This is a genomic window from Antarctobacter sp., assembly GCF_034670325.1.
Lineage (GTDB): Bacteria > Pseudomonadota > Alphaproteobacteria > Rhodobacterales > Rhodobacteraceae > Antarctobacter.
In genome coordinates this window covers 1-54,752 of the sequence record NZ_JAXMNR010000007.1, presented here as the reverse complement: position 1 = coordinate 54,752, position 54,752 = coordinate 1, and the positions used below count along the sequence as shown (strand labels likewise).

Sequence of the window (54,752 nt, the reverse complement as noted above, 5' to 3'; positions counted from 1 at the left end):
TCGTGGCGGACGTCATGGGCCTGCTGGGCGGGGCCATGATGTCGTGGATCGAACTGGATGTGTCACCCGGCATGTTCCAGACCCGACTGTACGATTCAGTCGATGTCTGGCACTACGCGGTCGGCCTGATAAAGGCCCCGTTTTTCGCCGTTATCATCGCAATCGTAGGATGTTACGAGGGCATGAAGGTCGGCGGCGACGCCGAATCCTTGGGGCGATTGACCTCAACCTCGGTTGTCTTGTCGATCTTTCTGGTCATCGTCGCGGATGCCATGTTCTCAATCCTGTTCGCTGTGATCGGCATCTGATGACCGTCACGCGCGATGCCATCATCCAGGTCCGCGGACTGCGCAACCAGTTCGGCGATCACGTGGTTCACGACGGGCTGGACCTTGACGTTTTCCGAGGCGAAGTGCTGGGGATTGTCGGTGGGTCCGGGACCGGGAAATCGGTGCTGTTGCGGGCCATTGCCGGTTTGCGGCGACCTCAGGCCGGCAGCGTGACCGTGTTCGGCACCAACCTCACCGATGCGTCGGACGAAACCCGCAGCGCCATCGAACAGCGCTGGGGTGTGATGTTTCAGGACGGGGCGCTGTTCTCTTCGCTGACGGTGCGCGAAAACGTCGAAGTTCCGATGCGCGAACACACCAACCTTTCGGCAGAGACCCGGCGCGCGCTGGCCGAGCTGAAGATCTCGATGGTCGGCTTGCCCCCAATCGCCTGCGACAAATACCCATCGGAATTGTCGGGCGGGATGCGCAAGCGCGCCGGGCTTGCCCGTGCGCTGGCGCTTGACCCTGAAATCGTGTTTCTGGATGAGCCCACCGCCGGGCTGGACCCGATTGGCGCCGCAGACTTTGACGCCCTGATCAAGAAACTGCAGACGACGATGGGCCTGACCGTTTTTATGGTGACGCACGATCTGGACAGTTTGCATGCGATCTGCGACCGGATTGCCGTTCTGGCGGAAAAGAAAGTATTTGTCACCGGAACGATGCGCGACATGTTGAAGGTGGATCACCCCTGGGTGCATGAGTATTTCCACGGTCCCCGCGCGCGGGCGGCCGGTTTAGGGACCGAGGGCTGAGTTCGAATGGAAACCAAGGCAAACTTCGTATTGATCGGGGCCGTGTCGGTGCTAGGAGTCCTTGGGCTATTGGGCCTGCTGGTCTGGTTCGCGAAGGTTGAGATCGACCGCCAATACACCTTGTACGAGGTTCTGTTCGAAAACGTATCCGGTCTGGGGATGGCGGCGGACGTGCGCTACAACGGGCTTTCCGTGGGTAAGGTGGTCAGTCTGGCGCTGGACGAGGACGACCCGGCCAAGGTGCGGGTCCGGATCGAGGTTGCCGCCGACACCCCGATCAAGACCGACACCAAGGCGCAACTGAACTCGCAGGGTGTCACCGGGGTCGGCTTTGTCGCCCTCAGCGGCGGCAGCCCCGAAGCCCTGTTGCTGCGCACCTCTGTCGATCCCTCGTCCGTGCCGCTGATCCCCACCGAACGCTCTGTCGTGCAGGCTTTGACTGAGGATTCGCCCGATCTGGTGGCCGAAGCCTTGGCCGCGATCAAGGAAATCAGAACCTTTCTGGGGTCAGAAAACCAGTCCTCTGTCGCCTCGTTGCTCAAGAACCTTGAAAGCGCGTCGGGGAAGTTGGAAACCGCGCTTGCGGATTTCTCCGAGATTTCCCGCACCGTGTCCGAAGGAACCGCCGAAATATCGAAATTCACCGGGCGGCTGGACAGCATCAGCACGTCGATCCAGACAACGTTGGGCAAGGTCGATGAGACGTTAGATGTCGCCAAGGTTGCCCTTGCCGAGGTCCAGCCGACAATGAAATCGGCCACAGGTGCGTTCACCGCCGCCGAGGCCACGATCACCCAGGTCGACACCTTCGTCCAGAAACAGGTGCCGAAGATCGCTGACGAAATGTCCGCCGCCGTTTTGTCCATCGAGACGGCGACCAAGGATCTGAGCCTGCAGCTTGAAAAGGTGCTGACGCAATTCGGAGGGTCCGCCGATGCGGCGACGAAACGGTTTGCCGAGTTGGAAAAGACAATCGCCTCTCTGGACCTTACACTGGCTGAAGGACGCAAATCTCTGGCCGCCATCGAAAGCGCGTCGATCAACTTTCAGGGGATGATAGACGGCGAGGGAACCGCCCTTCTGAAAGATGCCCGCACGACCCTGACATCGGTTCAGCAGGCCATCTCCGGCGTGGACAAAATCCTGAATGAGGACGTGCCCACCATCCTGACCGACGTCCAAAAGGCCGTCGCCTCTGTCACTTCGGTTGTCGACCAAGTGTCGAAAGACGTCACAAGGTTTACCAAGCGTCTCGACCCACTGGCCGAAACCGGCGAAACCACCTTGAAGGCCGCCACCGAGACGCTGAAAAACGCCAATCTGACGCTTGCCAATCTGGACGTGGCCCTGAGCGCCACAACAGAGACGCTGGACATTGCGCAGGGCACATTCGCCAGCGCCGACAAGCTGATTTCGACCGACCTTGGCCCGGCCATTTCCGACGTGCGCGCCGCCGCCGACCAGTTCAAGACGACAACGGCCAAGCTGTCCGACGACCTGCCCGCGATCACCGCCGATTTGCGCAAAGTCATGGCGCGGGCGTTGGAAGTGGTCGAGAACATCGATACAACTGTCGCAACCACCACACCGCCAATTCGGGCCTTTGCACAAACCGGGTTGCCAGAGTTCACCAAGTTTGCCCGCGAAGCGCAGCAACTGGTCAATCGTCTGGAGCAATTGGCCAAAAAGATGGAACGCGATCCAGCGCGATTCTTTTTCGGCAACAACGTACCTGAGTTCAGGAGGTAATCGGTTATGGCGTTTCTTGTGACACTGCGGTCAACGGCGCTTGGGCTCAGCATGCTGGCGATGGCCGGATGTTCTGCCATTTCGAGCATTCAGACCGCGTCAAAACCGCTGGACACCTTTGAACTGAGCCCCCTGCCCGCAGGCACGGTGTCCGTTCGGCAGAGCCGCCGCTATCTGGAAGTTGCAATGCCGTCCGCCACCGGGGCCTTTGCAAGCGACCGCATCGTGGTCAAACCGACCCCGCTCAAGATCGAGTCGCTGCCGGATGCGCGCTGGATCAATGACGCTACGGAACACGTTCAACTGCTGCTGGTTCGGTCGCTGGCGAATTCTGGGCGCTTTGCCCTTGTGACCGCCGCAGGGTCGGGGCCATCGCCTGACTATGTCCTGATGACCGATTTGCAGGCGTTTCAGGCAGAGGTCGGCGCGGATAGCGTGACCATTGTGGTCCGGAGCACAATGACTTTGCTCAGTGATACCGACGGGCGGGTGGTCTCATCGCGCAGTTTCGACACCTCGGCGACGGCCCCGGACACCTCCAGAGAAATGGTTGTGGCCGCCTTCGACGCGGCCATGACGGCACAATTGACCGAGGTGCTTGATTGGTTCGCCAAGACCCCCCTGAGGTGATGAGGGGGTTCATTGCCGTCTGAGGGGCCGGTTTTCACAGACAGAACCTCGCCATAATCGGGCTGCAAACTGGCCGGTGTCCAACTGCCGGGACATCTGTATCGGCGTTGAGCGGCGAGCCAACAAAGGCGCTTTGATCCGGTCAGTTTTTTCGGGAAACCGATATGAGAGTCACCGTCCCAAGGTGGCCGCGCACGCAGAGCAACCACATGTTATCGGCCCCTGAAAAGGGCGTATGCCAAGGGTTTCAAATGTCACCTCAAGTTTTCATGAGGCATAGAGCTTCAACCAATTGATGACTTCAGCCATCTCATAGGATTATTTGGCAAAGTGGCAGCCCGTAGGTCTGTCACACTATAATCTCAAAATATCTCTAACAATCCGACTTACTCTTATATTTATTGATACTTAGCCTCTCAGTGGTTATCAACCGATTTCGAGGCGTCTCGCCAAATCTTAGCTATTGTGGTGGGAACAATGGTGGGAAGGAAGTTTGATGGCGAAGCTAACAGCACGGTCGGTAGCGTCGCTCAAGAAAGCGGGCATGCATGGCGATGGCGACGGCCTCTATCTTGCGGTCAGTCAAGCAGGTGCAAAAAGCTGGATCTTGCGTGTCAGGATCAAAGGCGAGACGCGGCGTCGTGAAATTGGGCTGGGCACGGCATCGCTCTTGAGCCTGGCCGATGCACGGAAGAAGTCTCAGGCGCTCAGGGCGGAAGCCAAGGAAGGTCGAAATCCGATCGGGTTGCGGGATAAGCGCAACTACACCTTCAAATGTGCTGCGATCGAACTGCACCGATCACTCGCCCAAACATTCAAGAGCGGCAAGCATGGCGCCCTTTGGATAGCATCGTTGGAGAACCATGTGTTCCCCGCCATTGGGGAGCGCGAGATTGAGAGCATCCGCCGCGACGACCTTTTGTCAATTCTCACACCGCTATGGACCGAAAAGCATGATACCGCCCGGCGGATCAAGCAACGCATTGGTAACGTGTTTGACTGGGCGATTGGTGCCGGGCATTACGCAGGCTCAAATCCGGTAGACGGCCCGCTGAACAAGGCACTGCCCCGGAGCCGTCAAAAGGCGAAACATCACAATGCGTTGCCGTGGCGGGACGTACCAACCTTCATGGGCGAACTGTCGGGCCGGGAGGCGATAGCCGCACGCTGTTTGGAGTTAATCATTCTGACCGCGACCCGGAGTAACGAGGCCCGCGGCGCACGGTGGTCAGAGATCAATCTAGGCAACGCCGTTTGGACAATCCCGGCTGATCGCATGAAGATGGGGGAGACGCACCGTATCCCGCTGTCTGAGAGGGCCGTGCGCCTTCTCAAACAGGTCGAAGGATTGCACGCAGACCTCGTATTTCCATCCCCACAAACCGTGTCGAAGGCTGACGCCAAACCTCTTAGCGTCAATGCCTTTCGGCCCCTGTTTGCACGTATGGGGCGCGAAGGAACGACTGCGCACGGGTTCCGCTCGTCGTTTCGCGATTGGGCCGCTGAAAGCGCGCGCGCTGATCGAGAGGTCGCTGAGGCCGCGCTGGCTCACAAGGTCGGTGGCGTTGAAGGTGCCTATTTCAGATCTGACCTGTTTGATCGCCGCCGGGATCTCATGGAGGCTTGGGGACGATACATCGCAGGCGAGATGGGCACGGTGGTCAAGATGGTGCGAGCATGACGCCGGAAATCAAAGAAGAACTGGAAAAGATTGGCCTGACAAAGGCAATCGCAAAGACCGTCCATCGGCCGGGCCACATTACATCTCTGCTATCAAGATTTTCGCCCTCCGGCGCGCTGAACCCGCAGAATTCAAAGCACCGAAAAGAAATGGCTGAACAACTCCAACAAGTGCGCCAGCACGCCGCGGATTTGCGTAACGGGCTGATGGACATCAAGTTGGACCAGCTTCGAGCTATGGATCTTCACTTCACTGCCCCAAGCGAGCGAGATGATGGCATTCCAAAGCACATGAAAAGATGGACCGACCATTTGGTTGATCTGATTGCGGTGCTGGATCACGAGATCGAAATGAAACTTATGGTACACGGGGAGCAGATCGCAATGCAGACAGGGCCATCCAAAGCGGAACATGCTCGCAAGGTCGCGAGTGCGATTGCAGAAATTTACTATTTGGCTTTCGAAAAGGTTCCCGGTGCAGGAAACAACGGGGGTGAACCGAGCGGTCCCTACGGGATTGCCGTAAAGACGGTGCTCAGGCTGTTGGGGGTAACAACTGGATGGCGCGCGCCTGCCGAAGAAGCACGGGACGAAATTGCTAGAAATCTCGTTCATCTTGATCGCCTGTTGAACTACGAGAGCCTGAAACGCCGACCATCAATCTTCGACATGCGGTAATGCTATAGTTTCAGGTGCAATAAGCCATTTAGACGAGGGGGGACATGGCAAGGCAATAACTACTCCATCGAAACCCTATGGGAGAAATGGAAGTGGGCCTGAAAACAGAACTGTTGTCGATCAAGCAGATCGCCGATCACCTTGAACTGGGCGTCTCGACCATTTGGCGCTTGGTCAAGATGAAGAAATTCCCTGCACCGATAAAGGTCGGCGGCAGCACCCGCTGGAAGGTGCAGGATATTGAGGACTGGCTTGCTTCGCAGGAGGCAGCGTGAACAATGTCCCATTGCTATGATGCCCCCCCGAGTGGTTCAAAGATCGCGGGGGGGCAGGTCGTTGGTGCTGTCGATTGCGATGATAGCCCGAGTATAAAGCCTGTCAGATGTGATCGCCAGCATATTGTCGAAATAGACGCGTCTGGCGAATTGCGTCGCGTGGTCCTGGACCTACAGGGTTTCCGACTCCTCAAGCGTCTGGCCGATGCCGGCGTCATGGGGCTCAATCTGCACCGTGAGGATTTGATACGGCTTCTGAATACTAGAATTCCCGTATTTGCGGATGAGCCTGATGCCAAGGGCCGACAGAGAACTCGGTTGCTCGGTACGATTTCCGAGGTGCTGTGATGGTCAAAGAGTACAAGCAGCACAAGCGCGGAAAAGCGGCTCAAGAGCATTGGACGAAAATGCAGAGATCGACGATGGAAACGCCCGCTTGGCGGTCATTATCCACGGCGGCGCAGTCTGCATATGTCTGGATAAAGTTCGAATGGAAGGGCCCTAACGCAAACAACAACGGGAAAATCCAAGTCTCCCTGCGCCAGCTTGCTCAATGCATGGGCATTAACCCTGAGACGGCCGGTCGGGCCATGCTGGATCTTCAGAAGGCTGGATTTACCGTTGTTACCCGATGCGCACAGCTAGGCGTTCAGGGTAGGGCCAGCGGCCATCTGCTTGAGATTACTGAACTGCCCCTGCCGGGCGATGAGAGGGGGCAAGGCCGCCGACTGTTCGAGAAATGGATGCCGGGCAACGATTTCCCAATCGTTCGGCCACAGATCAGAAACCCGAAGGGAGGAGATCCACCATCTCGAAAGAAAGCTACAATTGATCGATAGGAAAAATGATCCTCGGAAAACAGAACCCCGTACGGATATTTGGAACAAACCTGTACGGGTTTTTGGGACGGATCTTAATCTCCTGTACTGATTTTTGGAACGCCCTGTATGGATTCTTGGAACGTATCAGCGTCAATCCCATGCGCTTCCGTACGGATTCTTGGAACATCCTTATCCTACCATCTACACACAAAGGAAAACACAATGGCCACGACACTCCACGACAACCCCGCCAATGATCTGGACGATCTGCTGTCAAGCATCGGTGAATGCGTTGGCAACGACGCCGCGTCCTCAGCCGATAACGGCCGGTTGCGCAAAGAGGCCGAGACGATGATCGCGAAGGCCAAGGCACACGCGGATCAATCGCGCGGACTGATGCTCGATCCTCTTTTGCCCCGGGCGCAGATCGAAGATGCCAGACGCGCGTCAGAGGCCACCGCGCTGGATTGCCAGCGGCTTGAAGCCGCGATCGGTCTGCTGGACGCCTAGGCCGACGACTTGGTGAAACGCGATTATTCCGCAAAGCAGATGCGACGCTATCAGGAAGCCTAGGCGCAGAGGGACAAGGTTGCAGCGTCGATAAACGAACAGTTTCCTGCAATCCTGGCGGCCTATTTGGCGAAGATCGAAGAAATCATGGTGTGCAATACCGTGGTTGATTGCGTGAACGCCGACCTGCCGGAAGGCGAGCCGCCACTTCATAGGCCAGAGGGTTTCGCCCGTGGTTTCCATGACCACGGCGGCTTCGAAAATATGTCTTCATGCAACGCGTTCAAACTCAGAGCATGTTGCCGGGCTTAGAAGGTTCTGACCATGTGGCATGGCCGCCGGTGAAAAACTACCAGACCGCCGTTCGCCAGCATCGGAAGGGATTTTCGCAACGCGAGGTTCGGGCATTTTGGGACCGGCACAAGACCTGGCCGACGCAATCTCACGTCGCGCGACCGATCCTTGATGGACGACCGCGACGTGAACCCGCCTCAGGGCGCCGGAGAGCGTGACCACAGCACACCTTTGCATTCTGACGGGCTTTCAACCGCCGAACACTCTCGGCGCTGTGCGCGCGACTAAAGGCGCCGCCCGTGAAAAACTCCACCCAAACCAGCCACCTGACATTACTGCACCTTTGTTTTGCGAGTTATCTATGCCCGTATCAGTGTTGAGCCAAAGCCAACTGCGGGTCGCGCAAATGCGCCGTGGATGACGCTGAGAAAGCTAGATCGCTGGTCCATCGCCCTTATTGCGCCTTTGGCGATGCATCGCGTACCGTGCTTAGGTGTCGACAGGAGGTGCACAACATGAAAAAATGGCTGATGGTTGCGGCGTTGAGCCTGACGGTGGCGTGCAGCGAAGACGGCTGGAAGACTGCCAAAGGCTGTAAGATCTACGTTTCGGAAATCATGCAGGCACACACCGAGGCTTGCGTTGCGGCTTATCACACCGAGAAAGCCCGTCAGGAGGGCCGTGCCGTCACAACATGCCGAACGGTCGGCAGCACGACGACCTGCGTTGACGGTTAGGATATGTGGGACCGCGCCCAAGAAGTGCTGGTGATGTATGGGCTGATGGCCGCCGTGCTGACCGCCTTCGCCAATATCGGGCCGAACAGGTACAAGGTCCAAGAGGATTTCCATGTGCTGCTTGGTGTATGGACGCTGTTGGCACTCGTGCCAGGGGCGATCTATGTTCTAACCGGACTCCTGCCAAGCGGATGAATTTTCGCGCGGGCTCTACCGGATGATCGCCGACAGGATCACGACACGGTTTCGATCTATTCGAGAAGTGCGGTTAGCCTTCCGACTCGTGTCGCCTCAATCTGGCGCAGCAATTCCACCGACCGCCGGACGCGTTGTGCCTTGATCTGGATTGCCGTCGTCGCTGTCAACGATCTGTACGATCTTCTGGCCCGGCCGGGCGTATTCGTAGCCAGATGGGCCATGTCGGGCATCCACATGCACCGACACCTGCGGCGTCTTACCGTCGCTCGCCAAGAACTCGGCCATGCGCGCTCTGACACTTTCAGACTTGGCATTCATCATGAGATCAAAGGCAACGTCCAATGCCTGTGCTTTGTAGACCGCCTGATTGGCCGACACCTCCGACACATAGGCGCCCTGAACTTTTTGCAAGTGATCCTTTACGGCGGGGCGCTTCATGGCCTTGTGCCAGCCTGCGGTGCTGAGACCGGCCTCCGTGCAGGCATCCAGAATAGTCATGCCCTTGCGAACGCGCAGATCGATTGCACTGCGCAGCTTGTGCGATATGCGGGGGGCGGGACGGGGAAGGGCTCTGATCTTATCCATGCCCGGAAGTTACCCCGCCGGGAAAAATGAGGAAATGCACCGGCCGATCAGAAGGAAGGATAGCGGCGCGTCAAAAAATGAAAATAAAAAAAATGGAATGCCGCGAGAGCATGGGTGGACTACAGGATCTGCGCGCCCCGATTTTACCCCCCGGGCCCCCGAAATCGGACCCCCCACCCCCTATCAGGCAGCGGCCGCGAGGGGATGGCAAAAGGGGGGCAGGCTTGATCGGGTAGCGGGACGCGCAGGTTCGCCGCCGCAAATCGTTGGAAGTTGGCGTCCATTCAGTGATCGGAGCATGTCCACCGGACGTGGAGGGATAGCATGCGGGCGCTGTGCGACCCGCATGCCGTGAGGCTGCCTTAAGCGGCGCAGCTAGTGACGCACCGACTTTGGCTCGGCATCCTCAAATGTTCGGTTCCGTGCGCGGTAGGCGGACAGAAGGCAATTAATGTCGCCAAGGAAAAGCCAATCCAGGGACAGACCCTCTTGCCGACAATAGCTCAGCAACTCGGCAGTGGGCGCCCCTCGCTCGTTCAGAAGAGATTTGGGCGGCTTGGTGCGTGTCGTCTCGGCAAAATGGGCGAGTCGCTGCCGCGCCTCTGTCAGGTCTTCAACGTCTGGACTGCGAACTCTGATCGTCATCACGGTACCTCTCAAGTGTCTGCTGCCAGGGATGGACAGCACATCAAGAGTTGTCGGTGTGGTTTTGCTGACTTTCCACGTCGTGGTGGGAAAGCTGGTGGGAACAGATCTTGCCGATCCTATTATCTCAGCAATATCAGTAGCTTGGATAAGTAATGTGGCAGCCCGTAGGGGAATCGAACCCCTCTTTCCAGGTTGAAAACCTGGCGTCCTAACCGATAGACGAACGGGCCACTCTGAGGCGCAGCGGCGTTGGCGTGATTACCAGCGCTGCGGCGTGAGGCGGGTTCTATGAAAAGCGCGCGATGCTTGCAAGCAGAAAATGCAGATTTTTCCGCCCCATTTTCGACCTCATCCTGTGAACATCCCTCACACCGCCTGCGCCGCCGGAGCGGCGTCGTCAAGGCGCAACTGAACCGTCGAGCGTCCTTGCCAGAAATTGATGTCCAGCTTGCCCGCAAGGTGAAACCGAGCCCCACGATGGTCCTCCAATGCCGGACCCAACGGCCCCTCGAAAGCCGAGAACAGGATCGCATCCAGCGACGCCCCCAACCCGTCGGAAACCGTCAACTTGAGATGCGCGCTGCCCACCCGCTTGGCATAACGTATCTGCATATCCGGCAACACAAAGCGTGGCCCGGGCACCGCCGCGCCGAAAGGACCGGCACGCTCCAGCAACTCGACAAGCTCGACGCTGGCCGCGCCGGGCATCAGCACGCCGTCTACGCGTAGGTCCGCTGCCCCGCCCTGCCCCGCGCCCTGTCGCTCCAGCAGGTCAGACAGCCGCGCCATGGCGGGCTCCAACTGGTCGCGCATCACCGTCAACCCGGCAGCCATCTTGTGCCCGCCGCCCTTGACCAGCAGCCCCTCGGCGGCCAGCCGCTGGATCGCGGCCCCAAGGTCAACGCCCGGCACCGACCGGCCAGAGCCTTTGCCCTCGTCCCCGTCGAAACCGATCACGATAGAGGGGCGGCCGGTCGTCTCTTTAAGGCGCGAGGCAACGATGCCCACAACGCCGGGGTGCCATCCATCCTTGGCCGCCCAGACCAGCGGGGCGTCCAGCCCGCGTTCCTCGGCCTGCGCCAGCGCGGCCTCGCGCACCGCACCCTCGATCTCTCGCCGTTCGGAGTTGAGCAGGTCCAACTGTTCCGCCATGGCCTGCGCCTCGACCGGGTTGTCGCAGGCCAGCAGCCGCGCCCCCAGATCCGCCTTGCCGATCCGACCCCCTGCGTTGACGCGCGGCCCCAGAACATATCCCAGATGGTATGCGGCAGGCGCACGCTCCAGCCGTGCCACATCCGACAGCGCCACCAGACCGGGCCGCGCCCGCCGTGCCATGACCCGCAATCCCTGATGCACAAAGGCGCGGTTCACGCCTTTCAGGGGGGCCACGTCCGCCACCGTGGCCAGCGCCACAAGGTCCAGCGCGGCCATCAGGTCAGGCCCCTGCGCCCCCGCCGCGCGCAATTGCCGCCCGGCCTCGACCAGCATCAGAAACACCACCGCCGCCGCACACAGATGCGCCAGAGCGCCATCCTCATCCTGCCGGTTGGGGTTCACCACGGCCAGCGCTTCGGGCAAGGTTTCGCCGCCAAGGTGATGGTCCAGCACCACCACATCCGCCGCGCCCTTGGCCGCCGCAATCGGCTCATGTGACAGCGTCCCGCAGTCCACACAAATGATCAGGTCATGCGCCTCGGCCAATTGGCGCATTGCCGGAACATTCGGCCCATAGCCCTCATCGATCCGGTCCGGCACATATAGCGTCGCTTGCCGCCCCATCTGGCGCAGCCAGTCGATCAGCAAAGCGGCGGATGTGCCGCCATCCACGTCATAATCCGCAAAGATGGCAATCCGTTCGCGCCGCGACACAGCCCGCAAAAAGCGCGCCGCAGCGGGTTCCATATCCTTCAGGCTGCGCGGATCGGGCAAAAGCGTCCGCAGAGTCGGTGCCAGATACCCCTCGACCTCGTCCGCCGACACGCCCAGTCGCGCCAGCACGGCACATAGCGCATGCGGACGCCCGGTTCGCTGCACCAAACTCTCGGCCTGCCGCGTTTCCTCGGGGCCCGGACCCACCCAGCGCCGCCCGGTCAGACTGCTCTCCACCCCCAGATAGGACAAGGCTACTCCCGGCTTCTTCTTTGTTCAAATACCTCCGGGGGCAGCCCGAAGGGCGGTGGGGGCAGCGCCCCCAACACCGATTTCTCGACGAAACATCGCCTCTCCGCCAGACGCTCAGCCCTGATGCTTGAACGGATTGCGATAGTTCATCCGCCGAACAGAGCCGGTCTTGGACCGCATCAGCAAGGTCTCGGTGGTGATCCAGCCAACCTCACGCTTGATCCCGGGCAACAGCGATCCGCCGGTCACGCCGGTGGCGGCAAAGATCACGTCCGCCGTCACCATTTCGTCCCTCGTATAAATCTTGTCCAGGTCGGTGATCCCGGCCTTGCCCGCGCGACCCCGCTCATCGTCGTTGCGGAAAAGCAGGCGTCCAAAGATCTGACCGCCCATACATTTCAGCGCCGCCGCCGCCAGCACCCCTTCGGGTGCGCCGCCCGAGCCCATGTACATGTCGATGCCGGTCAGATGCGGCTCGGCGCAATGCATGACGCCCGCGACGTCGCCGTCGGTGATCAGCCGGATCGACGCGCCAGTGGCACGGACCTCGGCAATCATGTCCTCATGGCGGGGACGTTCGAGGATGCAGACGGTGATGTCCGACGGCAGGCAGCCCTTTGCCGACGCCAGCGCCGACACACGGGTTGCGGGCGGCATATCCAGCGTGACGATGTTTTCGGGATAGCCCGGCCCGATCGCCAGCTTTTCCATGTAGACATCCGGCGCGTGCAGCATTGACCCGCGCGGCCCCATCGCAATCACGGTCAGCGCGTTGGGCATGTCCTTGGCGGTCAGGGTCGTGCCTTCCAGCGGGTCCAGCGCAATGTCCACGCCGGGGCCTTTGCCGTTGCCCACTTCCTCACCGATATACAGCATGGGGGCCTCGTCGCGCTCTCCCTCGCCGATCACCACGACGCCTTTGATGTCCAGCTTGTTGAGCTGTTCGCGCATGGCGTTCACAGCGGCCTGATCGGCCGCCTTCTCATCGCCGCGACCGATCCAGTCGGCGCTGGCAATGGCGGCCTGTTCGGCCACGCGGGCCAGGCCAAGAGAAAGCATTCGGTCATTGAAATCGATTGGGGTGGACATCGCCGGTAATCCTTCGTGAGAGCCGCGTCGCCTGTTGAGTACCCCGCGCCGGGACAGGGCCGCAAGAGGATAGCGGGTCTCGGCCCGGAAGGTGTGGTTAATGCGCGGCCCCGGACCAAAGGGATCTCCCCAACACCAAAGGGCGGCTGAACACCGCCCTTCACCAGTCCATTTGCCCTGCCAGCGTCAGCCGATGATCAGCAGGTTGTCCATTCCAAAGAATTCCCCGCCTGCTTCAAAGACAACCTCATCCACGGAGTCAAAGATCGCATCGTCGAATTCCACGAAACTTGTCGCCCCTTGAGTCAGCGTGATCGTCTGGCTGCCAGTCAGGACACCGTCGTCATACCCGTGAACCTGCAAGGTCATGCTCGACGCGAAAGGCGCGGTGAAATAGGCGCTCTCAAGATCGAAATTCGTCTCACGGGAAATCGTCACATCCGCCGCGCCGTTGTTCGCCACGAACATGCCGGATTGCAGCGCCGCGTCGTAGGGGTTGCCGCTGCGTCCATCAGACAGCGTTGCGTCCACGGTGCCCCAGTCGCCCGAATAGATCAGCCCGCCGGGCCCGCCGCTCACCCCCGACTCAAAGGTTTGCAACAGCGGATTGATCACATCCTCGCCGTCCGCCAGCCCGTTGATGGTGATCGTCACAGCCTGAGTTGCCTCCCCCCCCAATCCGTCGTCCACGACAAAGATGAAGGTGTCGGTCAGGGTCTCGTCCAATTCCAACGCCTGCACGTCCGCGTTGACGTTGTCGAGCGTGTAGGTCCAGGTCCCAAACAGATCCACGGTCATCGACCCGTAGGTGCCCGCGCCACCGCCCTGGACAGCCCAGTTAAAGATGTCGGGACCATAGTCCACATCCTCGGCCAAAATCGTGCCGCTGACGGTCAACAGCGTGTCCTCTGTCACCTCGCCGGTGAAATCGCCGCCAACGATCTCGGGAGCGTCATTAACGCCGAATATCGTGATGCCAATCAGTTCGGAGGCGGCACCGCCGTTGCCGTCATCAATGTTGATGTCATAGGAAAACGTCACCGAGTCGCCGCTGCCAAGGTACTGGAACTGCGCGTTCTCTGCCGAAAAGTTCCAGTCCGCCGTCCCGTTTGCAACCCCGGTCGTGTCCGAGGCCGCGACCGTCAGGAAATCCTCTGCCGCCGCCCCTGTCAGCCCAACGTTCAGGCCGTCAATCCCTGCAAGGCCCGCGTCGGCCACATGGGTGTCGGACAGATCGACATCTGAAAACAGGATGCTGCCGAACGTGGTCAGTACTGGCGTGCTGTCATCCTCCGTGACCGACCCCGTCAGATCAGAGGCACCGCCGTCGATAACCACATCGTCGTTCAAACCCTCTATGACGATATCGCGGATCAGCACCGACACCCCGCCCTGCCCGTCTGACACCTCGACTGTGATCGTCTCGGTGGCACTTTCGCCCACCGCAAGGTATTGAAACACGGCCCCGGGATCAAAGGTGACGGTGAATTGCGCGCCGGTGTAGTTTCCGTTCGTCACATCGACCGGGCCGCCAGCCGAGACCGTCCCGTCGGACACAGAAATATCGTCAAGGTTGACCGTGCCGCCGTCAAAATCGAAGGCATCAAAGGTAAAGACCTTTACCGTGTCCTCATCGGCGACCTGATCGTCCAGCAGCACCAAAGGCGCGTTGTTCTGCCCGATCAGATAGGTGAAGTCGCCAAACTCCAGCGTGCCGATCTGCTTTACCGTGTCGGTGCCTTCGTCGCCCGCATCAGGGCTGGTGTCCTCGACCACCGTGGCGTTGCCCTGACCATCGTAGATCAGGAAATCAAAGATAGAGCCCGCATAGACCGCCGTGTCATTGCCGTCATTGCCGCGAATCGTATCGTCGCCACCGCCGCCTTCGACGGTGTCATCGCCGTCCCCGGCATTGATCACGTCACCCTGATCCGATCCGGTGATATCGTCGTTGCCGTCTCCGCCGTTGATATGGACGGCCTCATCGGGATCGACCGGCGCAAGTGTATCGTCACCGTCAGTCCCGGTGATCGGATGACCAAATTTATTGGAATTATCTTTTGGCATATGTCGTCCCCCCGTCGAACCGGAGCCGCCAAATTCCAAGGCGCGGCAGTGCCAAAACGGCGTCGCCGGACACCGATTATGGTGCCGCTATCCAATCCTTAACGAAAGGTTAACCTCAGAACGCGAAATCACCAAACCTTTTGGTGACGCTACGTCATTCATCGCGACGCAGGGGCGCCGCGATGACCTGCATCAGACCTCTTCGATGCGCAGGGCCACCGGGGGCGACATCATCACACCCGTGGTCTCCATCCCCGCCAAGGCCTGATCCAGAGCGGCCCGCGTCGTCCGATGGGTCACGATCAGAACCGGGGCGCTGTCGTTGGTGTGATCGTACTGCCGCATTCGATTGATCGACACGCCCGCCTCCCCCAATGCCGTGGCCACCTTGGCCAATGCACCGGGTTTGTCCGCCAGAGCGGTGCGCAGGTAATAAGGCGCGGGGGTCGAGGCCATGGCAGGCACAGCCGGTTTCAAGGCATCCGCCGGACGACCAAAGGTCGACACCCGCAGCCCGCGCGCAATGTCCATGACATCGCCCATGACGGCGCTGGCGGTTGGGCCTTCACCCGCGCCCGCACCACGCAGCACGATCTGGCCAACCTGGTCACCCTCGATCACCACCATGTTGGTGCCGCCCTGCAACTGACCCAGCGGCGAATTGGCAGGCACAAGGCAGGGTGCCATGCTCTGCTCCAACCCCCGACCGGTCATCCGCGCCACCCCCAAAAGCTTGATCCGAAAGCCCATGTCGGCGGCCTGCCGGATGTCTTCGATGGTGACACTGCCGATGCCTTCCAGTTCCACCGCGTCAAAGGCCACCTGCGTGCCAAAGGCGATGGAAGACAGCAGCGACAGCTTATGCCCCGCGTCGATCCCGCCCACGTCCAGCTGCGGATCAGCTTCCAGATAGCCCAGCGCGTCCGCCTCGGCAAAGGCCGCGTCATAGCTCAGGCCCGCATCCTCCATCCGGGTCAGGATGTAGTTGCAGGTGCCGTTCATCACCCCCATGACGCGCTCGATCTCGTTGCCTGCAAGCCCCTCGGTCAGCGCCTTGATGACCGGGATGCCGCCCGCTACGGCTGCCTCGAACCGCAACACGGCCCCTGTGGATTCCGCCAGTTCGGCCAACGCCTGCCCGTGATGGGCCAACATCGCCTTGTTGGCGGTGACCACATCCTTGCCCGCCTTGAGCGCCGCCTCGACGGCGGCCTTGGCCGGCCCGTCGCTGCCGCCCATAAGTTCGACAAAGACATCCACGTCATCCCGGGTCGCCAGCGCAACGGGGTCGTCCTCCCACGCGTAGGACGACAGCGAAACGCCGCGATCCTTGTCGCGCGTGCGGGCAGAGACCGCGCTGATCTCGATAGCGCGCCCGGCGCGTTCCGTCAGCAGCGCCGCCTTCTGGCGCAGGATTTTGACGACACCGGTGCCCACGGTCCCCAGACCGGCAATACCAAGGCGTAGTGGCTGGGACATGGGACGGACTCCTGTTTTTCCTTGGATCGATCAGTGCCCCGGTTACCGCCAAGCAGCCGCAGGGACAAGAGCGCGCGGCACAGCATTGGCCCACTGGCCGCATCACGCCTTTGGAGAAGGCATTGTAAGGTGGTTACTGCGCGCGCAACTCTGCCGCCCGGCGGCGCAGGCGCGCCACACGCCCGTCAACCCCGCGCGGCGCAATCGCGACCCGCTGCAAACGGTCCGCCCGCGCCCGCAAGGCGTTGACGCGGCCCTCCACGGTTGCGATCTCGGCACCAGATGCGCGCGGGACGGCACCATTCAACAACGTGTCGATTGGCAGGAAATCCGGATAGGCCGCCGTCGCCACACCCGGCGTCGCCACCGCGTCCAGTTCCGGGAACTGGGTACAGCCCGCAAGGCCACCCGCGACAGCCAGCCAGATCAGGATATGACACGACACCTTGCGCATGTGACTGTCATGCCCCAGCCTGCGGAGACTGGCAAGCATCCCGCTTGATCTGAACGTTCGTTCAGATAACCATGGCAGACATGGCACGCACTCAGGGAAGCCACTCCGAAATCACCGGCCCGCGCATCCGCGAGGCGGCACTGCGGCTGTTCGCGGAACGCGGCTACGCGGCTGTCTCCATGCGCCAGATCGCGTCAGAGGTGGGACTGCAGGCGGGCGCGCTCTACAACTACACGCCTGACAAACAGGCGCTGCTGTTCTCGCTGATGCACGACCACATGGACGACCTGCTGACCGACTGGCGCGCGCGCGCCGCAACAGGTTCGCCACAGAGGCGACTCGAGGATTTCGTGCGCTTCCACATCGGCTTTCACCTCGAACGGCCAGAGCTTGTCTTCATCGCCTACATGGAACTGCGCAACCTGACGCCAGAGCATTTCGCAATCATCGAAGGCCTGAGGCGCGACTACGAAGACGCGCTTGAGGACATCCTGCGCGCAGGCCGCGATGCGGGCCTGTTCGACGTTGCGGATACCAAACTTGCAACCCTTGCGGTGATCGCCATGTTGACCGGCATCACCACATGGTATCGCCCCGGCGGCCGCCTCGGGGTGACGCAGGTGCAGGATCTCTACTGCGACATGGTGCGCAAGGCGGTCGCGGCATAGCCCGTCGTCAAGGTCCAGCCTGTTCCCCGGAGCCATCTCTCGCTTGATGCCGATCAGAGCCGGGGGCGCGCGCCGTGCAAGGGGGCGCAGCCCCGCGCTTGCGCGGCTTGCCCTTGCAGGGCGCGCGGCTCTGGCTCAGGCAGCAAGAAAGCGAGCGATGGGTTCGGGGAACAGGCGGGTCTGTTCACGGGTGAATCGCAAAGCAGCAAACGCGCCGCAAGGCGCGACTCGACAGGGTCGGCGGGCGGGCGATGTTGCGGCCCGCAAGGGCTGTGACGAGTCCCGTCCGGCGACCCAAATCAAAATACGCGGTCAGGGCGTCCGGCTTGCCTGTATCGACTCGAGGTATTCCGCCAGCGCCACCAGCTTGCGCGGCGTCGGCGTCGGCTTGCCGTCGCCGCTGTCGTAGGGCACCAGATCCCCTTCCAGCAGCGCGCCGAACTCCGGCATCCCCGGCCCCGCCAGATCCGACCGGGCATACCCGTCGATGATCGACATGATCTTGGCGCGCGGGAACACGTCGCGGTTTCGGACCTTGATCAGCGTCAGGTTTTTCGGCGGCTTTTTCATCGCCCGCGCCATCCGACCGTCGCCCTTGCCGTCCTCGCCATGACAGACGGCGCAATTGGCCATGAACAGCGCGCGCCCGTCCTGTGGTCCCGGCATCGCGCCGTCTTCCACACAACCGGCCAGAGCCAATGCCGCCGCCAGCCCGATGATCACCTTGTGCATTCCTGCCCTCATTTTCTGCCTCTGCCTGTCTCCTGCCAAAGCGCCGCGCCGGGGACAAGCCCTCTCAGCTTTCGCCATCGACCTGCAGGCTGTTCACAAAGGCCACCACGTCCAGCAGGCCCTTGGGGGTCATGATGATCTCCCCCGACGGTGCGCGCCATTCCACCACCGGGCCTTTCAACGCCTGCCCGAACTCGGGCATCGAGCCGCGGTGGAACTTGCCCGGATAACCGTGGATCGTCTCCATCACCCGTTCGGCCGGAAAGCTGCCGCCATTGGCCACCGCCAGACCGGTCAGATCCGGCGGCGAAACCGGCAGATCGACGCCCAATGGCCCATCGCCCTGCCCCGTGTCGCCATGACAATAGGCGCAATTGGCCGCAAAAACCTCGGCACCGGGGTGAGTGTCCGCCTCGTCGATGCTGGACCGCGAAGGGGCAAACCACCCGCGGCTTGTGCCGTCCTGCCTTGCCAAGAAAGGCGTGCAGGCGGTCGCTGTGATCAGCGCCGCCACGGCCAGTGCCTTGATATACATGTCCCGCTCCGTTCTTGTTCTTGTCGGTCAGGGGCGGCCCGTCGCCCCCCGGGACCCGCCACCGCCCTGACAGGTGGTGACAGCCGCCACAGGTCCGGTCATAGTCGCGCCGGACAGACGGGAGGTCCTCATGCTTGATCCTGCCACCGCGCAGCGCCTGTTGGAAGAGAATTTCGCACCCTGGGTGATGGCGTTGCAGCCAAGGGTCACCGCGATCGGCGAAGAGTCGGCCGTGCTGGAGATCCCTGTGACGCCCGATATCGCCCGTATGGGCGGGATTGTGTGTGGTCAGGCGCTGGCGACCTTGGCGGACACCTCGATGGTTTTTGCCTGCGCCGGGCGGCTGGGGGCGTTCAAACCCGTGGCCACCACCAATCTTGAGACCCGCTTTCTCAGCGCCGCGCGGGGCGAGGCGGTGCGCTGTACGGCGCGGGTGATCAAGGCCGGGCGGGCGATGATCTTTGCCGAGGCCACGCTGATCCGGCTGCCCGATGCGGTGCCTGTAGCGGCGGCCAGCGCGACCTTTTTCTTTGCTGAATGAAAGACCGAGAATGACTCAATATGCCCTTGTCATGCTGCTGGCTGGGATCGGCATCCCGACCTTGGCGGCGCTCAACGCGGCGCTTGGTGTGCGGCTGGGGTCGCCCATCGCGGCGGCGGTGGTGCTGTTTTGCGTGGCGCTGGCCTCGACGCTGGCGGTCTGGCTGGCCAGCGGGGCCAAGGGTTTGGGGGGTGTGATAGAGGCGCCTCGGCACCTGTTTCTGGGCGGGTGTTTCGTGGCGTTTTACGTGCTGTCGGTGACGATCATCGCGCCCAAATTCGGGGTTGGAAACGCGGTCTTTTTCGTGCTCATCGGGCAGTTGATCAGCGCCGCCGCAATCGATCATTTTGGCCTTTTCGGGGCGCGGCTCACGCCGCTGACCCTGACCCGTGCCACGGGCATCGCGGTGATGGCGCTGGGGGTCTGGATCACTCAGCGGGCCTGAGGCTGTCCACGCGTGGACAGCCCACAGGGCACGCAATATCAATGGGTTACAGAGACAAATTTACCTTTTGGTGATAAACCCGCCCCCGCGAGGACGCGCCGTGCGGAGTATTAACCCGGCATCACAAGACGGCGCGACTCAGGGTGTTTCGCCCGCAAGGGCGCGCAGCTGCTGCCAGAGCGCCTCTGGCACATCCGCCGTGTCGGCAGGCACGCGACCCGCGCCGGGCATCCGCGCGCCGTCATCCTGCGTGACCACCTCTGCCAGCCCCGACAGCCGGTCAAAGAAATCGCCCTGACCGGGATCAATGATCAGGAAATACTGGCCAAGGTCATGCGGCGCGCCCTCTGGTGCCTTGAGCGGTTTGACGTCCCGGCTGAGCACCCCTCCGCCCAGACAGGCGGCGAGAATCTCGGCCATCAGGCCAAGGCCCCAGCCCTTGTACCCCCCCGCAGAGGTCAGCGACCCCGACAGCGCGGCGTCGGGGTCCGTGGTCGGGCGGCCATCGGCGTCGACGGCCCAGCCCTCGGGGATCGGCTCTCCCGCCGCCTTGGCCATGGTGATCCGGCCCAGCGCCACGGTTGTCGTGCTCTGGTCGAACATCATCGCCACGCCGCCCTGCCCGTCCGGCACCGCAAAGGCGATGGGATTGGTGCCGATCACACGGGTCTTGCCGCCCGGTGCCGCCACGATGGGTGAGGCATTGGTCAGACCAAAACCCAGCGCCCCGCCTTTGGCGATCTGTTCAGTGAAATAGCCCAGCGCGGTGCAGGTGTGGGCGTGATGCAGCGCAAGACTGACAAGGCCGGTGTCGCGCGCCGCCTGCAACGCCTGCGGCAAAGCGGCGGCAAAGGCGGTTTGCGCAAATCCGTGGGCGGCATCGACGCGGAGTTCGGACGCGCGGGGGCGGCTGATCTTGGGCACGGCCCGACCATCGACGCGCCCCGAGCGCAACTGCTGGCAATAGCTTTCAAGGTAATACAGCCCGCAAATCCGGTTTCCCCGCGCCTCGGCCCAAGCAATCGCGCGGGCCATTTCGGCAGCGATGGCGGCGTCCGCCCCATGCGCGGCCAGCGCGGTTTCGGAGAGGCGGAAAATCTCGGTGATCGTGATCTGGGGCATCGGTTTACTCCTGCGCGTTTGGGCAAGCCTATGCCGCACGCGCCGAAACGAAAACCGATTAGGCCGAAGGTCGGGTCATATGCCGTCAAACTTTGCGTCGCGGCGGCGACGGGCCATGTCGATCCGGGTGATCAGGCGATTAAGCAGGGCCGCAAGGATCAGGACAACGCCAAGCCCCCAGTAGGACCAGAGCGCCACGAAAACCCACATCAGGTTCACGAAGATCAGGATCATGTTTGCGGTCATGTAATTCTCGACCGGTTTGGGGTGATGGTTCTCCATCGCGCGGCCTCCTGCGCCAGCCTCCTTCGCTTGCGCAAGATAGCCCAGGACGACGGCAAGTCAGGTCAGGATTCCGCGATCTGCTGAAATATTGGTTAATATCCGCTCAGAAAGCCCCGGGTCACGGCCCTAGGACGCGGTGGATTTGCGGGCCGCCTCCAGCGCCCTTGGCAGCGCCTCGGCCAGTATTGCCATATCTTCGGGACGGCCCGCGCTGATGCGGATGCAGCGGTCCTGCGGCGCGACAAAGGGCATCCGGACAAAGACGCCCTGATCAATGAGACCAGCCAGAACGGCGCGGGCGAAATCGCCGTCTTTGCCGCAGTCCACCGCCACAAAGTTGGTCGCTGAGGGCAACGTGGTCAGCCCGTTTTCTGCGGCGATGCGGTTCACCTCTGTCCGCCCCTCGGCGGTCAGGCGGATGACCTCTTGCAGCCATTCGGTATCGCCCAGCGCGGCCAGCGCCCCGGCCAGTGCAAAGCGGTTCATGCCGAAATGGTTGCGGATCTTGTCAAACGCCTTGATCGTATCGGTCGCCGCCACGGCATAGCCGATGCGCGCGCCCGCCATGCCATACGCCTTTGAAAAGGTGCGAAACCTGACGACGCGCGGGTCTTCGGCGTCGATTTGCGGCGCGGTGCCTTCGGGGGCAAATTCGACATAAGCCTCATCCAGCGCCAGCACGCAGCCGTCGGGCAGGTCGTCCAGCGCCGCCTCTATCGCGGCCCCGCTGTGCCATGTGCCCATCGGGTTGTCGGGATTGGCGAGGTAGACGATCTTGGCGTCGACCTCTGCCGCCTTGGCGATCAGCCCGGCGAGGTCTTCGTGGTCGCCCTTGAAGGGCAGCTTGTGCAGTACGCCGCCAAAACCGTTTACGTGATAGTTGAAGGTCGGATAGGCCCCGTCGGAGGTGACAACCGCATCCCCAGGGGCCACCAGCAGGCGCACCAGATAGCCCAACAGCCCGTCGATGCCCTCACCGATCAGGATGTTTTGCGGCGTGCAGGTCAGTTGCTCTGCCAGCGCGCCTTTGAGGTCCAGATGCGAGGGGTCGGCGTATTTCCAGATGTCCGCCGCCTCGTCCTGCATGGCGGCGATGGCAAAGGGGGACGGGCCAAAGACGTTTTCGTTTGCGCCAAGGCGGGTGCGGAAACGGGCACCGCGGGCGCGCTCTTGCAGTTCGGGGCCGACAAAGGGCACGGATGCGGGGAGCGCGGCGATGAGGGCGGGGTATCGGGGTCCAGTCATGGCCGCAGTTATGGCGGCGCGGGCGGCTGCGTCAACGTGGGATTTTGACGGGGCGGTGTAAGGGCCGATGGCACGGTCCGCGTGGCGACGACAGGCCACGACTGGCGGATGGTCGCGCGGCAGGAGCGCGGACAGGTTGACCCGGACCGGGCAAAAGGCCAGTTTCCGCCACGAGCAGGACCAGAAAGAGCCCCATGACGCGCCAGCCGCCGCCCTTTGCCCCGTTTGAATGGATGATCGCCTGGCGCTATTTGCGCGCCAAACGCGCCGAGGGCGGGGTGTCCGTCATGACGTGGATTTCCCTGATCGGGATCACGCTGGCGGTGTTTGCGCTGATCGCGACCTTGGCGGTGCGGTCGGGATTTCGGGCCGAGTTTGTGGACACGATTGTCGGGGCCAATGCCCATGTCACCGTCTACCACATCCAGCATGTGGATGAGGCCGGGATACCGACGCGCACCCTGCCCGATTACGCCGCCATGGCCGAGAGCGTGCGCGCCGTACCGGGCGTCACGCGAGTGGCGCCTTTGGTCAAGGGGCAGGTCATGGCGACGGGCAATGGCCGCAATGCGGGGGTCGAGGTCTTCGGCATCGCGCAGGCGGATCTGGTGGAGATCCCGCGCATCGCCGACCCGGACACTGGCCGAGGCAACCTGACGGATTTTGAGGGCGGCGTGGCCATCGGGTCCGGCGTGGCGCAGATGTTGGGGGTGGGTCTGGGCGACAAGATCGACCTGATCTCTCCCAACGGGGTGAAGACGCCGTTCGGGGTCAGCCCGCGGGTCAAGACCTATGATGTGACCTATATCTTTACCGCCGGGCGCTATGACATCGACCGCACGCGCATCTACATGCCCTTCGCCGAGGCGCAGCTGTATTTCAACCGCGAGGGCGTGGCGGATGAGCTGGAGATCACCGTCGAGGACCCCGAAGAGGTCGAACGCTACAGCAGCCCCATCGGTCAGGCGGCGGGGGCTGGCGCTCTGGTCTGGACGTGGCAGGACGCCAGCGGCGGGTTCCTGCGGGCGCTGGATATTGAGGATAACGTGATGTTCGTGATCCTGTCGGTGCTGGTGCTGATCGCCGCCATGAACATCGTGTCGGGGCTGATCATGCTGGTCAAGAACAAGGGCCGCGACATCGGTATCCTGCGCACCATGGGCCTGACCGAGGGGTCTGTCATGCGGGTGTTTTTCATCTGCGGGTCGTTCACCGGGTTGATCGGCACCGCCTTGGGCGTGCTGCTGGGCTGCCTGTTCGCGATCTACATCGACCCGATCTTTGCCGTTGTGAACTACCTGTCAGGTGGCGGCGTCTGGGACCCGTCGATCCGGGGCATCTATGCGCTGCCCGCGCAGCTACAGCTCAAAGACGTGGTATCGGCGGTTTCGCTGTCGCTGGGGCTGAGTTTTATCGTCACGATCTTTCCGGCGCGGCGCGCGGCCCGGATGAACCCGGTGGAGGCGCTGCGCTATGAGTGAGACGGTCCTGCGCCTGACGGGCATCGAAAAGAGTTACAACAAGGGCAAACCGAACGAGGTGAACGTACTGCGCGGCATCGACCTGAGCGTCGGACGCGGCGAGGTTGTGGCGCTGGTCGCGCCCTCGGGTGCGGGCAAGTCGACGTTGCTGCACATCGCCGGGCTGCTGGACACGCCGGATGCGGGCACGGTCGAGATCGGCGGCGAGGCGATGCAAGGCCAAAGCGACCGGCGGCGCACAGCCGTGCGGCGGGCGGATGTGGGGTTTGTGTACCAGTTCCACCACCTGCTGCCCGAGTTCACGGCGCTGGAAAACATCGTGCTGCCGCAACTGGCCAATGGCGCGAGCCGCGCCGAGGCCGAGGCGCGGGCGCTGACCCTGCTGGACAGCGTTGGCATCAAGGATCGGGCCACCCACCGCCCCGCCGCTCTGTCTGGGGGCGAACAACAGCGGGTCGCCTTTTGCCGCGCGATGGCGAACACGCCGCGCCTGTTGCTGGCGGATGAGCCGACCGGCAACCTGGACCCCACCACATCGGATCGCGTGTTTGGCGCGTTGATGACGCTGGTGCGCGAAACCGGCCTGTCTGCGCTGATCGCCACCCATAACCTTGACCTTGCGGCACAGATGGACCGGCGGCTGCGGCTGGACAGCGGTGGGCTGCACGCGGAGTGATCCGCGTGCAGTGATCTTTAGGCGGCGGTCAGTGCAGCAACCGCCGCATCCACGGCCCCGCCCCCGTGCGGGATGTCCAGCGCGGTCATGGCCGCCTCAACCACACCGATCATGCCAAGCATTCCGTGGGCATTCACATGCCCCATATGGCCAAAGCGGAAATAGCCCGAACTTGTGGGATCTTCGGGGTCTTCGACACCCAGACCGATGCCCAGCACCACGCCCGCCTCATCGCGGCACCATGCGCGCAGACGGTCGCCGTGCGGCGCGCCAAGCTGTGCCGCCGTCACCGCATGCGAGCGATGCGCGCGCTCTGCCACGTTCAGTCCGAAGGGGCCCTCCGCGGACCACGCCTCTCCTGCGGCCCAGAGCGCCTGCGCCAGCCGGGCATGACGCGCCCAGATGTTTTCGATCCCCTCTTCGTGGATCATGTCCAGCGCCGCGCGCAGCCCGAACAGGTGATGCGTGGGCGCGGTGCCGCCAAAAAACTGGTAGAACATTTCCGGCTCTGCCCGCGCGGTCCAATCCCAGTAGCGTGACACACGCGGCATGGCCCGGCGCACGTCGGCGGCGCGATCATTGAAAAAGACAAAGCCCAGCCCCGGCGGCACCATAAGCCCCTTTTGCGAGCCGGTGACCATCACATCGGCCCCCCATGCGTCCATCTCGAACCTGTCACAGCCCAGCGAGGCGATGCAGTCGACCATCAGCAAGGCGGGATGGCCGACCTCATCCAGGACCTTGCGCAAACTTGCGATGTCCGACCGGACCGAGGACGAGGTGTCCACATGCACCGCCAGAACCGCCTTGATCCTTTGCCCCTTGTCCGCCTCCAGCGCTGCGCGCACACGCTGGGGATCAATCGGCACCTTGCGGCCGTGTTCGATGATTTCGACATTGGCCCCCAACCCCTGCGCCATCTCTGCCCAGCCGTGGCCAAAGCGCCCGGTGGTCGGCACCAGCACGGTGTCGCCCGGGGCCACGGTGTTGGACAGGGCCGCCTCCCACGCGCCGTGGCCATTGCAGATATACATCGCCACGCGGCCCTTGGTCCGCGCCACGGCGCAAAGATCAGGCACCATCCCGGCCATCATCTGGTGCAGCTCTGGGTCGTAGATATCGGGTGCGGGTTGGTGCATCGCCTGCAACACACGGTCGGGCATCATGGATGGACCCGGCAGGGCCATGTGGGGGCGTCCATTGGACAGTGGCATCGGGGGTCTCCTGTCTGTTGCGGCGCGACGTTACCCGGCGGCGGCCTGCCGTCAAGACGCGCTTTGCTGGACAGCCCGCCGAATGCCGCGTAAACCGCCCGCCGGAACGCTGAGGATCCGCGCGCACATGCTGGCAAAACTCTGGAGCAGGTTGGACAAGGCGGAACGCAAGCTGCGCCGCTCCTTCGGCACGGATATTTCAACGCCCGAGGCGCGGCGTTGGTCAAAGCTGCATTACAATCTGTTCGATCACGCGTTTCTGCGCGTGCTGTGGACAAACTTCTTTCAGATTGCACCGGGGGTGTACCGATCAAACCAGCCGACGCACCGGCGGTTCGAACGCTATGCCGCGATGGGGATCAAGACGGTTGTGAACCTGCGCGGCGAGGACCGGTTCGCGCATTACCTGTTCGAGAAAGAAAGCCTTGAGCAGTTGGGGATCACACTGGTCGATGCCAAGCTCTGGGCGCGTGAGGCGGCCCCGCGCAAACGCATCGTCGGCGTCATCGACGCGCTGCGGGCCGCCGAAAAGCCGATGATGTTTCACTGTAAATCCGGTGCCGACAGGGCCGGGTTCGTCGCGGCCATGTACCTGCTAATCTTTGAGAACGCGCCCATCGAGGTTGCCAAGAAACAGCTGAGCCTGCGCTACATTCACCTCGATTTCACCAAGACCGGGGTGCAGGATTATATCCTGCGGGTCTATGAGGCGCGCCTGACACTGGGCCAGATCGGGTTCGAGGACTGGATTCGCACCGAATATCACGCCAAGACCATCCAGCCCGCATGGGAGGCCCGCCGCCCCGAGATCGACTGCGCGCGGGAGTTGATGGGTGGCTGAACCGGACCCTGTGCCGCGGCGGCTGTTGCTCTGGCTCTGGCGGCGCTACCTGAAGCGCTACGCCGGGTTGATGGCCATTGCGATGCTGTTCATGGCGCTTGAGGGCAGCATGTTCGGCCTGCTCAGCTACATGATGAAGCCGATGTTCGACGATGTCTTTGTCGGCGGCAATGCCGATGCGCTGGTCTGGGTCGGGCTGGCGGTCATGGGGATCTTTACCGTGCGGGCGGTGGCCAGCGTGGTGCAGAAGGTGCTGCTGACGCGGGTCAGCCAGATGTCGATGGGCGATATCCGGCAGGACATGCTGGACCATCTAATGACGCTGGACCCGGAGTTTCACAACGACCACGGGCCGGGCTATCTGATCCAGCGGGTCGAGGGCGATGTGAACGCCATCGCCAAGGTCTGGAACACGTTGGTGACGGGTGCCGGGCGCGACGTGGTGGCGCTGATCTCGTTGTTCGGGGTGGCGCTGGTCATCGACTGGCGCTGGACGCTGGTGGCGCTGGTGGGCGCGCCTTTGCTGGTTGTGCCTTCGGTGCTGCTGCAACGCTTTGTGCGGGGCAATGCGCGGCACGTGCGCGATATCGCGGCGCGGCTGTCGACGCGGCTGAACGAGGTGTTTCACGGGATTGCGCCGGTCAAGCTGAACCAGCTGGAACGCTGGATGGGCAAGAAGTACCGCGATCTGACGCGGCAGCGCATCCGCGCAGAGACGCGGTCGGCGGCGGGTCAGGCGTCCTTGCCCGGTCTGATCGACCTGATGTCGGGGATCGGCTTTGTCGGGGTGTTGTATTTCGGCGGCAGCGAGATTCTGGCGGGCGAAAAGACCGTCGGCGATTTCATGGCCTTTTTTACCGCGATCGGGCTGGCGTTTGAACCGCTGCGCCGTCTGGGGGCGGTCTCTGGCGTGTGGCAGGTGGCGGCAGCCAGTATCGAGCGGATCATCGAGATGCTGAACACGCAGCCGCGGCTGCGTGACCCCGACAGCCCCGTAGCCCCGCCCGAGGGTGTGCCGGGCATCTCTTTGCGCGATGTCCATCTGCGCTTTGCCGACACTCAGGTGCTGCGCGGGCTGAGCTTTACCGCAGCACCGGGGCAGACCACCGCGCTGGTCGGGGCATCGGGCGCGGGGAAATCCACCGTGTTCAACCTGCTGACCCGGATGGCAGAGGCGCAGGACGGCGATGTGGACATTGGCGGCGTGCCGGTGGCGGCGATGAAACTGTGCAGCTTGCGCGGCATGATCTCTGTCGTCAGCCAGGAGGCGCTGCTGTTCGACGAGACGCTGCGCGACAATATTGTGCTGGACCGCACCGTAAGTGAGGCGGAACTGGACGCCGCCCTGAAGGCCGCGCATGTAGCGGATTTCCTGCCCCGGCTGGAGGCCGGGCTGGAGACACAGGTCGGCCCGCGCGGATCGCGCCTGTCGGGCGGTCAGCGGCAGCGGGTGGCGATTGCCCGCGCCCTGCTGCGGGACACGCCCATCCTGCTGCTGGACGAGGCCACCAGCGCGCTGGACGCGCAGTCAGAGGCCGTGGTGCAGGCCGCGCTGGAACAACTGTCGCAGGGGCGCACGACGCTGGTCATTGCGCACCGTCTGTCGACCGTGCGCAACGCCGACAAGATCGTGGTGATGGCGGCAGGCCGTGTGGTCGAGGAAGGCACTCATGACGCGCTGATCGCGCAGGGCGGTGCCTATGCGGATCTGTACAAGTTGCAGTTCGACGCGCCGCAGTAGCGCGTCACCGGCGATAAGACCGCGCCAGCGCCTCTGGGTCGGCCCCGGCCAGATAGCGCGCCAGCGTGGTCAGGTTCCGCGCCCCGCGCCGCAGCCAACCCTGTTGCTGATACTTCTGCGCCGAGGTGATCGCCGTTGCAGGCAGCGGGTGCAGCCGCGCGCCAAGGCGGCGAGCCAGTGCAACGTCCTCCATCAGTGGCATATCCGGGTAGCCGCCCACAGACTCCAGCGTGGCGCGGTCGATCAGCAAACCCTGATCGCCATAGGGCAAGCGGAACAGATGCGACCGCAGGTTCGCCCAGCCTGCGACGCAACGGGGCATCCCCCCGGCGGCATCGAAGGCAAGGCGGAAATGATAGGCACCGGGCTGCGATAGCGCAGCGGTCACGGTCTCTGCCCAGCCCTCGGCCAGTCGCGTGTCGGCATGCAGCACCAGCAGCCAGTTGCCCTCTGCCGCCTGCGTGCCGCGCCGCAACTGCCCGCCACGCGACGCGGGACCGGTAACAATCCGCGCGCCTGCCTGTTCGGCAAAGGCCAAGGTGCCATCGCTGGACCCGCCGTCCGAGATCACAAGGTCGCGCACCAGTCCCGCTTGCAGCCCCTCGGACAGGCTGCCAAGGCAGACGGGCAGACTGCCGCCTGCATTCAAGGTGGGGATCACAATGGAAATCGGTGCGCGCATGGGCCTGTTCGAAGGTTGCCTAGGGGCCTATATGCGACCCTAAGACGAAAGGGAAAGCGAATGGCGGATGATAACCGAAAGGTTCTGCGGGTCAGCGGCACCGGGGCGCGCGATTTTCTGCAAGGGCTGGTGACCAATGACGTGGCCGGCCTGGACCACGGCGCGGTCTATACCGCGTTGCTGACGCCGCAGGGCAAGTATCTGGCCGACTTCTTTCTGGTGCCCGATGGCAATGACGTGTTGGTCGACGCCGACGCCGGTCAGGCGGCGGCGCTGAAACAACGCCTGATGATGTACAAGCTGCGCTCTCCGATCCAGATCGAAGAGACCGAGATCGCGGTCAGCCGGGGTGTGGGCGACGCGCCCGAGGGGGCCTTTGCCGACCCGCGCCACCCGTCGCTGGGCTGGCGCGGCTATGCCGGTCAACCGGGGGACGCGGCGGATTGGGATGCGCTGCGGGTGGCGGCCTGCGTGCCGCAGGCGGGTGTCGAACTGACGCCCGATACCTTTATCCTTGAGGTCGGCTTTGAACGGCTGAACGGCGTCGATTTCCGCAAGGGTTGTTATGTCGGGCAGGAAGTCACCGCGCGGATGAAGCACAAGACGGAGCTGCGCAAAGGTCTGGCACGGGTCGCGGTCGAGGGTACGGCCCCGGTGGGGACCGAGATCCTGTCCGGCGAAAAGATCGCCGGAACGCTGTTCACCCAAGGCGGCGGTTTTGGCCTTGCCTACCTGCGCTTTGACCGCGCGGGTGAGGACATGCTGGCAGGAGAGGCCAAGGTCCACTGGCGGGGCTGAACCTCAGAGCCGCTTTTCATAGACCTCTACCGACAAATGCGCCCCCGCGCCACGCATCAGCGCCGCGCTGGGGGCGTTGAAGGCATGGACGCGGGTGATCCAGCCGGTGCAGCCCATCGCCGCGATGTCGCGTTCAAACCGCGCGATCAGGCGGCCTGCAAGGCCACGATGCCGCCAGATCGGCTGGACGTAGATGTGATCCAGCACGGCCTGCCGCCTTGGATGTTCCAGCGCGGTTGCGGCAGTGTCGATGGCCTGCCACATCAGGTAGCCGCGCGGCACGCCCTCTGTCCGGTACAGCAGGACATGCGCCCCCTGCCCCAGTTTTTCGGCAAAGAAGCTTTGCAGCGCCGCGCCGGTGCCGTCGGTGTGAAACCGTTCCGGCACGTCGCTGGCGTGATGCGCGTTCAGCGCGTAGAGCATGTCGGCCAGCGCGGGAATGTCGCTGTCATGTGCGGTGTCGATCATCAAAAAGGCCTCCTGGCGATGCGCCGGAGGCCTTAGATCAGTTCAGTTGTCACCCCCGGCAAAAACGGGGGATTTGCGCGCGGGCCCCGTGGTCAGGCGCGCTCGGTATATTCCATGGTTTCGGTGTTCACGACGACGTCTTCGTCCTGACCGACAAAGGGCGGCACCGTGATGCGCACACCGTTGTCGAGAACCGCGGGTTTAAAGCTGTTGGCAGCGGTCTGGCCTTTGACGACCGGCTCTGTCTCGACGATTTTGCAGACCACCTTTTGCGGCAGCGTGGCGTTCAGCGCCTCGGTGTCGTGGAATTCCACGACGATGGTCATGCCGTCCTGCAGGAAGGGACGCCGCTCGCCAAGGATGTCGGCGGGCAGTTCGACCTGATCAAAGGTTTCGGTGTCCATGAAGGTCAGCATCCCGTCGGTCTCAAAAAGGAACTGCATGTCCTTTTGTTCGAGGCGCACGCGCTCGACCTTGTCGGCGCTGCGGAAGCGTTCGTTCAATTTGGAACCGTTGCGCAGGTTCTTCATTTCCACCTGGGCAAAGGCACCGCCTTTTCCGGGCTTTACATGATCGACCTTCACGGCGACCCAAAGACCGTCGTTATGCTCCAGCACGTTACCGGGGCGAATTTCGTTACCGTTGATCTTTGGCATGGGGCAAAACCGTGTCAAAAGGTTGATGATTGATTGACGGTCCCTATATCTGGCGTTCAGCTATCATGCAAGGCAACGTATCTCGTGCTGCGCCTGCAGAAAGTCATGCGAATTTTGCATAGGTGATATGCAGCATCGGGGTATCCGAATCGGAACGAATGCGCCATAACACGCGTCACGCCTAAAAACACAAGAGCAATAATCAAAGGTCGAAACATGAAGGATTTCGTTGACAGCACCGCGTTCAACGCTGAGCAGGGTAACCGCGCTCGCAAACTGTTTGCGGCTGTGGTGCTGGCTGCCCTCGACGATGCAATCGCCGACGACAAGAAGTATGGAAATGGCCCCGAGCAGATCGCCCGCTGGGCGCGCTCTCGCGATGGCCGCGAAGTTTTGAGCTGTGCCGGGATCGACCCCAATGAGCGTGTCGTGTCCGGCCTGATGGATTTCGTGTCGAAAGGTGTTCGCACCTCTGTCGCGCTGTCGCGTGAAGAGAGCGAGCGTCGCAACGCAGCACAGCAAGCCGAAGCCGCCTGACCAATTCCCTGACCGAACTTGAAAATGCGCGCCCTCAAGGGGCGCGTTTTTTCTTTTTCAGGGCTGGGATTGTCGGTGTCCGGCGGCACAGCGCCGGACGAGGAGGATCAGTCCAGATCCTTGCTCATGAGCACGCGGTGAATCTCGCGCCGCACCAGCTTGCGCACGTTGCGGGTGATCCGTTCACCCAGCGCGCCTTGCAGCTCTTGTCGCACGATCTCTGACACGACGGCCTGCAGGGCCTCTTCGCTCAGTTCCGCGACGGCGGTCGCCTGCTCCGGTTGCGCGTCTGGTGCCGGGTCGGGATCGGCCACCGCCTGTGGCGCGTGGTCTTCCCAGTCGAGCGCCTCTGACGGGGCGTGGCGCACAAAGGCCGGGCGCGCCTCGCCGGGCACGGCGCTGATGGCATCCTCGGGCACGGCGCTGGCGGCTTCGTCAGCAGGGCCTGTGCCGTCCGGATCTGTGTCGACCGGGTATGACAGGGTCAAGGTCTCAGGTGTGTCGGTCTCTGCCGTGTCGGTCTCAGGCGCGTCGGTCTCTGCCGTGTCAGCGACATGGTCAGCGAGGGTGGCCAGAGCCGCCGCCGTTACGATCTCTTCGATCAGGGGGTCAGGACCGCTGTCCTCTGCCAGTGGCCCCTCATCCGCGAGGTCTACCGCCGTGGCAGCGTCTTCGGCGGCATCGGGGGCATCGGCATTTTGGTCCGCGTCAGTGTTCGACGCAGGCACGCCGTCCGGATCGGCGCGGGTCTCTGACAGGGGCGTCGTGGGGGCCCAGTCTTTTGACTGGCGCTCCAGCATCAGTTCAAGGGCCGCGATCTTGCGGTCGAGTTCCATGTCCTTGCCGTCGTCTTGGTCAGCGGTCTGAACAGCAGCCAGCGGGTCGCTTTGTTCTTTGGCGTCATCGGTGGCGATGGCGGGGTCCAGATCGTCGTCGTCGGCAGGTGCGGACGTCGTATCGGGCACGAGGATACCCGTCAGGCTGGCGCGAAGGGCGGCGATCTGGTCGGCCTCTTCGGCGGTATCGTCGGGAACCTCTGTTTCATCCGGGTCAGCGACGGTTTCCGCCACTTCGGGTGACGCAGTATCCACGTCGGCCAAGTCCATGTCCGGGTCGCCATGCGGGTCAACAGGATCAACGGCACCGACAAGATCCAGCGTATCGACAAGATCAATGGCCGCAGGTTCATTTACCGGTGGATCAATGGTTTCGGCAACGCGCGTTTCCGACCAATCGGCGATGTCAGAGGCCACGCCTTCGGCGACGTCCTCTGCACCCAGAACAAGGGTTGCGTCCTCATCCGGGTCTGCCACCGGCGGTGCGTTTTGAGTCACCGGCGCGACCGAGGGTTCTGTCAGAACCATCGGTGCCTGCGCCTCTCGCGCTTTGCCCGGCATAGCGGTTGGCGGGTCCACCGCCTCTGGCACGCGCAGAGCGGGCGACAGGACCAACCGTTCCGGAACGGGGCGCTGTGCGCCACGCGGCGGACGCTCTTCTTCGGACACCAGCCGACGGATCGACGACAGGACGTCCTCTATTTCGACGTTTGTAACGGGATCTGACATTGTTCTTGCCACTCTTGCCTCAGGGCAGAGTGTACCCGCAAAACAGGTCCCCGCACAACAGAAGCAGAAAAAACTACTCTTTTCCCAGAGCCTTCAGGACACGGTCCAGTTCCGCCCCCTGTTTTGACCGGGCGCGCGGTGCCGTTTTGACCATGTTGTAGTAGGCTGCGGGGTCGAAAGACGGCACGTTGAGATGCAGCGCCTCTGCCGTCAGCAAACCAAGCGAGGACAGCACCTGATAAGAGGCGATGGCCTCATCGACCTGCGACGAAATCAGGCTGGCGCGGGCGTCCAGAAGTTCCTGTTCGGCGTCGAGCACATCCAGCGTGGTCCGTGCGCCCAGCTTGGCCTCTTCGCGGACACCGCGAAAAGCGACCGTAGCGGCCCGCACCTGCTCTTCGAAAGAGGCGCGGTTGGCCCGCGAGACACGCAGGTTGGCATAGGCCTGACCGACGTTCTGCTCAATCTCACGCAGGACAACATGCAGACGACCGCGCGCGGCGTCGCGGTTGGCGACGGATTTGCGGACTGCCGAATCAAGCGCGCCGCCGGAATAGATCGGCCCCTGCGCGCCCAGCGTGATCGACCCGCCGCGCGAGTAGTCGCGGTCATCCAGATCCTCTGTGAAGCCATAGCTGCCACGCAGGCTGACCGTGGGCTTTTTCGCACCATCGGCAATCAGGATGGCAATTTCTGCTGCGGTGACAGCGTGTTGCTGGGCAGTCAGTTCCGGGTGTTGCCGCAACGCCTGACGTTTGGCGTCGGCGACACTTGCGGGCAGTTTGGGCAGTGAGCGCGGGTTGATCAGGTTGCGCGGGGCCTTGCCGACCGCCGCAAGATACTCTTCGCCCGCCACCAGCAGGTCGCCTTGCGCGGCGGCCAGAGCGGCGCGCGCCGCCGCCAGTCGCGCCTCTGCCAGCGCCACGTCGGTGCGGGTCACTTCGCCCACTTCGAACCGGTCACGGGCGGCGCGCACCTCTTGCTGGATCACGCGCACGTTGTTTTCGCGCAGATTGACGGTTTCGGAATAACGCCGGATGTTCATAAAGGCCGCCGCCGCGCGCAGCAGCACCTGCTGTTCGATCGCGATCAGCTCTGCCCGGGTGGCCAGCACCTGTTCCTTTGTCGCATCAAGAGCCAGCTTGTTGCGACCCCCGGCATAGAGAACAATCTCGGCGATCAGATTGATGCTGGCGGTCTGGGTGACACTGCCGCCCTGCACAAACGCGCCGGAGGTGGAACTGATTTGCCCGGCGTAGCCGAACTGGCGCTTGACCTCTCCGGTCCAGCTGAGCACAGGCCGCAATTCGGCCAAGGCCTGCGCCACGTCTTCATCGGCGGCGCGCAGCGTGGCCCGGTTCTGCTCCAGCAGGCCGCTGTTCATATAGGCGGCTTCCATCGCCTCGGCCAAGGTATCGGCCCAGACCGGCGACACCGTTCCGGCCAAGAGCATGAGGCCGGCAGCCCCGTGCGCCATGTTTCTGCGAATCCTGCCCAGCACCGGCTTTCCAATCATTCCGTTCACCTGCAACTGCGCATGCTCTTCTCAGAGAGCGAACTCAGCCTTTTTCTCAAAACCCTTGACCACCGGGGCTGTCCCGTTGAAGGCATAGCGCCATGTGATCTGGCCATCCAGTTTGTGGCCGACCCGCACGGTGCCCAGCGCGTTCTCCATGAAGATCACGGCAATGCGCCCGCCATCCTTGAGCTGCGCCGCGATCGCCTCGGGGAGCACCTCGACCCCGCCTTCGACGAGGATCGCATCATAGGGGCCATGTTCGTCCGCGCCATCGGCCAGCGGACCCATGTGCAGGACCACGTTGTCCGCATGATGGTCGCTGAGCAGCGACTGCGCCTCTGTGGCCAGCGCCTCATCCGACTCGACCGCGACAACCGCCTCGGCGATGCGGGCGATCACGGCAGAGGAATAGCCCAGCCCCGCCCCGAGATCGAGAACGAGATCGCTGTTGGTGAGGTTCAGAGCGTCCAGCATCTTGGCAAAGACACGCGGGTCCAGCAGGATCCGCCCCTCTCCCAGATCGACGTCCTCACTGGCGTAAGCGGCCTCGACCTTGTCGCGGGGCACAAAGGCCTCACGCGGGATATTGAGCATCGCATCGATGATCGGAAATTCGGTAACGTCCGACGGGCGCACCTGCGTGTCGACCATCATCCGGCGGCGTGTAGCAAAGTCAGTCATGTACTAAACTCTTCCGTTCAGAACCTGTGATACGGGTTGTGCCACAACTGCTGCGCAGCGGCAATGACCCAAGCCAGCAAACTTGGCGAATGTGACCGTTCGGCCCGGCGGTGTGCTTAAGAGATATCTGCTTGACGGGTGCCGCCGTTGCGCCTAATCAGACCGCCACTCTGGCGAGTTGGCGGAGTGGTTACGCAGCGGATTGCAAATCCGTGTACACCGGTTCGATTCCGGTACTCGCCTCCAATATTTTCAATGACTTGCGTCATGTCAGTTCTCCACTTGCTCGATTTTTGAAACAGGTGTTGAAACATTCATGTTTCCTTCCTGTTCTGTTCAAAGCGGTTTCGGGCGTCCTGCGCCCGTGTTGCGAGTTCCCTTTGCCTGATCTGACCTCCATACTTTTTGAGCATCTCGACGCCGGAATGACCGGTGACGGCTTTCACCATCTCGTCGTCGCATCCGGCTAGGTAGAGTTCGATTGTCGCGTTCTTGCGCAGCCCGTGGGTGACGTACTTCGCCGCCTCGGGGTGCTGCATCGTCGCCTTCACCTTGCGCATTTCCTCGGCAACCGTCCGATAGCGCACCGGGCGCCCGCTCTTGTCGGTGATGACTGTCAGGCCCTTTTTCTCGACCACGCCCAAGTGCGCCTTGAGACGGTCCGTCAAGGGTATCCACAACGACTTGTCGGTCTTGCCTTGGGTGAAGTCATAGGCCCCGTCTTTGATATGGTCCCAGCGGATTTTCAGAATGTCCCCGATCCGCTGGCCAGTGCCGATGCACAGTTCATAAACTAACCGCGCGCGGTGTGTTGCCATGGCTTCAAACTCGTCCCGCACATCATCGGGCCACGGTTCCCAGCCGTCGCTTTCCTGTTTGAAAAGGGGAATGCCCTTGGCCGGGTTGCCGTGCTCTTTTTTTAGGAAACCGATCAGCGGCGCATGGTTCATCAGGACCACCATGACTTGCACCAGGTAATTCGCTTGCCGCCAGTGCTCGGCATTTGCGCGGTGCAGTTCATAGACGTGGTGCGTCTCGATCTTGGCAGGGTCTTTCGTGCCCCAGATCGCGCGAATATGACCGATGTATTTGCGGTAATCGGCCTTGGTGCGCGGCTTCAATTTCTTGAACGCATCGCTTTCATAGTAGCTAAGAATCAGCGCCTCGAAGTTGCGCTTGGCCGGGACAGGTTCGCGGCCCTTGAGCAACCGGTTGTAGTGATCCCAAAACTCCGGCGTTCCCGGTTCCTCTTTCATCATCACCGATTGCGCGCGCGACCGGCGAATGAACCGGATGTATCCCCGATCAAGATAGACATACGTGGGAAGGTCTTTTCTGGTCACTTGCCCATCCTTAGGTCTCCGGCAAGAAAATCGTCCTCATCCTCCAAGTCGGCTGTACCGGCAACGATGATTACAGAACCGTCCGGTTTCACCTCACATCTTGCACGCGGCCATCCCGCCTCTTTTGTTGCCCTAATAAGCGCAACAGCGGTTTTTTGGGCATTAGTATGCGAGCTAGCCATCAAGCTACCGCCAGCATTACCATGTTGCCTCCTTTGGCGTGAACGCCAAATTTGCTGTGGGTATCGTCGTAGACTTCATCAGCGCCGCGTAGCCGCTTGCGGTTGTGCCGAAAGAACCGCCTTTTTGTGCTCTTCGGCCCCCAACTGCCGACGGAGCATCAGGTTTATCTGCGACGTCATGGAGCGGCTTTCTCGCACTGCCAGCTTTTTCAACTCACCGTACAGATCGATCGGTACATTCAGCTTGAAATGCTTGTTTTCGGTTTCCATCAGCCTCTCCTCCTGTGGACCCACAATGGTCCAAAATAGACCATTGCGTCAAGGACCATTTTGGATCATCCATGCACTATGCGAGAACCAGCAAACATTCCTTTCAAAATTAACATGCCTGCGTCGCTCCGCGGTCGGCTCGGTGTCGCTGCGGAAACGAACGGGCGGAGCGTGACTGCAGAGATCATCGCAAGGCTGGAAAAATCCTTCGCCGAAGATGATGAATATCAAAACGCGCTAGAAAACTTGGATGACGCCCTGGTCCGCATTGAGAAGTTGGAGGAAATGGTTCGATCACACGACAGACATCTGAACCCCGATAGCTACATCAAAGAGTGGTAACACTCGCTCCTAGGCTCAGGCATTTTTCTTGGCATCAAATCGCAACTGCTCTGCTCCCCAACGCTGGACCACCGGAAACTGGATTTTTCCGTCTGTTTCACGATGACGGGCTGGTGACGCCATCGGGATAATGCATGGCCATCGGGACGTTATATCCGATCGCGCTGTGAGGTCGGTCTTCGTTGTAGTGTCTACGCCAAGCTTCCAACTTTTCTCGGGCGTCAGCCAGGCTCATGAACCAATGCCCGTTCAGACACTCGGACCGGAGCTTGCTATTGAACGCCTCGATGAACCCGTTGTCGGTCGGTTTCACGGGGCTCGAGAACGCCGATGCCCGAAGCCACACAGACCATCCAGCGCTGGTCCCTGGACTTCCTGTCAGACAGCTTCGGCGCGTCGCGGAAGTTTCGCATCCTGGCCGTGAATGATGACTGCTGCCGGGAAAACCTGTGCCTGGCCACAGACACCAGCATTTCAGGTGAGCGCGTTGCCCGGGAGCTGGACGCGCTCGTCCGGATCCACGGAAAACTTGCTTGCATTGTCAGTGACAACGGCACGTAATTCACCAGCCGAGCAATCCTGAGATGGGCCGACAGGAACGGCGTGGATTGGCATTACACCGCCCCCGGAAAACCGCAGCAGAATGCCTTTATCGAGTTATTCAACGGCAGCCTGCAGGACAAGCTTCTCAATGAAGAGCTGTTCGATACCCTCGCCCATGCCCGCCGCAAGCTGGCGATGTGGCGCTACGATTACAACAACGTCAGGTCCCACTCTTCGCTGGGGAACAGAACGCCAAAGCAAGCGCGGCAGGCGCTTGAGCTATTGGCTCCGCGCCCGCCGCGAATGCCAAGCCCGAAACCAAGGACTACCAAAATCAAACCCGCAGACTCTCGTCATGAGCGAGGGACCCGCGGGGCGCAGGTCATTGGTGACAGAGGCAAACCGCAACAAGCTCGCTCATTTCTTCGCCCCCTATCTGGCGATTCACACCAGCCTTGTGGATCCATTGCCGCACCAGATTTCTGCGGTGTACGGCGAAATGATCCCGCGTCAGCCTCTCAGGTTCCTGCTTGCGGACGATCCCGGCGCGGGAAAAAACGATCATGGCCGGCCTTTTGATCAAGGAGCTGATCGCCCGCAGTGATCTTGAGCGCTGGCTGGTGGTGGCACCGGGCAGACTTGTCGAGCAACGGCAAGATGAACTTGGCGAGAAGTTCGGACTGGAGTTCGACATCCTGACCTGTCAATCTCGGAGCAAAATGGGTCAGTGAATCGGTGGAATAATCCCCAACGGCTGGGGTTTGGTGGGCGCCTTGGCGCGTGCGCTCCCAAATAGCTGGCGCGCGTCAAGGCGCACTGGCCGAAGGCCAGTTACTTGGGATCTGGTCGTGGTGTGGATCAGGCTTTTGTCTTGCGGCTCTGTCGAAGACGGAAACTCTCGCCGTACATTTCGAGGATGTGGACGTGGTGGGTCAGACGGTCGAGGATGGCGCCGTCTCGTTAAACCCCGTCGACACAAAGGTCCGCGCCAGCCGCGCGACCGAAGGCGACACACCGGTGATCCTCGGCTGGAATGACGTAGGCGAGACCGGCGAGCAGGTCACGCGCTTCAAGACCGATGACAGGATCTGGTACGCGGGCGCGATCAACCGCCCCGGCACCAATTCGGAATACCATCTGGTCGACGCGCGCATCGTCGGCCATGCGCCCAAGTCCGTCGATACCGCGGCCGCAGCGGCCCTGCCACTGACCACCCTGACCGCGCAGGAGATGATCTTTGACCGGCCAAAGGTGACCGATCCGGTGCCCGGAGCGGCCAATGCCATCGTCATCATCGGCGGCGCTGGCGGCGTCGGCTCCATCGCCATCCAACTGCTGCGTGAACAGACCGACCTGACGATCATCGCGACCGCCTCGCGACCGGAAACGCAGGACTGGGTGAAAGAGCTTGGCGCGCATCACGTTGTCGACCACTCTAAACCGCTGCCCGAACAGATCGCAGCGCTTGGCATCGGCGCGCCCGCCTTCGTGTTCTCGACCAATTATTCCGAGACCTATGTGCCGCAAATCGCCGAGTTCATCGCACCGCAAGGCCGGTTCGGCCTTATCGACGACCCCAAGGGCTTTGATATCATGCTGATCAAAGGCAAGGCCGTTTCGACACACTGGGAGCTGATGTTCACTCGGTCCTTGTTCACGACCGAAGACATCGCGCGCCAGGGCGACATTCTTGATACCGTGGCTGGCTTCATTGATGCGGGCAAGATCCGCTCCACCGCCACCGAGAGCTTTGGGACGATCAATGCCGAAAACCTCAAGCGAGCCCATGCCTTGATCGAAAGTGGTAAGGCCAAAGGCAAGATTACCCCGGAAGGGTTCTGAGCAGCAGCTGTGGCGACCCAACACGTCAACATCCAGAGCACGCAAATGGATCAGGTGCTGACCTGGTTCCAAGAGGGGCAGGGCCAGCGCACGGGACTGTCCGCAAGGGGTGGCGCAGGGCGCGCGGCCAAATCCGGTTCAATCCTCCGAGTTGCTCCATTGCCAGTCCCGCGCCCGCAGCGCACGAGGTGAAATCCCATATCGGTTTCGCACGTAGCGGGCAAAATGGTTGGGTGTCTTGAAACCGCAGCGATAGGCGATCTGGCTAACCTGCAGGTCCGTGTGCTTGAGCAGAAAGGCACCGTGCCGCGTACGCAGGCGCCAGAGGTAATCAAGCGGGTTCTCGTTGTAGCTGGCGTGGAAAAGCCTGTTCAGGTGCTGTGCGGAATAGCCGGAAACCTCGACCAGGTCAGCCATGGTGGTGGGGTTCTCAAAGTTCTTGTCGATGTAGTATCGGACCCGTTGCACGGGTTTGGGTACGTCGCGGCTCTGATTTGCCGAGCGTCGCCAATCGATGAAATGCTGGAACAGGGCGGTGCCGACGGCCTCGATGAAGGGCGTAGAGCCGCCACCTGCGGCCTCGCTGGCGTCGACCCCCATCTTGACCAGCGCCACCGCGGCCTCGTTTGGTGCGATCACGCCACGGTAGGACATCAGCATTTCCAGCGCCTGTGGCGACAGGTTCGCGCCGCTGGCCTGGCACCAGGATACATGTGACGGCTGGTCGGCGGCATAGCGATAGGTGAGAGAATGGCGCGATACCACGAGCGCCATTGCCGGCGCCACCAGTTCAAACCGGGTGTCGTCGCAAATGACTTCTGCACGCCCGGTGCGCAGGTGCAGAATCTCGAACTTCTGATCCATGAATGGGCCGCACCCATTCCCGTCCACGTAGACGAATCGCCCGAAGTCAAGCGTGGCCCCTTCGGCAAACATATTCGCTACGGATAGATAATCCGTCGGCTCCTCCGTGGCGATCCCTGTATGGGCGCTCTCAATCGAAGACCACTCCGGACTTTCACCTATTTTCACGATACGTCCATATTTTGGGCAGTTCGCCAATCACTTTGGCAGCCGCTTTCATGTTCATTGTAGACCGCTTTTCCCGGCTTGGATACCTAATTTCAGTTGCTCATGGACGAGGCATGAGAAATCCTTTGGGGCATCCGCTTTGCCGCCTTCGTCCGTTCAGGGCAAAACGCGCGGTGAAGGCCAGCAACAAGGACACTCAGCAGATGAACAGCCTCAAGACAGTCGTATTCGCCGCCATCGCGGCCATTGCAGGCGCGTCTCCGGCGGCCGCGCAGGTCGAAATCGAAACTCCAAAGGCGGCCTTCATCCTGTATGGCAAGATCAGCGACGGTGGCTGGACGCTGGCGCAGGAAAAGGCGCGCCGCGACCTTGCCGATCAGTTTGACATGGATATCCCCTATGTCGAAAACGTGGCTTCGACCAACGAGGCCGTGGCCAACGTGCTCGATCTCTATATCTCTCGCGGATACAACGTGCTGATTGGCGGCACTTACGGCTTCAGCGACGGGTTTCTCGCCGCAGCAGAGGCGCACCCTGACCTTGCCTTCGTGAACATCTCGGGGGTTACCAAGGCGCCCAACCTCGAAAGCTTTTACGCCCGTACCTACGAGGGCTGGTATCTTGCCGGGATGGCGGCGGCGTCGGCCTCCAGCTCGGACCGTATCGGGATCGTTGCGGCCTTTCCGCTGCCCTACGTGGTCTGGGACGTGAACGCCTTTGCCCTTGGCGCGCAGTCCGTCAAACCCGGGATCGAGACCGTGGTCACCTTTACCAATTCGTGGTCCGACCCGGTGAAGGAAACCCAGCTTGCCAAGTCGTTGATCGAAAACGGTGTCGACGTGCTGGCCACCGCGATGGACAGCACTGCGGTGCCCGTCGTGGCCGAAGCGGCGGGCCTGCACTCGATCGGTTACAAGAGCGACATGTCGTCTGCCGCGCCCGAGGGCATGTTGACGTCGGTTGTCTACAACTGGTCGGGCGCGTTGATCCCGATTTTCGAAGAGATCAAGGCAGGATCCTGGGAGTCGAAGGGCAGCCCGCTCTACGGGATGCAGGAAGGCGTGATCGAGGTGCTGGAACTGCGGGCCGGCGTGCCGGCCGACGCGGCGGAGAAGATCGCAGAGGCGCGGGCACAGATCGAAGCCGGAACCCTGTCGCCCTTCGAGGGGCCGATCTACGCGCAGGACGGCAGCCTCAAAGTGGCCGAGGGCGCGCAGATGAGCGTCGAGGCGCTGTGGGGGAGCGATTTCCTTGTTCAAGGCGTTCAGGGCAACCTGAAGTGAACGCCGCAAACCATAAGGCTGGCAGAGAGGGGAAAGGCCCCCTCTCTGCCTTGCGTGCCGGGCCTGCGCTGCGGATGCACGGCGTGAGCAAGTCCTTCGGCGACCGGCCTGCGCTGATCGAGGCATCGCTGGAAGTGGCCTGGGGGGAGGTGCACGCGCTACTTGGGGAAAACGGCGCAGGCAAGTCCACGCTGATGAACGTGCTTTCAGGTTTCTACGCCGCCGACGAGGGGCGACTTGAATATGATGGCGCGTCAAGGCAGTTCCCGACGCCGATCAGCGCCATAGACTGCGGCATCGGCATGGTGCACCAGCATTTCAAGCTTGTCGGGACGCTCAGTGCGCTGGACAATCTGCGGCTGGCCTGTGGGCGGAGGGCCGCTTGGCGGTCGACGGCCGAGGCCACGGAGGCGATTTCCGGACTGGCCGACGAACTCGGCTTTGCCGTCAATCTTTTGGTGCCGGTGGCCGATCTGCCGGTCGCGGTGCAGCAGCGGGTGGAAATCCTCAAGGTGCTGCTGATGGGCGCGCGTCTGATCGTGCTTGACGAACCTACCGCTGTTCTGACGGACCAGGAAGCAACCGAAATGCTGCAACTGGTCCGGTCGTTGGCACGGTCTGGCCGGGCCGTGATCCTGATTACCCACAAGATGCGCGACGTGTCAGGGTTTGCCGATCGCATCACGGTGATGCGTGGCGGGCGCACGGTGCTGGACAAAGCCCCAAGCAACACGCCGCATCCGGTGCTGGTGCTGGCCATGATGGGCGATGCCGAGGTGAAGGTCGCCGCACGTGGCGAGGCGCAGGTCGGCGCGCCGCTGTTGCGATTGCAAGAGGTGTCCGTTGACGGTGGCCCGCACGGGGTGGCGCTGCGTGACTGTTCGCTGACCGTGCGCGCCGGGGAAATCCTAGGCCTTGCCGGCGTCGGCGGCAACGGCCAGTCCGAACTGGTGCAGACCATTCTGGGCTTGCTGCGCCCGGAGAGCGGCGTGGTTGAAATTGCAGCGCAAGCGGTGCCGGCCGATTTTTCGCGACGCCGTGCCCTTGGCCTGCGGTTCATCCCCGATGACCGCTTTCGCCTTGGGCTCTTCGGCGGGCTGAGCGTGATGGAAAACCTGATGATGCCGCGACTGGCCCGCGGCCAGCGCCGCCACCGCTCCGACCGCACCGAAGTGCAGGAGACCATTCGCGCCAACAAGATCGCCGGGGCCGCCCCGGACACCCCGGCGCGTCTGCTGTCGGGAGGGAATGCGCAGAAGCTGATGATCGCGCGCGAGTTCGACACCGGTCTTGAGGTGCTGATCGCCCATTCTCCAACCCGCGGGCTGGACGTCGCGGCAATCGCCCACATCCGCCGCCAACTGATCGTCGCGACCGAGCGTGGCGCCGCGATCTTACTGGTCAGCGAGGATCTTGACGAGGTCCTGCAACTGTCCGACCGGGTGTCGGTGATGTCGCACGGAAGGATCCTGCCGCCAACACCGGTGCATCAGGTAGACCGCGCCCATATCGGGCGCCAGATCATGGGAATTGTCGGATGACGGGCCTTCCAAGACTTGTATTGTCACCGCGCATCGCGGCCTCGCCGGGGCTGGTGACAGCCTCGCTCTGCTGTGGCCTTCTGGCCGGAGTGTTGTTGTCGGGCGCTTTCCTGGTTGCCATCGGGCTGCCCGCTGCGGCGCTGATCCCCGACCTGATCGTCTTTCCCTTTGGACCCCAGCAGGGACTGGACCGGACATTGCTTCGGGCAACCCCTTTGATCCTTCTGGGGCTGGCGGTGGTTGTCGGACTGCGGGTCCGGTTCTGGAATATCGGGGTCGAGGGGCAGTGCTGGATGGGGGCGATCGCGGCCACCGGCGTGGCCATATTCGACATAGGGCCCGAAGCGCTGCGCCTGCCATTGATGGCGCTGGCCGCGGCTGCCGCTGGTGGTCTGTGGTGCCTGTTTCCGGCGGCGATGAAGGTGCGGACCGGGGCGTCAGAGCTGATCCTGACATTGCTGCTCAACTACGTTGCCTTTCAAGTCGTGCAGCACCTTCTGTTTGGTCCCTGGCGCGACCCGGCCTCCGCCTTTCCCGTCACCGCGCAGTTCGATGCCGTCATCGAGCGTTTGCCGCTGATTGGCTTCGGGCGTGTCCATGCCGGGCTGATCCTGGCGCTGTTCTGTCTCGTTTTCTTTTATTGGCTGACCCGTATCAGCCGCGCCGGTGCCTTCATGCAGGCAACATCGGCCAACCCGTTGGCGGGGCGGCTGTTGGGGGTGCCCGTTAGCGGAATGATCCTGCTATGTGGTGCGCTTGCAGGGGCCCTTGCAGGGTTGGCCGGCTTTACCATCGTTGCCGGTCAAGAGTTTCGCCTCACGCAGTTTGTCGGTCAGAACTACCTCTTTGCCGCCGTGCTGATCGCCTTTCTGGCGAGGCTCAGTGCCGGGGGCACCCTGGTGGCCGCGATTTGCATGGCGGGTCTGTCGACCGCCGCCGATGGGCTAAAAGCATTCTACCAGATGCCGTTGGCGGTCGTGACCTGCGTGCAGGCGATCCTGTTCCTCTCCATCGCACTGTCGACATTCGTGCCGCAGTACAGGCTGCTGCTTGTTCGGTCCAAAGCCCTGGAAGGGTCGTCATGCTGAGTGCACTGGCCGGAGACCTCATCGGTGGTTGGGTCGGTTTTGTTCCGACCTTTGCCGCGCCCTTTCTGCTGGCCGTGCTTGGCCTGATCATCACCGAACGTGGCGGCACCCTCAATCTGGGGGCCGAGGGCGTCATGGCCGTCGGGGCGCTGCTTGGCGTTGTGGCCATGGCGCAGGGCGGGCATTGGAGCGCCGCGCTGGTTCTGGCGGTCGCGGGGGCCGTGGCGCTGAGTGCGCTGCATGCCTTCCTAGTGGTGCTGCTGCGCCTTGATCAGGTTCTGGCCGGACTGGTTGTCTTTACCGCCGGTATCGGCTTCACCGGCTATGCCGGGTTGGCCTTTACAAACCTGCCAATCGCTGGGCTGCCGGAACTTGCCATGCCAGAGCGCTGGAGCCTTCCGGCGCAGGATTGGTTGACTTGGCTCGCCTTTCTAGCGGCGCCCGTCGTCTGGTACGTTCTGGCCCGGACCGAGCTTGGGCTTCGCATCCGGGCCTGTGGCGATGACGCGGCCGCTGCGGATGCAATGGGTTTGCCGGTCACTGGCCTGCGCTTTGGCACGACACTTGTCGGCGGTGTCTTTCTTGGTCTGGCTGGCGCGCACCTCAGCCTTGTTGGCAGCCACCTTTGGGTTGACGGCATGGTCGCGGGGCGCGGCTGGATCGCCGTGGTGCTGGTGGTCTTCGTGCGCTGGAACCCTTTGTTAGCGGTGGCGGCGGCGGTGATGTTCGGGGCCATTCAGGCCGCGATCCCCTTTTTGCAGGCGCGCGGTGTCGCCATGCCGATCCACCTTGTGTCAATGGCGCCTTACCTTGCCACGATTGCGGTGGTGCTGATCTTTGAGAGCGGCCGGCGGCGAAACACCTCCGCGCCGCGTGACCTAGCCAAGCCGTATCTCCGCGAAGATCGGAACTGAAGCGCGCGGACCGGCTGTATTTTATGAAACGTAGCAAGCGGAGCCAAGGTTCCGCTTTTTCATTTTGGATACATGGCTCTGATCCAAAATATGTCTAGAGAAACCTGTGTCGGCGCATTGATCGACATAATGACCTGAAATTAAGCGAAATTTGAACGCTGATCTTTTGGGGCGTGCCAAGGGTAATTCCCTAGTTTATTCATTATGGACCGCTATTGACGCTTGGGACCCGTAAATTCGGTTGTCTGGAACCGTGGTTTCCCTGATCCTGAGCCAACCGAACGCCGGGCTCTGATGACCGGCACCCAACTCGGACCGGCGCGGTTCACCGCGCCCCAACCCCACCAAACCGGCCCTGGTCGGGCCGAGTGCCTCAGTGCCCGTGACCATCACGGCTGCGCGCCGGAAGACATGCCGAAACCAAGGGAACAACCGCTCGTGACAATCCAGGACACCTCTGCCGTAAACGCCCTGTTCAACCCCCGCACGGTGGCCATCGTCGGGGCGTCGCCGCGCGCCGGATCGGCGGGGAACACAGTACTTCGCAACCTAATCGACAGCGGCTATGCGGGTGAGATCTATCCGGTCAACCCGCGCTATGATGAGATTGAGGGCAGGGCCAGCTATTCCTCGCTGAGCGAGATCGGCAGACCGGTCGAGACGGTGTTCATCGCCGTTGCCGCCCGGTTTTGCGTCGACATTCTGCAAGAGGCGGCGGCGCTTGGGGTTCGGGCGGTTTGCCTCAATGCGACCGGGTTTGCCGAAGACGGCGAAAAGGGCCGCGCGCGACAGGCCGAGATTGCGCGCATTGCTGCTGAACATGACATGGCCATTTGCGGTCCCAACAATCTGGGCCTGATCAATGTTGTCGACCATGTGACGCTTTGGTCTGCGCATCTTGCGGATGCGCAGGCAGGGCCGGTGGCCGTGATTTCCCAGAGCGGGTCTGTCGCGCTGGCGCTGACTGATGATCCCGGACGGTTGGGCCTGTCGCATGTGGTGACGGCGGGCAACGAGGCCGTCTGCGGCGTGGCCGACTACGTTGCGCATCTTGCGGCCGATGAACGTGTGAAAGTGGTCCTGCTCTTTCTCGAAACCATCCGCGACCCCGAGGCGCTGGCGACCGCAGTAGGCCGGGCCAGGGCTGCGGGGCAGCGGATCCTGGCGGTCAAGGTGGGCCGGTCGGAAATGGCGCGCGCAGCGGTGGAAGCGCACAGCGGCGCGCTGTCCGGAGAGGATGCGGTCGTGGATGGCTTTTTCCTCAGGCACGGTATCCAGCGCTGCGTCGACATTGACGACATGATCCAGCGCGCGGCGCTGTGCCTGAAAACGCCGCCGACGCCCGGTAGCTTGGCCGCCTATATCACGCTTTCCGGAGGCCAGGCCGCCGCGATTGCGGATTTTGCATCGGATGTCGGGCTGACGGTCTCGGGCCTGCCGGCCTCGCTGGCCGAGGCACTGAAGGCGGAGTTCTTCGACCGCATGCCGGAAAACCCGATGGACGTCTGGGGGCTGGGCTGGGATTCCGAGCGCTTTGGCCGGATTATGGAGCAACTGGTCACCGCGCCCGAAATCGACCCGATTGTTTTTACCCTCGACACCCCGGCTGGCGGTGGCGTCGACGGGCCGATGGCGGTGGATATGGCCCGCGTCGCGTCGCGCTATGCCGGCCGCAAGACGATCCTTTTCGTGTCCAACAGCGCGGTTTCGGGCCGAAACGAGGAATTGGCAGAGATCTGTGCCGCAAACGGGTTTCCGCTGCTGCTGGGCCTGCCCGGTGCGTTGCGGGCGATGGCCCATTGGGGCGGCGCCACGGCAGATGCGCGGCCCGCGCCTGCTGCGAATCCCGCAAGACTTGATCGGCAAAGGGTAGAGGCCGCGCTGAATTCCCGCTTGCGGTTTGTCGCACCGCAGACCATCTCAAGCGTGGACGACGCCGTTGGTTTCGCCAAGTCGATCGACGGTGCGGTGGTGCTGAAAGGTATTTCACCGAAGGCGCTGCACAAGACGGAACTTGGGCTGGTGCGTCTTGGCCTCACGGACCCCGCTGACATTGCCGAGGCTTACCAAGCAATCAGAAGCATTCTTGACGAACAAAGCGCGTCGCTTGGCGAAGGCGTAATCCATATCGAGCCGATGATCGCCCCCGGCATCGAGGTGCTGGTGGCCGCCCGGCGCGATCCGCAATTCGGTCCATTGGTCGTCTTTGGCGCCGGTGGACAACTGGTGGAATTGCTGGCTGACAGCACGCTGCGCCTGTGCCCGATAGATGACGCCGAGGCCGGGCAGATGATCGCGGAAACGCGGATTGCCACGCTGTTGGATGGCTTCCGCGGTGCCGCGCCCTGGGATCTTGCGACCGTGCGTGCGGCCCTCTGCGCCGTGGCCGAGATCATGGCAGATGCCGGGCCAGAAGTGACCGCCATCGAAATCAACCCGCTGATCGTACATCCCGATGGCCAGGGCGCGACCGCCGTGGATCTCGTGATCGAATGACACCGCTGAAGGCAGGACAAAATCGCCATGTATGACACCATTTCGCTCGAAAAAGACGACCGAGTCGGCATCATCACCCTCAACCAGCCCAAGACTTTGAACGCGATAAGCCTGACGATGACCGAAGAGTTCACCGCCGCGCTGGGTGAGCTTGAGGCAGACCCGGACATCCGCGTCATCATGATCCGCGGCAGCGGAGGCAAGGCGTTTTCCTCAGGCTATGACATAGCCGAGGAAACCGACGGTGATCCCTATACTTCGGCGACTTGGTCCGAGCGGCTGAACCACGACTTGGAGTTCACCCTTTCGGTCTGGCATTGCAGCAAGCCGACGATTGCAGCCATCGAGGGCTATTGCCTTGCCGGAGGCATGGAGTTCGCCGGTATGTGCGACCTGCGCTATTGCTCGGAAGATGCGCGGTTCGGCGTGGTGGACACGCGGTTTTCAACGGGCGTGGCCACGCTGATCCTGCCCTGGATCGTCGGTCCGGCCTGTCGCGAGTTGATCTACACGGGCGACATGTTCGACGCGGACCGGGCCGAACGGATCGGCTTTGTCACGCGCGTCTACTCCAAGGAGACGTTCTACGACGAGGTTCTGAAAACCGCTAAGCGCATGTCGATGGTCGCCGCGGAATGCCTGACCTGGAACAAGAAGGCGCTGAACCAGACCCTCGAAATCATGGGGCTGATGAACGCCCTGAAGGCCGGTGTCGATGCCGCCACCCTGCTCAACTCGATGGAGACACCGGAATTTCGGCAGTTCGACGCGCGCAAGCGAGAACAAGGAATGAAGGCTGCGCTGAAATGGCGGGCCGAGCAATTCCGCCAATACGAGTGATCCCGGTTACCGGGTCTGACGACAATCAACAGGGACGAATGAAATGACACGACTGAAGAACGGACTTCTGACCGCAACCGCGGCGCTGGTTCTGGCGGCGCCCGCATTTGCCGATGACCGCCTTGTCATGGCGACATGGGGCGGGGTCTTTCGCGCAACCACCGAAACCCATATCGCCACGCCGTTTGAGCAGGCGACCGGCGCCGATGTCGAATTGATCGATGTGGGCGGCGGCTGGGCTGCCAAGATCCAGGCGCAGGCTGCCGCCGGGGCGATCCAGTGGGACATGATTGACAGCATCGACGCGGGCAGTGCCGCTTTCCTGTTCGCCAATGACATGCTCGAACCGCTGCCCGAGGATCTTGCAGAGCGGCTGCAGGCGCGTTCGCTGCCCGGCGCGGTCACTGAATTCGGCATCGAGGAAGGCTCGACCGGGGTGATCATCGCCTGCCTGGCAGAGGTCAAATGCCCGACCACCTCGGCGGAGTTCTTCGATGTCGAGGCCTTCCCCGGCGCGCGCGCGATCATCAACGAGCCGGGCCAGATCCTGCCCTTCGCGGCGCTGGCCTCGGGCGTGGCGCCCGAGGATCTTTTCCCGGTAGATCTCGACCGCGCCTTCGACCTGCTCGATCAGGTCAAGGGCGAGGTCTCCGTCTGGACGTCCTCGGGCGATCAGCAACAGCAAGTGTTGCGTTCCGGCGAAGTAGACATGGCGATCATGTGGAACGGGCGCGCCTTCGACCTGACCCAAAAGGGCACGCCCCTCACCATGGTCTGGGATGGTGCGCTGCTGGATCCCGGCTATATCGTGGTGCTCAAGGGGGCACCCAACCCCGAGCTGGCTTTCAAGTACCTCGAATTCTACGCCACCAATCCCCAGGCACAGGCAGACTGGGCAAGCGTCCTGCCCTATGGCATGGCCAGCGCCGAGCTTGACGGCCTGCTTCCCAAGGCCGTGGCAGAGGCTCTGCCGAGTTCGCACGATGCAGTGCGGATTGATCCCGCTTGGTTCGCCGCCCACCAGGCCGAGATCTCGACTCGCTGGCAAGAGTTCCTCACCAACGCGAACTGAATCCGCCCATCGCATTATGCCAACCCGACCCCGAGGCCAACTCCGCCTCGGGGCCCCTGAATGGAACCAGCAGATGACCAAGCCCACTTCTACCGGCACCTGGAAACCTGAACCCGGACTGAGGTTGGGTTTACTGCTCTTTTCGCCGATGCTGGCGCTTGTGCTGCTGCTGGTGGTGACGCCGGTGATCGAGCTTTTGGCGGTTGCCATGCCCGACGGGCTGTCGATGCGGTCCTTCACCGACTACTTTGCAAATGCCGCGCGCACCCGCGCCCTGATCGTGACCTTCCGCGACAGTGCCGCAGTGGCCGCCTTGGCGGTGGGGGCGGGGTTCATCCTAGCCTGGACGCTGCTGGTCTCACCCTCCAGGCTGCTGCGTGGGTTGATCTGGCTGGCCGTGGCCCTGCCATTGCTGATGGGCACGGTTGTCAAGAACTACGCGCTGCTGATTGTGCTGGCCCGTCGGGGAATGCTCAACAACCTGTTGCTGGATCTTGGGCTGATCGACGCGCCGATGAAGATCCTCTACACCGAAACGGCCGTGGTGCTGGGTATCCTCTACACCCTGCTGCCCTTTGCGGTGATCCCGATCTACACCGCGCTTCTGGCGCTTGATCTTGACATGGTGCGCGCGTCGGAAAGCATGGGGGCGGGTCGATTTACCGCGATCCGGACCGTTGTGCTGCCCTTCATCTGGCCGGCCATCGTGGCCGCGGCCATGCTGATTTTCGTGATCGCCATTGGTTTCTACGTGGTCCCTGTTGTCCTTGGCGGCGCGACATCGCCGTTCATCGCAACGCTGATCCAGAACGACATGGTGCAGTTCTTCGATCTTGAGAGCGCCGCCGTCGCCGCGCTTGTGCTGATCGCCCTGTCTCTGGTGGCCGTTGTGCTGACCGTGGCCACCGTCGGGGTGGACCAAGTGAACCGGACCGCAGGAGCCGGAAAATGATCCGAGCTTCCGCGATTGTCGGGCGGCTGGTCTATTGGGCGGTCTTGCTGGGCACCCTGAGCTTTCTGATCGTGCCTGCGCTGTTGGTCGTAGTGCTGTCCTTTTCCAACGATCCCGGCATCGGGTTTCCACCATCCTCCTGGGGTATCAGGAATTACCGCACTCTGGCCGTATCCGGAGAATGGACCGGCGCGGTCGGCATGTCGCTCTGGCTGGCGCTGGTGGCCGCTTTGTTCTCGGGGCTCATCGCGGTGCCCGCCGCCTTTGCCCTGGACCGGACCCGGTTGACCAGGTTCTCTGCCTTGCCGTTTCTTGGCATCCTCCCGCTGCTGATCCCGCAGGCGGCCTATGCTGTCGGACTCTACCTGGTGATGGCCAAGATCGGCCTTCTGGGCAGTTTCTGGGGTCTGGCCGCCGGCCATGTGGTGGTGTGTTTTCCCTTTGTCTTCGTCATTGCCGGTTCTGGGCTGTCAAGGATCTCGCCCGACTTCGAACTGGTGGCGATGACGCTGGGGGCCTCCCGTGCGCGCGCCTGGTGGAGCGTTACGCTGCCCTTGCTGATGCCGGCCATGGTGTCCGGCTTTCTCTTTGCCTTCCTGACAAGTTTCGACGAAGCCGTCTTTTCCAGCTTCCTCGCCGGTCCGGGTCTGGTGACGCTGCCAAAGGCGATCTTTGACTCTGTGCGGCTGGGGGTGGACCCAGTCATCACGGCCATCGCCACGCTCCTGATGCTTTTCACCGCCGTTGTCATGGGCGCTGCGGCGACCCTGCGCAAGAAAGGAACCCGCAGATGAAACCAGCGCTGTCGCTGACCGGATTGACCAAGCGGTTCAAGTCCACGCTCGCCCTGAACGAGATTTCTCTGGAAGTGACCCCGGGAGAGTTCATCGCCCTGCTGGGACCCAGCGGTTCGGGCAAGACGACACTGTTGCGGATGCTGGCGGGCTTTGACCTGCCAAGCAGCGGCTCAATCGCCATGAACGGGCGGGACGTGTCGTCATCGCCACCGGCTGCGCGCGACATTGGCATGGTTTTCCAACACTACGCGCTGTTTCCGCATCTCAACGTGCGGCGCAACATCGAATACGGGCTGCGGATGCACCGCTGGAACGCGGTGCGGCGCCGGGAACGGGTCGACGAGTTGCTTGAGATGATCCAGCTGGGTCCCATGGCCGAACGGATGCCGCGGCAGTTGTCGGGCGGGCAACAACAGAGGGTGGCAATCGCACGGGCCTTGGCCTATGCGCCGAAGATCCTGCTCATGGATGAACCACTGGGCGCTCTGGACCGGTCGCTGCGCATCGATATGGCCGAAGAAATCCGCGCAATTCACCGGAAACTGGAAACCACTTTTGTCTACGTCACCCATGATCGCGACGAGGCAATGATCCTTGCTGACCGGATTCTGATCATGAACCAGGGCAATATCGTTGCGGACGGGTCCCCGGAATCGCTATTCCTGCAACCAAAATCGCGGTTCGTGGCCGAGTTCTTTGCGGGCATGAACGTTCTCCCCGGCGAAGTGTTGGGGGCTGCCGGCACCGTGGCGGTCGCCCCCGATGCGATGGCGCTGACACCGCCGGCAGAGCCGCATGTGGCGCTTGACTGCCGCGTGAATGACAGGCTTTTCCTTGGAGAAAGGGTACAGTTGTCGCTGCAGCACGAAGCAGGCGAGCTAACTGCACATCTGCCGCTGCGCGAAGGGCCAAGGATCCTGCCGGGAGCGTCTGTTTCGGCTTATATCCCGCGCGAGCGGATCATTTCACTTCAGGAAGGATAACTGAACTCACATGGGCGAAAATATCGACTATCAAGGTGGAACGGGCTATTTCGCAGCGTCCGGACAGGAGAATGCGCCCGGGGTTGTGGTGATACAGGAGTGGTGGGGCGTACAGGACCAAATCCGATCAGTCTGCGACCAATATGCGGCCGCTGGCTTTGATGCGCTGGCGCCCGATCTCTATTCCGGGGTTGTGGTACCCTACCACGACAAGGCCGCCGCCGCGCGGGAAATGGAGGCACTCGACTTCCTGAGCGCCACGGACCGGCAGGTCAGCGCCGCGGCTGCCTTCCTGGCACGACCTGGGCGCAAGCTGGGGCTTACTGGTTTTTGTCTTGGTGGGATCGTCTCGATCCTCGGCGCCATCCGGCTTGACGATTTCGCTGCTGTATCGTGCTATTACGGCCTGCCAGATCTGGACCAGGGCCTGCCCGAGCAGGTGCGCCTGCCGGTAATCGGACATTTTGCGCTGGATGACACTTGGTGCACGCCGGAAATGGTGGATGCCTATGAGGCCGGGCTGAAGCGGGCCGGCAAGGATTACGTTTTTTACCGCTACGCCTGCGATCACGGGTTCTTCAATCCCGATATCCCTGAATTCCACTCTGAATACGCAAAGCTGGCGTGGTCACGCGATCTGGAATTCTGGTCTCGGCATCTGAAACCGGCAGAGCCTACAAGCTGACCTTGGCAAAGATTCAATCTCGCCAACCGGAAAAGAGTGCCGTTTCCCAACATGGGCAACGGCGTCATGACACCCGCTCGCCTGTTTCTGCGCCTTGATGTATTGACCCTGCGTCGCCATCGGATCGCCGGACGGCTTCTCCAGCCGCTCGCGCGCGCTCGCATGCATGCATGGCAATGAACCCGCGCAGGTTGGACCTGTCACGGTTCTGTGCCTCTCCAAGTGCTCGTTTATGAATCGCCCCGGGTCTGTCGGAGACCGTCAACTTAAGCAAGGATGACGGGTATGACAAAAAGCAAAATGGCAAATCGCTACTCGCCTGAGGTCCGCGCTCGCGCGGTCCGGATGGTCTTTGAGCACCAAGGCTCATACGAAACGCAGGCGGGCGCGATCGCGGCCATTGCACCCAAGATCGGCTGCATTCCCCAGACCCTGCGCGAATGGGTCAAGCAGGCCGAGAAGGATAACGGCATGCGCGACGGCGTGACCTCCAAAGAACGGGATCGGATCAAGGCACTGGAACGTGAGGTTCGCGAGTTGCGCCAAGCGAATGAGATCCTTCGCAAGGCGTCAGCGTATTTTGCGCAGGCGGAACTCGACCGCCCACTGAAGCGATGATCGCCTTCATTGAGGATCAGCGCGTTGTTTACGGCGTCGAGTCGATCTGCAGAGTCCTGCCGATCGCGCCGTCAACATTCTATCACCAACTTGCGTGCCGAGCGGACCCTTCCAAAGCTTCGGCCCGGCATCAGCGTGACACAGAGCTGCGCCCGGAGATCAAGCGGGTCTGGGATGAGAATTACCAGGTCTACGGGGTTCGCAAGGCGTGGCATCAGCTGAAGCGCGAGGGCTTTGAACTGGCGCGATGCACTGTTGAGCGCCTGATGTGTCAATCGGCACACAATTTTGACCCACTATCGGCGTCCAAAAATGACCCCCTGCTGCGCCCTCGGGTAGCTGGCCCGATGCGGTGTAGCCACCACACAGCGCAGCCGTATCGGGCCAGCGGGAGT

Annotated in this window: 57 protein-coding genes, 2 tRNA genes, 3 pseudogenes and 1 other annotated feature (1 of these 63 running past the window's edge); of the genes and pseudogenes, 37 read left to right on the top strand and 25 right to left on the bottom strand. The window is 62.2% G+C overall.

Going from position 1 to position 54,752, the window contains the following annotated elements; translation table 11 throughout:
- From VOI21_RS17510 to VOI21_RS17460, 11 genes are all read left to right on the top strand, one after another.
- A protein-coding gene (locus VOI21_RS17510; protein ID WP_416358988.1) for an MlaE family lipid ABC transporter permease subunit crosses the window boundary here: on the top strand, positions 1-308 show its final stretch. 778 nt of this gene lie to the left of the window's left edge; the window shows 308 of its 1,086 coding nt (coding positions 779-1,086); its start codon lies beyond the left edge, outside the window; it ends in the stop codon at positions 306-308.
- Positions 308-1,087, top strand: a complete 780-nt coding sequence (locus VOI21_RS17505) for an ABC transporter ATP-binding protein (RefSeq protein ID WP_323771244.1) — start codon at positions 308-310, stop codon at positions 1,085-1,087. The genes VOI21_RS17510 and VOI21_RS17505 overlap by 1 nt, the downstream gene beginning before the upstream one ends.
- Before the next feature lie 6 nt (positions 1,088-1,093).
- Positions 1,094-2,836, top strand: coding sequence for an MlaD family protein (locus VOI21_RS17500; protein WP_323771243.1), 1,743 nt, complete (start codon positions 1,094-1,096; stop codon positions 2,834-2,836).
- 6 nt (positions 2,837-2,842) lie between these two features.
- Entirely contained in the window at positions 2,843-3,466 is a 624-nt protein-coding gene (locus tag VOI21_RS17495; protein ID WP_323771242.1) for an ABC-type transport auxiliary lipoprotein family protein, read from the top strand.
- Between the two features lie 496 nt (positions 3,467-3,962).
- Entirely contained in the window at positions 3,963-5,147 is a 1,185-nt protein-coding gene (locus VOI21_RS17490) for a tyrosine-type recombinase/integrase (RefSeq protein ID WP_323771241.1), read from the top strand.
- On the top strand, positions 5,144-5,824 hold the full coding sequence (locus VOI21_RS17485) for a hypothetical protein (protein WP_323771240.1): 681 nt from the start codon (positions 5,144-5,146) through the stop codon (positions 5,822-5,824). The genes VOI21_RS17490 and VOI21_RS17485 overlap by 4 nt, the downstream gene beginning before the upstream one ends.
- A gap of 92 nt (positions 5,825-5,916) precedes the next feature.
- A complete protein-coding gene (locus VOI21_RS17480; RefSeq protein WP_323771239.1) occupies positions 5,917-6,099 on the top strand; it encodes a helix-turn-helix transcriptional regulator in 183 nt (60 codons plus the stop codon).
- Between the two features lie 347 nt (positions 6,100-6,446).
- Positions 6,447-6,938, top strand: coding sequence for a hypothetical protein (locus tag VOI21_RS17475; RefSeq protein WP_323771238.1), 492 nt, complete (start codon positions 6,447-6,449; stop codon positions 6,936-6,938).
- A 204-nt stretch (positions 6,939-7,142) separates the two neighbouring features.
- Entirely contained in the window at positions 7,143-7,430 is a 288-nt protein-coding gene (locus tag VOI21_RS17470) for a hypothetical protein (RefSeq protein ID WP_323771237.1), read from the top strand.
- Positions 7,431-8,239: 809 nt separating this feature from the next.
- Positions 8,240-8,461: a hypothetical protein gene (locus VOI21_RS17465; protein ID WP_323771235.1), complete on the top strand. Its 222-nt coding sequence runs from the start codon at positions 8,240-8,242 to the stop codon at positions 8,459-8,461.
- A 33-nt stretch (positions 8,462-8,494) separates the two neighbouring features.
- Complete coding sequence (locus VOI21_RS17460) at positions 8,495-8,656, top strand: hypothetical protein (protein ID WP_323771234.1); 162 nt, start codon at positions 8,495-8,497, stop codon at positions 8,654-8,656.
- 96 nt (positions 8,657-8,752) lie between these two features.
- Here VOI21_RS17460 and VOI21_RS17455 read toward each other — a convergent pair whose 3' ends face one another.
- From VOI21_RS17455 to VOI21_RS17425, 7 genes are all read right to left on the bottom strand, one after another.
- Positions 8,753-9,097 (bottom strand): hypothetical protein, encoded by a 345-nt coding sequence (locus VOI21_RS17455; RefSeq protein WP_323771233.1) that lies wholly within the window; start codon positions 9,095-9,097, stop codon positions 8,753-8,755.
- A gap of 950 nt (positions 9,098-10,047) precedes the next feature.
- Positions 10,048-10,122: transfer RNA gene (locus VOI21_RS17450), tRNA-Glu, on the bottom strand.
- Between the two features lie 136 nt (positions 10,123-10,258).
- A complete protein-coding gene (gene recJ, locus VOI21_RS17445) occupies positions 10,259-12,013 on the bottom strand; it encodes a single-stranded-DNA-specific exonuclease RecJ (RefSeq protein ID WP_323771232.1) in 1,755 nt (584 codons plus the stop codon).
- Between the two features lie 114 nt (positions 12,014-12,127).
- The gene (gene glpX, locus VOI21_RS17440) at positions 12,128-13,102 is read right to left on the bottom strand and encodes a class II fructose-bisphosphatase (protein WP_323771231.1); all 975 of its coding nucleotides are present in this window, start codon (positions 13,100-13,102) and stop codon (positions 12,128-12,130) included.
- Positions 13,103-13,288: 186 nt separating this feature from the next.
- Positions 13,289-15,169 (bottom strand): VCBS domain-containing protein, encoded by a 1,881-nt coding sequence (locus VOI21_RS17435; protein ID WP_323771230.1) that lies wholly within the window; start codon positions 15,167-15,169, stop codon positions 13,289-13,291.
- A gap of 192 nt (positions 15,170-15,361) precedes the next feature.
- Positions 15,362-16,648 carry a homoserine dehydrogenase gene (locus VOI21_RS17430; RefSeq protein WP_323771229.1) on the bottom strand — a complete coding sequence of 429 codons (1,287 nt, stop codon included), beginning with the start codon at positions 16,646-16,648 and terminating at the stop codon, positions 15,362-15,364.
- Positions 16,649-16,781: 133 nt separating this feature from the next.
- Complete coding sequence (locus tag VOI21_RS17425) at positions 16,782-17,141, bottom strand: hypothetical protein (protein WP_323771228.1); 360 nt, start codon at positions 17,139-17,141, stop codon at positions 16,782-16,784.
- A gap of 41 nt (positions 17,142-17,182) precedes the next feature.
- Between VOI21_RS17425 and VOI21_RS17420 the strand changes: the two genes are divergently transcribed.
- The gene (locus tag VOI21_RS17420; protein ID WP_323771440.1) at positions 17,183-17,770 is read left to right on the top strand and encodes a TetR/AcrR family transcriptional regulator; all 588 of its coding nucleotides are present in this window, start codon (positions 17,183-17,185) and stop codon (positions 17,768-17,770) included.
- 312 nt (positions 17,771-18,082) lie between these two features.
- On the opposite strand, the gene VOI21_RS17415 is transcribed toward VOI21_RS17420, so the two are convergent.
- Both VOI21_RS17415 and VOI21_RS17410 read right to left on the bottom strand, forming a co-directional pair.
- Positions 18,083-18,502: a cytochrome c gene (locus VOI21_RS17415; protein ID WP_323771227.1), complete on the bottom strand. Its 420-nt coding sequence runs from the start codon at positions 18,500-18,502 to the stop codon at positions 18,083-18,085.
- A gap of 64 nt (positions 18,503-18,566) precedes the next feature.
- Entirely contained in the window at positions 18,567-19,037 is a 471-nt protein-coding gene (locus VOI21_RS17410; RefSeq protein ID WP_323771226.1) for a cytochrome c, read from the bottom strand.
- A gap of 130 nt (positions 19,038-19,167) precedes the next feature.
- Between VOI21_RS17410 and VOI21_RS17405 the strand changes: the two genes are divergently transcribed.
- Together VOI21_RS17405 and VOI21_RS17400 are read left to right on the top strand one after the other, a co-directional pair.
- Positions 19,168-19,578, top strand: coding sequence for a PaaI family thioesterase (locus tag VOI21_RS17405; RefSeq protein ID WP_323771225.1), 411 nt, complete (start codon positions 19,168-19,170; stop codon positions 19,576-19,578).
- A gap of 10 nt (positions 19,579-19,588) precedes the next feature.
- Positions 19,589-20,023 (top strand): DMT family transporter, encoded by a 435-nt coding sequence (locus VOI21_RS17400; RefSeq protein ID WP_323771224.1) that lies wholly within the window; start codon positions 19,589-19,591, stop codon positions 20,021-20,023.
- Positions 20,024-20,161: 138 nt separating this feature from the next.
- Here the strand turns inward: VOI21_RS17400 and VOI21_RS17395 are convergent, their stop codons facing one another.
- From VOI21_RS17395 to VOI21_RS17385, 3 genes are all read right to left on the bottom strand, one after another.
- A complete protein-coding gene (locus VOI21_RS17395; RefSeq protein ID WP_323771223.1) occupies positions 20,162-21,145 on the bottom strand; it encodes an Ldh family oxidoreductase in 984 nt (327 codons plus the stop codon).
- Positions 21,146-21,220: 75 nt separating this feature from the next.
- Positions 21,221-21,427, bottom strand: a complete 207-nt coding sequence (locus VOI21_RS17390; protein WP_323771222.1) for a histidinol phosphate aminotransferase — start codon at positions 21,425-21,427, stop codon at positions 21,221-21,223.
- Positions 21,428-21,556: 129 nt separating this feature from the next.
- On the bottom strand, positions 21,557-22,675 hold the full coding sequence (locus VOI21_RS17385; RefSeq protein WP_323771221.1) for a pyridoxal phosphate-dependent aminotransferase: 1,119 nt from the start codon (positions 22,673-22,675) through the stop codon (positions 21,557-21,559).
- Between the two features lie 194 nt (positions 22,676-22,869).
- Between VOI21_RS17385 and VOI21_RS17380 the strand changes: the two genes are divergently transcribed.
- Positions 22,870-24,156: a lipoprotein-releasing ABC transporter permease subunit gene (locus VOI21_RS17380; protein ID WP_323771220.1), complete on the top strand. Its 1,287-nt coding sequence runs from the start codon at positions 22,870-22,872 to the stop codon at positions 24,154-24,156.
- Positions 24,149-24,832 (top strand): ABC transporter ATP-binding protein, encoded by a 684-nt coding sequence (locus VOI21_RS17375; RefSeq protein ID WP_323771219.1) that lies wholly within the window; start codon positions 24,149-24,151, stop codon positions 24,830-24,832. Before VOI21_RS17380 ends, VOI21_RS17375 begins: the two co-directional genes overlap by 8 nt.
- 17 nt (positions 24,833-24,849) lie before the next feature.
- Here the strand turns inward: VOI21_RS17375 and VOI21_RS17370 are convergent, their stop codons facing one another.
- Complete coding sequence (locus tag VOI21_RS17370) at positions 24,850-26,046, bottom strand: pyridoxal-phosphate-dependent aminotransferase family protein (protein WP_323771218.1); 1,197 nt, start codon at positions 26,044-26,046, stop codon at positions 24,850-24,852.
- A 127-nt stretch (positions 26,047-26,173) separates the two neighbouring features.
- Between VOI21_RS17370 and VOI21_RS17365 the strand changes: the two genes are divergently transcribed.
- Both VOI21_RS17365 and VOI21_RS17360 read left to right on the top strand, forming a co-directional pair.
- Positions 26,174-26,887: a tyrosine-protein phosphatase gene (locus VOI21_RS17365; protein WP_323771217.1), complete on the top strand. Its 714-nt coding sequence runs from the start codon at positions 26,174-26,176 to the stop codon at positions 26,885-26,887.
- Positions 26,880-28,628: an ABC transporter ATP-binding protein gene (locus tag VOI21_RS17360; protein WP_416358984.1), complete on the top strand. Its 1,749-nt coding sequence runs from the start codon at positions 26,880-26,882 to the stop codon at positions 28,626-28,628. Before VOI21_RS17365 ends, VOI21_RS17360 begins: the two co-directional genes overlap by 8 nt.
- Positions 28,629-28,632: 4 nt before the next feature.
- Here VOI21_RS17360 and VOI21_RS17355 read toward each other — a convergent pair whose 3' ends face one another.
- Positions 28,633-29,310: a TIGR04283 family arsenosugar biosynthesis glycosyltransferase gene (locus VOI21_RS17355; protein WP_323771216.1), complete on the bottom strand. Its 678-nt coding sequence runs from the start codon at positions 29,308-29,310 to the stop codon at positions 28,633-28,635.
- 60 nt (positions 29,311-29,370) lie between these two features.
- Here VOI21_RS17355 and VOI21_RS17350 point away from each other — a divergent pair, with 60 nt between their 5' ends.
- Positions 29,371-30,108, top strand: coding sequence for a folate-binding protein (locus tag VOI21_RS17350; RefSeq protein WP_323771215.1), 738 nt, complete (start codon positions 29,371-29,373; stop codon positions 30,106-30,108).
- Positions 30,109-30,111: 3 nt separating this feature from the next.
- Here the strand turns inward: VOI21_RS17350 and VOI21_RS17345 are convergent, their stop codons facing one another.
- Both VOI21_RS17345 and efp read right to left on the bottom strand, forming a co-directional pair.
- Entirely contained in the window at positions 30,112-30,576 is a 465-nt protein-coding gene (locus VOI21_RS17345) for a GNAT family N-acetyltransferase (protein ID WP_323771214.1), read from the bottom strand.
- Positions 30,577-30,668: 92 nt separating this feature from the next.
- Positions 30,669-31,232 (bottom strand): elongation factor P, encoded by a 564-nt coding sequence (gene efp, locus VOI21_RS17340; RefSeq protein ID WP_323771213.1) that lies wholly within the window; start codon positions 31,230-31,232, stop codon positions 30,669-30,671.
- Positions 31,233-31,448: 216 nt separating this feature from the next.
- On the opposite strand from efp, the gene VOI21_RS17335 reads away from it, so the two are divergent.
- On the top strand, positions 31,449-31,769 hold the full coding sequence (locus VOI21_RS17335; protein ID WP_089280323.1) for a DUF6280 family protein: 321 nt from the start codon (positions 31,449-31,451) through the stop codon (positions 31,767-31,769).
- Positions 31,770-31,876: 107 nt separating this feature from the next.
- Here VOI21_RS17335 and VOI21_RS17330 read toward each other — a convergent pair whose 3' ends face one another.
- The 3 genes from VOI21_RS17330 to VOI21_RS17320 all read right to left on the bottom strand — a co-directional run bounded on the left by VOI21_RS17330 (position 31,877) and on the right by VOI21_RS17320 (position 35,534).
- Entirely contained in the window at positions 31,877-33,334 is a 1,458-nt protein-coding gene (locus VOI21_RS17330; RefSeq protein ID WP_323771212.1) for a hypothetical protein, read from the bottom strand.
- 73 nt (positions 33,335-33,407) lie between these two features.
- A complete protein-coding gene (locus VOI21_RS17325) occupies positions 33,408-34,811 on the bottom strand; it encodes a TolC family outer membrane protein (protein ID WP_323771211.1) in 1,404 nt (467 codons plus the stop codon).
- 69 nt (positions 34,812-34,880) lie between these two features.
- Positions 34,881-35,534 carry a protein-L-isoaspartate O-methyltransferase gene (locus tag VOI21_RS17320; RefSeq protein ID WP_323771210.1) on the bottom strand — a complete coding sequence of 218 codons (654 nt, stop codon included), beginning with the start codon at positions 35,532-35,534 and terminating at the stop codon, positions 34,881-34,883.
- Between the two features lie 172 nt (positions 35,535-35,706).
- Here VOI21_RS17320 and VOI21_RS17315 point away from each other — a divergent pair.
- A tRNA-Cys gene (locus VOI21_RS17315) sits at positions 35,707-35,780 on the top strand.
- Positions 35,781-35,848: 68 nt separating this feature from the next.
- Here the strand turns inward: VOI21_RS17315 and VOI21_RS17310 are convergent.
- Positions 35,849-36,742, bottom strand: coding sequence for a site-specific integrase (locus VOI21_RS17310; protein ID WP_323771209.1), 894 nt, complete (start codon positions 36,740-36,742; stop codon positions 35,849-35,851).
- A gap of 395 nt (positions 36,743-37,137) precedes the next feature.
- Positions 37,138-37,329 carry a hypothetical protein gene (locus VOI21_RS17305; RefSeq protein ID WP_323771208.1) on the bottom strand — a complete coding sequence of 64 codons (192 nt, stop codon included), beginning with the start codon at positions 37,327-37,329 and terminating at the stop codon, positions 37,138-37,140.
- Positions 37,330-37,407: 78 nt separating this feature from the next.
- Here VOI21_RS17305 and VOI21_RS17300 point away from each other — a divergent pair, with 78 nt between their 5' ends.
- Positions 37,408-37,671: an Arc family DNA-binding protein gene (locus VOI21_RS17300; protein ID WP_323771207.1), complete on the top strand. Its 264-nt coding sequence runs from the start codon at positions 37,408-37,410 to the stop codon at positions 37,669-37,671.
- 97 nt (positions 37,672-37,768) lie between these two features.
- Here VOI21_RS17300 and VOI21_RS17295 read toward each other — a convergent pair.
- Positions 37,769-37,996: pseudogene (locus VOI21_RS17295) on the bottom strand (integrase core domain-containing protein); the annotation flags it as partial.
- Here VOI21_RS17295 and VOI21_RS17290 point away from each other — a divergent pair.
- A pseudogene (locus tag VOI21_RS17290) lies at positions 37,966-38,573 on the top strand (integrase core domain-containing protein); the annotation flags it as partial. The pseudogenes VOI21_RS17295 and VOI21_RS17290 overlap by 31 nt on opposite strands.
- A 23-nt stretch (positions 38,574-38,596) precedes the next feature.
- Here VOI21_RS17290 and VOI21_RS17285 read toward each other — a convergent pair.
- A complete protein-coding gene (locus tag VOI21_RS17285; protein ID WP_323771206.1) occupies positions 38,597-38,779 on the bottom strand; it encodes a hypothetical protein in 183 nt (60 codons plus the stop codon).
- On the opposite strand from VOI21_RS17285, the gene VOI21_RS17280 reads away from it, so the two are divergent.
- Positions 38,778-38,945, top strand: a complete 168-nt coding sequence (locus tag VOI21_RS17280; protein WP_323771205.1) for a hypothetical protein — start codon at positions 38,778-38,780, stop codon at positions 38,943-38,945. The genes VOI21_RS17285 and VOI21_RS17280 overlap by 2 nt on opposite strands.
- Before the next feature lie 127 nt (positions 38,946-39,072).
- Here VOI21_RS17280 and VOI21_RS24230 read toward each other — a convergent pair whose 3' ends face one another.
- Positions 39,073-39,132 (bottom strand): hypothetical protein, encoded by a 60-nt coding sequence (locus tag VOI21_RS24230; RefSeq protein ID WP_416358987.1) that lies wholly within the window; start codon positions 39,130-39,132, stop codon positions 39,073-39,075.
- Between VOI21_RS24230 and VOI21_RS17270 the strand changes: the two genes are divergently transcribed.
- Positions 39,133-40,056: a zinc-binding alcohol dehydrogenase family protein gene (locus VOI21_RS17270; RefSeq protein WP_323771438.1), complete on the top strand. Its 924-nt coding sequence runs from the start codon at positions 39,133-39,135 to the stop codon at positions 40,054-40,056.
- Positions 40,057-40,194: 138 nt separating this feature from the next.
- On the opposite strand, the gene VOI21_RS17265 is transcribed toward VOI21_RS17270, so the two are convergent.
- Positions 40,195-40,920, bottom strand: a complete 726-nt coding sequence (locus VOI21_RS17265) for an AraC family transcriptional regulator (protein WP_323771204.1) — start codon at positions 40,918-40,920, stop codon at positions 40,195-40,197.
- 371 nt (positions 40,921-41,291) lie between these two features.
- On the opposite strand from VOI21_RS17265, the gene VOI21_RS17260 reads away from it, so the two are divergent.
- The 12 genes and pseudogenes from VOI21_RS17260 to VOI21_RS17205 form a co-directional block, all read left to right on the top strand.
- Positions 41,292-42,371, top strand: coding sequence for a BMP family ABC transporter substrate-binding protein (locus tag VOI21_RS17260; RefSeq protein WP_323771203.1), 1,080 nt, complete (start codon positions 41,292-41,294; stop codon positions 42,369-42,371).
- Between the two features lie 83 nt (positions 42,372-42,454).
- Entirely contained in the window at positions 42,455-43,912 is a 1,458-nt protein-coding gene (locus VOI21_RS17255) for an ABC transporter ATP-binding protein (RefSeq protein ID WP_323771201.1), read from the top strand.
- Complete coding sequence (locus VOI21_RS17250) at positions 43,909-45,000, top strand: ABC transporter permease (RefSeq protein ID WP_323771200.1); 1,092 nt, start codon at positions 43,909-43,911, stop codon at positions 44,998-45,000. The genes VOI21_RS17255 and VOI21_RS17250 overlap by 4 nt, the downstream gene beginning before the upstream one ends.
- Positions 44,994-45,914 carry an ABC transporter permease gene (locus tag VOI21_RS17245; protein ID WP_323771199.1) on the top strand — a complete coding sequence of 307 codons (921 nt, stop codon included), beginning with the start codon at positions 44,994-44,996 and terminating at the stop codon, positions 45,912-45,914. The genes VOI21_RS17250 and VOI21_RS17245 overlap by 7 nt, the downstream gene beginning before the upstream one ends.
- A 438-nt stretch (positions 45,915-46,352) precedes the next feature.
- Entirely contained in the window at positions 46,353-48,410 is a 2,058-nt protein-coding gene (locus VOI21_RS17240; protein WP_323771198.1) for an acetate--CoA ligase family protein, read from the top strand.
- A gap of 27 nt (positions 48,411-48,437) precedes the next feature.
- Positions 48,438-49,250 carry an enoyl-CoA hydratase/isomerase family protein gene (locus tag VOI21_RS17235; protein WP_323771196.1) on the top strand — a complete coding sequence of 271 codons (813 nt, stop codon included), beginning with the start codon at positions 48,438-48,440 and terminating at the stop codon, positions 49,248-49,250.
- Positions 49,251-49,293: 43 nt separating this feature from the next.
- Positions 49,294-50,322: an extracellular solute-binding protein gene (locus tag VOI21_RS17230; protein ID WP_323771195.1), complete on the top strand. Its 1,029-nt coding sequence runs from the start codon at positions 49,294-49,296 to the stop codon at positions 50,320-50,322.
- Positions 50,323-50,395: 73 nt separating this feature from the next.
- The gene (locus VOI21_RS17225; protein ID WP_323771194.1) at positions 50,396-51,274 is read left to right on the top strand and encodes an ABC transporter permease; all 879 of its coding nucleotides are present in this window, start codon (positions 50,396-50,398) and stop codon (positions 51,272-51,274) included.
- Positions 51,271-52,068 (top strand): ABC transporter permease, encoded by a 798-nt coding sequence (locus VOI21_RS17220; RefSeq protein ID WP_323771193.1) that lies wholly within the window; start codon positions 51,271-51,273, stop codon positions 52,066-52,068. The genes VOI21_RS17225 and VOI21_RS17220 overlap by 4 nt, the downstream gene beginning before the upstream one ends.
- Positions 52,065-53,054, top strand: a complete 990-nt coding sequence (locus tag VOI21_RS17215; protein ID WP_323771192.1) for an ABC transporter ATP-binding protein — start codon at positions 52,065-52,067, stop codon at positions 53,052-53,054. The genes VOI21_RS17220 and VOI21_RS17215 overlap by 4 nt, the downstream gene beginning before the upstream one ends.
- Positions 53,055-53,064: 10 nt before the next feature.
- Positions 53,065-53,739: a dienelactone hydrolase family protein gene (locus VOI21_RS17210; RefSeq protein ID WP_323771191.1), complete on the top strand. Its 675-nt coding sequence runs from the start codon at positions 53,065-53,067 to the stop codon at positions 53,737-53,739.
- A 285-nt stretch (positions 53,740-54,024) separates the two neighbouring features.
- A pseudogene (locus VOI21_RS17205) lies at positions 54,025-54,626 on the top strand (IS3 family transposase); the annotation flags it as partial.
- Positions 54,312-54,428, top strand: a sequence feature (AL1L pseudoknot). It overlaps the preceding pseudogene by 117 nt.
- Positions 54,627-54,752 lie beyond the last annotated feature (126 nt).

Bases quoted from the DNA above. Each gene is read 5' to 3' on its own strand.
- VOI21_RS17505 (WP_323771244.1), top strand. From the start codon at position 308: ATGACCGTCACGCGCGATGCCATCATCCAGGTCCGCGGACTGCGCAAC.
- VOI21_RS17500 (WP_323771243.1), top strand. From the start codon at position 1,094: ATGGAAACCAAGGCAAACTTCGTATTGATCGGGGCCGTGTCGGTGCTA.
- VOI21_RS17495 (WP_323771242.1), top strand. From the start codon at position 2,843: ATGGCGTTTCTTGTGACACTGCGGTCAACGGCGCTTGGGCTCAGCATG.
- VOI21_RS17490 (WP_323771241.1), top strand. From the start codon at position 3,963: ATGGCGAAGCTAACAGCACGGTCGGTAGCGTCGCTCAAGAAAGCGGGC.
- VOI21_RS17485 (WP_323771240.1), top strand. From the start codon at position 5,144: ATGACGCCGGAAATCAAAGAAGAACTGGAAAAGATTGGCCTGACAAAG.
- VOI21_RS17475 (WP_323771238.1), top strand. From the start codon at position 6,447: ATGGTCAAAGAGTACAAGCAGCACAAGCGCGGAAAAGCGGCTCAAGAG.
- VOI21_RS17470 (WP_323771237.1), top strand. From the start codon at position 7,143: ATGGCCACGACACTCCACGACAACCCCGCCAATGATCTGGACGATCTG.
- VOI21_RS17465 (WP_323771235.1), top strand. From the start codon at position 8,240: ATGAAAAAATGGCTGATGGTTGCGGCGTTGAGCCTGACGGTGGCGTGC.
- VOI21_RS17460 (WP_323771234.1), top strand. From the start codon at position 8,495: ATGTATGGGCTGATGGCCGCCGTGCTGACCGCCTTCGCCAATATCGGG.
- VOI21_RS17455 (WP_323771233.1), bottom strand. From the start codon at position 9,097: ATGAAGCGCCCCGCCGTAAAGGATCACTTGCAAAAAGTTCAGGGCGCC.
- glpX (WP_323771231.1), bottom strand. From the start codon at position 13,102: ATGTCCACCCCAATCGATTTCAATGACCGAATGCTTTCTCTTGGCCTG.
- VOI21_RS17435 (WP_323771230.1), bottom strand. From the start codon at position 15,169: ATGCCAAAAGATAATTCCAATAAATTTGGTCATCCGATCACCGGGACT.
- VOI21_RS17430 (WP_323771229.1), bottom strand. From the start codon at position 16,648: ATGTCCCAGCCACTACGCCTTGGTATTGCCGGTCTGGGGACCGTGGGC.
- VOI21_RS17425 (WP_323771228.1), bottom strand. From the start codon at position 17,141: ATGCTTGCCAGTCTCCGCAGGCTGGGGCATGACAGTCACATGCGCAAG.
- VOI21_RS17420 (WP_323771440.1), top strand. From the start codon at position 17,183: ATGGCACGCACTCAGGGAAGCCACTCCGAAATCACCGGCCCGCGCATC.
- VOI21_RS17415 (WP_323771227.1), bottom strand. From the start codon at position 18,502: ATGCACAAGGTGATCATCGGGCTGGCGGCGGCATTGGCTCTGGCCGGT.
- VOI21_RS17410 (WP_323771226.1), bottom strand. From the start codon at position 19,037: ATGTATATCAAGGCACTGGCCGTGGCGGCGCTGATCACAGCGACCGCC.
- VOI21_RS17405 (WP_323771225.1), top strand. From the start codon at position 19,168: ATGCTTGATCCTGCCACCGCGCAGCGCCTGTTGGAAGAGAATTTCGCA.
- VOI21_RS17400 (WP_323771224.1), top strand. From the start codon at position 19,589: ATGACTCAATATGCCCTTGTCATGCTGCTGGCTGGGATCGGCATCCCG.
- VOI21_RS17395 (WP_323771223.1), bottom strand. From the start codon at position 21,145: ATGCCCCAGATCACGATCACCGAGATTTTCCGCCTCTCCGAAACCGCG.
- VOI21_RS17390 (WP_323771222.1), bottom strand. From the start codon at position 21,427: ATGGAGAACCATCACCCCAAACCGGTCGAGAATTACATGACCGCAAAC.
- VOI21_RS17385 (WP_323771221.1), bottom strand. From the start codon at position 22,675: ATGACTGGACCCCGATACCCCGCCCTCATCGCCGCGCTCCCCGCATCC.
- VOI21_RS17380 (WP_323771220.1), top strand. From the start codon at position 22,870: ATGACGCGCCAGCCGCCGCCCTTTGCCCCGTTTGAATGGATGATCGCC.
- VOI21_RS17375 (WP_323771219.1), top strand. From the start codon at position 24,149: ATGAGTGAGACGGTCCTGCGCCTGACGGGCATCGAAAAGAGTTACAAC.
- VOI21_RS17370 (WP_323771218.1), bottom strand. From the start codon at position 26,046: ATGCCACTGTCCAATGGACGCCCCCACATGGCCCTGCCGGGTCCATCC.
- VOI21_RS17365 (WP_323771217.1), top strand. From the start codon at position 26,174: ATGCTGGCAAAACTCTGGAGCAGGTTGGACAAGGCGGAACGCAAGCTG.
- VOI21_RS17355 (WP_323771216.1), bottom strand. From the start codon at position 29,310: ATGCGCGCACCGATTTCCATTGTGATCCCCACCTTGAATGCAGGCGGC.
- VOI21_RS17350 (WP_323771215.1), top strand. From the start codon at position 29,371: ATGGCGGATGATAACCGAAAGGTTCTGCGGGTCAGCGGCACCGGGGCG.
- VOI21_RS17345 (WP_323771214.1), bottom strand. From the start codon at position 30,576: ATGATCGACACCGCACATGACAGCGACATTCCCGCGCTGGCCGACATG.
- efp (WP_323771213.1), bottom strand. From the start codon at position 31,232: ATGCCAAAGATCAACGGTAACGAAATTCGCCCCGGTAACGTGCTGGAG.
- VOI21_RS17335 (WP_089280323.1), top strand. From the start codon at position 31,449: ATGAAGGATTTCGTTGACAGCACCGCGTTCAACGCTGAGCAGGGTAAC.
- VOI21_RS17330 (WP_323771212.1), bottom strand. From the start codon at position 33,334: ATGTCAGATCCCGTTACAAACGTCGAAATAGAGGACGTCCTGTCGTCG.
- VOI21_RS17325 (WP_323771211.1), bottom strand. From the start codon at position 34,811: ATGGCGCACGGGGCTGCCGGCCTCATGCTCTTGGCCGGAACGGTGTCG.
- VOI21_RS17320 (WP_323771210.1), bottom strand. From the start codon at position 35,534: ATGACTGACTTTGCTACACGCCGCCGGATGATGGTCGACACGCAGGTG.
- VOI21_RS17305 (WP_323771208.1), bottom strand. From the start codon at position 37,329: ATGGAAACCGAAAACAAGCATTTCAAGCTGAATGTACCGATCGATCTG.
- VOI21_RS17300 (WP_323771207.1), top strand. From the start codon at position 37,408: ATGCGAGAACCAGCAAACATTCCTTTCAAAATTAACATGCCTGCGTCG.
- VOI21_RS17280 (WP_323771205.1), top strand. From the start codon at position 38,778: ATGGCCGGCCTTTTGATCAAGGAGCTGATCGCCCGCAGTGATCTTGAG.
- VOI21_RS17285 (WP_323771206.1), bottom strand. From the start codon at position 38,779: ATGATCGTTTTTTCCCGCGCCGGGATCGTCCGCAAGCAGGAACCTGAG.
- VOI21_RS17265 (WP_323771204.1), bottom strand. From the start codon at position 40,920: ATGGATCAGAAGTTCGAGATTCTGCACCTGCGCACCGGGCGTGCAGAA.
- VOI21_RS17260 (WP_323771203.1), top strand. From the start codon at position 41,292: ATGAACAGCCTCAAGACAGTCGTATTCGCCGCCATCGCGGCCATTGCA.
- VOI21_RS17250 (WP_323771200.1), top strand. From the start codon at position 43,909: ATGACGGGCCTTCCAAGACTTGTATTGTCACCGCGCATCGCGGCCTCG.
- VOI21_RS17245 (WP_323771199.1), top strand. From the start codon at position 44,994: ATGCTGAGTGCACTGGCCGGAGACCTCATCGGTGGTTGGGTCGGTTTT.
- VOI21_RS17235 (WP_323771196.1), top strand. From the start codon at position 48,438: ATGTATGACACCATTTCGCTCGAAAAAGACGACCGAGTCGGCATCATC.
- VOI21_RS17230 (WP_323771195.1), top strand. From the start codon at position 49,294: ATGACACGACTGAAGAACGGACTTCTGACCGCAACCGCGGCGCTGGTT.
- VOI21_RS17225 (WP_323771194.1), top strand. From the start codon at position 50,396: ATGACCAAGCCCACTTCTACCGGCACCTGGAAACCTGAACCCGGACTG.
- VOI21_RS17220 (WP_323771193.1), top strand. From the start codon at position 51,271: ATGATCCGAGCTTCCGCGATTGTCGGGCGGCTGGTCTATTGGGCGGTC.
- VOI21_RS17215 (WP_323771192.1), top strand. From the start codon at position 52,065: ATGAAACCAGCGCTGTCGCTGACCGGATTGACCAAGCGGTTCAAGTCC.
- VOI21_RS17210 (WP_323771191.1), top strand. From the start codon at position 53,065: ATGGGCGAAAATATCGACTATCAAGGTGGAACGGGCTATTTCGCAGCG.